At 67.3% G+C, this 56,296-nt stretch carries 49 protein-coding genes and 1 tRNA gene (1 of these 50 cut by a window edge); 19 read left to right on the plus strand and 31 right to left on the minus strand.

The genetic code is table 11. The features are described from left to right. Window positions 1-181: 181 nt before the first annotated feature. Window positions 182-2,506 (plus strand): acyl-CoA dehydrogenase, encoded by a 2,325-nt coding sequence (locus RT697_RS09930; protein WP_313698506.1) that lies wholly within the window; start codon window positions 182-184, stop codon window positions 2,504-2,506. Here RT697_RS09930 and def read toward each other — a convergent pair. Genes def through glyQ form a run of 8 tightly spaced genes read right to left on the minus strand, consistent with a single transcriptional unit; the run spans window position 2,503 to window position 9,990 of the window. Beyond that, a complete protein-coding gene (gene def / locus RT697_RS09935; protein ID WP_152383492.1) occupies window positions 2,503-3,036 on the minus strand; it encodes a peptide deformylase in 534 nt (177 codons plus the stop codon). The two genes, RT697_RS09930 and def, sit on opposite strands and share 4 nt — an antisense overlap. 14 nt (window positions 3,037-3,050) lie before the next feature. Beyond that, complete coding sequence (gene gloA, locus RT697_RS09940; RefSeq protein WP_063955180.1) at window positions 3,051-3,446, minus strand: lactoylglutathione lyase; 396 nt, start codon at window positions 3,444-3,446, stop codon at window positions 3,051-3,053. Between the two features lie 11 nt (window positions 3,447-3,457). After that, the gene (locus tag RT697_RS09945; RefSeq protein WP_313698508.1) at window positions 3,458-4,600 is read right to left on the minus strand and encodes a 2-aminoethylphosphonate--pyruvate transaminase; all 1,143 of its coding nucleotides are present in this window, start codon (window positions 4,598-4,600) and stop codon (window positions 3,458-3,460) included. A 46-nt stretch (window positions 4,601-4,646) separates the two neighbouring features. After that, window positions 4,647-5,684, minus strand: a complete 1,038-nt coding sequence (locus tag RT697_RS09950) for a YgjP-like metallopeptidase domain-containing protein (RefSeq protein WP_313698510.1) — start codon at window positions 5,682-5,684, stop codon at window positions 4,647-4,649. Beyond that, window positions 5,671-6,399: a lysophospholipid acyltransferase family protein gene (locus RT697_RS09955; RefSeq protein WP_105237448.1), complete on the minus strand. Its 729-nt coding sequence runs from the start codon at window positions 6,397-6,399 to the stop codon at window positions 5,671-5,673. The genes RT697_RS09950 and RT697_RS09955 overlap by 14 nt, the downstream gene beginning before the upstream one ends. Before the next feature lie 4 nt (window positions 6,400-6,403). Beyond that, the gene (gmhB, locus tag RT697_RS09960) at window positions 6,404-6,943 is read right to left on the minus strand and encodes a D-glycero-beta-D-manno-heptose 1,7-bisphosphate 7-phosphatase (protein ID WP_313698511.1); all 540 of its coding nucleotides are present in this window, start codon (window positions 6,941-6,943) and stop codon (window positions 6,404-6,406) included. Further along, the gene (gene glyS, locus RT697_RS09965; RefSeq protein WP_313698513.1) at window positions 6,940-9,078 is read right to left on the minus strand and encodes a glycine--tRNA ligase subunit beta; all 2,139 of its coding nucleotides are present in this window, start codon (window positions 9,076-9,078) and stop codon (window positions 6,940-6,942) included. The genes gmhB and glyS overlap by 4 nt, the downstream gene beginning before the upstream one ends. Next, window positions 9,079-9,990 carry a glycine--tRNA ligase subunit alpha gene (glyQ, locus tag RT697_RS09970; protein ID WP_313698515.1) on the minus strand — a complete coding sequence of 304 codons (912 nt, stop codon included), beginning with the start codon at window positions 9,988-9,990 and terminating at the stop codon, window positions 9,079-9,081. Window positions 9,991-10,258: 268 nt separating this feature from the next. Between glyQ and RT697_RS09975 the strand changes: the two genes are divergently transcribed. The 4 genes from RT697_RS09975 (at window position 10,259) to RT697_RS09990 (ending at window position 15,137) form a co-directional block, all read left to right on the plus strand. Continuing rightward, entirely contained in the window at window positions 10,259-11,026 is a 768-nt protein-coding gene (locus RT697_RS09975; protein ID WP_056569111.1) for a crotonase/enoyl-CoA hydratase family protein, read from the plus strand. A 77-nt stretch (window positions 11,027-11,103) separates the two neighbouring features. Further along, window positions 11,104-12,627: a fumarate hydratase gene (locus RT697_RS09980; protein WP_105237456.1), complete on the plus strand. Its 1,524-nt coding sequence runs from the start codon at window positions 11,104-11,106 to the stop codon at window positions 12,625-12,627. A 113-nt stretch (window positions 12,628-12,740) separates the two neighbouring features. Then, a tRNA-Trp gene (locus tag RT697_RS09985) sits at window positions 12,741-12,812 on the plus strand. A gap of 27 nt (window positions 12,813-12,839) precedes the next feature. Next, window positions 12,840-15,137 (plus strand): hypothetical protein, encoded by a 2,298-nt coding sequence (locus tag RT697_RS09990; protein WP_313698517.1) that lies wholly within the window; start codon window positions 12,840-12,842, stop codon window positions 15,135-15,137. 60 nt (window positions 15,138-15,197) lie between these two features. On the opposite strand, the gene RT697_RS09995 is transcribed toward RT697_RS09990, so the two are convergent. From RT697_RS09995 to RT697_RS10005, 3 genes are read right to left on the minus strand one after another with little or no spacing between them, the layout of a single operon-like run. Continuing rightward, window positions 15,198-16,415, minus strand: coding sequence for a CaiB/BaiF CoA-transferase family protein (locus RT697_RS09995; protein WP_313698519.1), 1,218 nt, complete (start codon window positions 16,413-16,415; stop codon window positions 15,198-15,200). Then, on the minus strand, window positions 16,412-17,272 hold the full coding sequence (locus RT697_RS10000; RefSeq protein WP_313698521.1) for a MaoC/PaaZ C-terminal domain-containing protein: 861 nt from the start codon (window positions 17,270-17,272) through the stop codon (window positions 16,412-16,414). Before RT697_RS10000 ends, RT697_RS09995 begins: the two co-directional genes overlap by 4 nt. Before the next feature lie 9 nt (window positions 17,273-17,281). After that, the gene (locus RT697_RS10005) at window positions 17,282-18,196 is read right to left on the minus strand and encodes an SDR family NAD(P)-dependent oxidoreductase (RefSeq protein ID WP_175138867.1); all 915 of its coding nucleotides are present in this window, start codon (window positions 18,194-18,196) and stop codon (window positions 17,282-17,284) included. A gap of 151 nt (window positions 18,197-18,347) precedes the next feature. Here RT697_RS10005 and RT697_RS10010 point away from each other — a divergent pair, with 151 nt between their 5' ends. Beyond that, window positions 18,348-19,247, plus strand: coding sequence for a LysR substrate-binding domain-containing protein (locus RT697_RS10010; protein ID WP_056569094.1), 900 nt, complete (start codon window positions 18,348-18,350; stop codon window positions 19,245-19,247). A gap of 177 nt (window positions 19,248-19,424) precedes the next feature. After that, window positions 19,425-20,447 (plus strand): Bug family tripartite tricarboxylate transporter substrate binding protein, encoded by a 1,023-nt coding sequence (locus RT697_RS10015; protein WP_409517419.1) that lies wholly within the window; start codon window positions 19,425-19,427, stop codon window positions 20,445-20,447. Window positions 20,448-20,571: 124 nt separating this feature from the next. Here RT697_RS10015 and RT697_RS10020 read toward each other — a convergent pair whose 3' ends face one another. The 6 genes from RT697_RS10020 to RT697_RS10045 all read right to left on the minus strand — a co-directional run bounded on the left by RT697_RS10020 (window position 20,572) and on the right by RT697_RS10045 (window position 27,073). Continuing rightward, window positions 20,572-21,243: a hypothetical protein gene (locus RT697_RS10020; protein ID WP_313698524.1), complete on the minus strand. Its 672-nt coding sequence runs from the start codon at window positions 21,241-21,243 to the stop codon at window positions 20,572-20,574. 704 nt (window positions 21,244-21,947) lie between these two features. Continuing rightward, window positions 21,948-22,913 (minus strand): nitronate monooxygenase family protein, encoded by a 966-nt coding sequence (locus RT697_RS10025; protein WP_313698526.1) that lies wholly within the window; start codon window positions 22,911-22,913, stop codon window positions 21,948-21,950. Window positions 22,914-22,932: 19 nt separating this feature from the next. Then, window positions 22,933-23,907: a tripartite tricarboxylate transporter substrate binding protein gene (locus RT697_RS10030; protein WP_313698528.1), complete on the minus strand. Its 975-nt coding sequence runs from the start codon at window positions 23,905-23,907 to the stop codon at window positions 22,933-22,935. Window positions 23,908-23,964: 57 nt separating this feature from the next. Further along, window positions 23,965-25,482 carry a class I adenylate-forming enzyme family protein gene (locus RT697_RS10035; protein WP_313698530.1) on the minus strand — a complete coding sequence of 506 codons (1,518 nt, stop codon included), beginning with the start codon at window positions 25,480-25,482 and terminating at the stop codon, window positions 23,965-23,967. Window positions 25,483-25,499: 17 nt separating this feature from the next. Then, on the minus strand, window positions 25,500-26,672 hold the full coding sequence (locus tag RT697_RS10040) for a thiolase (RefSeq protein ID WP_313698532.1): 1,173 nt from the start codon (window positions 26,670-26,672) through the stop codon (window positions 25,500-25,502). Next, window positions 26,669-27,073: a Zn-ribbon domain-containing OB-fold protein gene (locus tag RT697_RS10045; RefSeq protein ID WP_313698534.1), complete on the minus strand. Its 405-nt coding sequence runs from the start codon at window positions 27,071-27,073 to the stop codon at window positions 26,669-26,671. Before RT697_RS10045 ends, RT697_RS10040 begins: the two co-directional genes overlap by 4 nt. 228 nt (window positions 27,074-27,301) lie before the next feature. Here RT697_RS10045 and RT697_RS10050 point away from each other — a divergent pair, with 228 nt between their 5' ends. The 3 genes from RT697_RS10050 to paaG are packed head-to-tail and all read left to right on the plus strand — an operon-like array spanning window position 27,302 to window position 30,459. Next, the gene (locus RT697_RS10050) at window positions 27,302-28,492 is read left to right on the plus strand and encodes an acyl-CoA dehydrogenase family protein (protein WP_313698536.1); all 1,191 of its coding nucleotides are present in this window, start codon (window positions 27,302-27,304) and stop codon (window positions 28,490-28,492) included. A gap of 33 nt (window positions 28,493-28,525) precedes the next feature. Further along, on the plus strand, window positions 28,526-29,638 hold the full coding sequence (locus RT697_RS10055) for an acyl-CoA dehydrogenase (RefSeq protein WP_313698538.1): 1,113 nt from the start codon (window positions 28,526-28,528) through the stop codon (window positions 29,636-29,638). After that, window positions 29,635-30,459 (plus strand): 2-(1,2-epoxy-1,2-dihydrophenyl)acetyl-CoA isomerase PaaG, encoded by an 825-nt coding sequence (gene paaG / locus RT697_RS10060; protein ID WP_313698540.1) that lies wholly within the window; start codon window positions 29,635-29,637, stop codon window positions 30,457-30,459. Before RT697_RS10055 ends, paaG begins: the two co-directional genes overlap by 4 nt. A 12-nt stretch (window positions 30,460-30,471) precedes the next feature. Here the strand turns inward: paaG and RT697_RS10065 are convergent, their stop codons facing one another. Beyond that, window positions 30,472-31,365: a LysR family transcriptional regulator gene (locus tag RT697_RS10065; RefSeq protein WP_313698542.1), complete on the minus strand. Its 894-nt coding sequence runs from the start codon at window positions 31,363-31,365 to the stop codon at window positions 30,472-30,474. 143 nt (window positions 31,366-31,508) lie between these two features. Here RT697_RS10065 and RT697_RS10070 point away from each other — a divergent pair, with 143 nt between their 5' ends. The 4 genes from RT697_RS10070 (at window position 31,509) to RT697_RS10085 (ending at window position 35,327) form a co-directional block, all read left to right on the plus strand. Continuing rightward, window positions 31,509-32,339 carry a MaoC family dehydratase N-terminal domain-containing protein gene (locus RT697_RS10070; protein WP_313698544.1) on the plus strand — a complete coding sequence of 277 codons (831 nt, stop codon included), beginning with the start codon at window positions 31,509-31,511 and terminating at the stop codon, window positions 32,337-32,339. Beyond that, the gene (locus tag RT697_RS10075; protein WP_312437730.1) at window positions 32,336-33,529 is read left to right on the plus strand and encodes a CaiB/BaiF CoA-transferase family protein; all 1,194 of its coding nucleotides are present in this window, start codon (window positions 32,336-32,338) and stop codon (window positions 33,527-33,529) included. The genes RT697_RS10070 and RT697_RS10075 overlap by 4 nt, the downstream gene beginning before the upstream one ends. Continuing rightward, a complete protein-coding gene (locus RT697_RS10080; RefSeq protein ID WP_175123274.1) occupies window positions 33,526-34,359 on the plus strand; it encodes an HpcH/HpaI aldolase/citrate lyase family protein in 834 nt (277 codons plus the stop codon). The genes RT697_RS10075 and RT697_RS10080 overlap by 4 nt, the downstream gene beginning before the upstream one ends. A 71-nt stretch (window positions 34,360-34,430) precedes the next feature. Beyond that, window positions 34,431-35,327 carry a sugar kinase gene (locus tag RT697_RS10085; RefSeq protein ID WP_313698546.1) on the plus strand — a complete coding sequence of 299 codons (897 nt, stop codon included), beginning with the start codon at window positions 34,431-34,433 and terminating at the stop codon, window positions 35,325-35,327. Between the two features lie 95 nt (window positions 35,328-35,422). On the opposite strand, the gene RT697_RS10090 is transcribed toward RT697_RS10085, so the two are convergent. The 4 genes from RT697_RS10090 to hda are packed head-to-tail and all read right to left on the minus strand — an operon-like array spanning window position 35,423 to window position 38,686. Further along, window positions 35,423-35,911, minus strand: coding sequence for a 2-amino-4-hydroxy-6-hydroxymethyldihydropteridine diphosphokinase (locus RT697_RS10090; protein WP_313698548.1), 489 nt, complete (start codon window positions 35,909-35,911; stop codon window positions 35,423-35,425). Between the two features lie 4 nt (window positions 35,912-35,915). Beyond that, window positions 35,916-37,289, minus strand: coding sequence for a polynucleotide adenylyltransferase PcnB (gene pcnB, locus RT697_RS10095; RefSeq protein WP_313698550.1), 1,374 nt, complete (start codon window positions 37,287-37,289; stop codon window positions 35,916-35,918). Next, on the minus strand, window positions 37,290-37,988 hold the full coding sequence (locus RT697_RS10100; RefSeq protein WP_313698551.1) for an HAD family hydrolase: 699 nt from the start codon (window positions 37,986-37,988) through the stop codon (window positions 37,290-37,292). Beyond that, on the minus strand, window positions 37,985-38,686 hold the full coding sequence (hda, locus tag RT697_RS10105; protein ID WP_105237474.1) for a DnaA regulatory inactivator Hda: 702 nt from the start codon (window positions 38,684-38,686) through the stop codon (window positions 37,985-37,987). Before hda ends, RT697_RS10100 begins: the two co-directional genes overlap by 4 nt. Before the next feature lie 314 nt (window positions 38,687-39,000). On the opposite strand from hda, the gene purM reads away from it, so the two are divergent. Continuing rightward, window positions 39,001-40,050, plus strand: coding sequence for a phosphoribosylformylglycinamidine cyclo-ligase (gene purM, locus RT697_RS10110; protein ID WP_313698553.1), 1,050 nt, complete (start codon window positions 39,001-39,003; stop codon window positions 40,048-40,050). A 233-nt stretch (window positions 40,051-40,283) separates the two neighbouring features. On the opposite strand, the gene miaA is transcribed toward purM, so the two are convergent. Then, window positions 40,284-41,243, minus strand: a complete 960-nt coding sequence (gene miaA / locus RT697_RS10115) for a tRNA (adenosine(37)-N6)-dimethylallyltransferase MiaA (protein WP_313698555.1) — start codon at window positions 41,241-41,243, stop codon at window positions 40,284-40,286. Between the two features lies 1 nt (window position 41,244). Continuing rightward, window positions 41,245-43,257: a DNA mismatch repair endonuclease MutL gene (mutL, locus tag RT697_RS10120; RefSeq protein ID WP_313698557.1), complete on the minus strand. Its 2,013-nt coding sequence runs from the start codon at window positions 43,255-43,257 to the stop codon at window positions 41,245-41,247. A gap of 99 nt (window positions 43,258-43,356) precedes the next feature. On the opposite strand from mutL, the gene RT697_RS10125 reads away from it, so the two are divergent. Then, complete coding sequence (locus RT697_RS10125; protein ID WP_313698559.1) at window positions 43,357-43,995, plus strand: VTT domain-containing protein; 639 nt, start codon at window positions 43,357-43,359, stop codon at window positions 43,993-43,995. 99 nt (window positions 43,996-44,094) lie between these two features. Here the strand turns inward: RT697_RS10125 and RT697_RS10130 are convergent, their stop codons facing one another. Both RT697_RS10130 and tsaE read right to left on the minus strand, forming a co-directional pair. Beyond that, window positions 44,095-45,477 (minus strand): N-acetylmuramoyl-L-alanine amidase, encoded by a 1,383-nt coding sequence (locus tag RT697_RS10130; RefSeq protein ID WP_313698561.1) that lies wholly within the window; start codon window positions 45,475-45,477, stop codon window positions 44,095-44,097. Beyond that, a complete protein-coding gene (gene tsaE, locus RT697_RS10135) occupies window positions 45,405-45,944 on the minus strand; it encodes a tRNA (adenosine(37)-N6)-threonylcarbamoyltransferase complex ATPase subunit type 1 TsaE (RefSeq protein WP_313698592.1) in 540 nt (179 codons plus the stop codon). The genes RT697_RS10130 and tsaE overlap by 73 nt, the downstream gene beginning before the upstream one ends. A gap of 161 nt (window positions 45,945-46,105) precedes the next feature. On the opposite strand from tsaE, the gene fumC reads away from it, so the two are divergent. Beyond that, entirely contained in the window at window positions 46,106-47,503 is a 1,398-nt protein-coding gene (fumC, locus tag RT697_RS10140; RefSeq protein WP_312437702.1) for a class II fumarate hydratase, read from the plus strand. Between the two features lie 70 nt (window positions 47,504-47,573). Here the strand turns inward: fumC and RT697_RS10145 are convergent, their stop codons facing one another. Beyond that, on the minus strand, window positions 47,574-48,473 hold the full coding sequence (locus tag RT697_RS10145; protein WP_313698563.1) for an AEC family transporter: 900 nt from the start codon (window positions 48,471-48,473) through the stop codon (window positions 47,574-47,576). 242 nt (window positions 48,474-48,715) lie between these two features. Between RT697_RS10145 and RT697_RS10150 the strand changes: the two genes are divergently transcribed. Further along, on the plus strand, window positions 48,716-49,708 hold the full coding sequence (locus RT697_RS10150) for a tripartite tricarboxylate transporter substrate binding protein BugE (RefSeq protein ID WP_313698565.1): 993 nt from the start codon (window positions 48,716-48,718) through the stop codon (window positions 49,706-49,708). 90 nt (window positions 49,709-49,798) lie between these two features. Here RT697_RS10150 and RT697_RS10155 read toward each other — a convergent pair whose 3' ends face one another. Further along, window positions 49,799-50,719, minus strand: a complete 921-nt coding sequence (locus RT697_RS10155) for a LysR family transcriptional regulator (RefSeq protein WP_313698567.1) — start codon at window positions 50,717-50,719, stop codon at window positions 49,799-49,801. Between the two features lie 137 nt (window positions 50,720-50,856). Between RT697_RS10155 and ggt the strand changes: the two genes are divergently transcribed. Further along, window positions 50,857-52,620, plus strand: coding sequence for a gamma-glutamyltransferase (gene ggt, locus RT697_RS10160; RefSeq protein WP_313698569.1), 1,764 nt, complete (start codon window positions 50,857-50,859; stop codon window positions 52,618-52,620). A 108-nt stretch (window positions 52,621-52,728) separates the two neighbouring features. Here the strand turns inward: ggt and RT697_RS10165 are convergent, their stop codons facing one another. The 3 genes from RT697_RS10165 to RT697_RS10175 all read right to left on the minus strand — a co-directional run. Continuing rightward, the gene (locus tag RT697_RS10165) at window positions 52,729-54,120 is read right to left on the minus strand and encodes an APC family permease (protein WP_313698571.1); all 1,392 of its coding nucleotides are present in this window, start codon (window positions 54,118-54,120) and stop codon (window positions 52,729-52,731) included. A 387-nt stretch (window positions 54,121-54,507) separates the two neighbouring features. Beyond that, window positions 54,508-55,635, minus strand: a complete 1,128-nt coding sequence (locus RT697_RS10170) for a CoA transferase (RefSeq protein ID WP_313698573.1) — start codon at window positions 55,633-55,635, stop codon at window positions 54,508-54,510. 13 nt (window positions 55,636-55,648) lie between these two features. Further along, on the minus strand, window positions 55,649-56,296 hold the 3' portion of the coding sequence (locus tag RT697_RS10175) for a tripartite tricarboxylate transporter substrate binding protein (RefSeq protein ID WP_313698575.1). Its footprint extends 336 nt past the window's final position; the window shows 648 of its 984 coding nt (coding positions 337-984); its start codon lies off the right edge, out of view — the gene reads right to left on this strand; it ends in the stop codon at window positions 55,649-55,651.

Consider the following 56,296-nt stretch of genomic DNA (forward strand, 5'->3'; position numbering starts at 1 on the left):
GCGGTAAGGAAGAAGCCAAGCCAGAGTTTGTTCAGCATGCGGACGTGCCCGGACAGCGGTTGATTGCGCATCTGCGCGGCGACGCTCATTGTCGCAGAGTCGGTAAGCCGCAGCTTGGCCGCGCGGCGCCAATTCTGGTACCTTGCCCCGATACGTCTTGTAGCGAACAACAGGGGGACCCATGGATTTCAACGCCTGGCGCCGGCGCCGCATTTCGGAACCCGCATACCGCTGGGCCCGCAATGCCATGCCGGCCATGTCGGCCACCGAACGCGAAGCCATCGAAGCCGGCGACAGCTGGTGGGACGCCGACCTGTTCACGGGCAACCCCGACTGGCGCAAGCTCCTGGCCGTGCCGCCCGCCACGCTGACGCCCGACGAGCAACGCTTCCTCGACGGCCCCGTGCGCGAACTCTGCGGCATGCTGGACGAATGGGACATCTCCTGGAACCGCCGCGACCTGCCGCCGCAGGTCTGGGAGTTCCTGAAGGCGCGGCGCTTCTTCGGCATGATCATTCCGCGGCGTCATGGCGGCCTGGGCTTTTCGCCTTATGCGCACTCCGAGGTGGTGCGCCGCATTTCCGCCTATTCCATCACCGCCGGCGTCACGGTCATGGTGCCGAATTCGCTGGGGCCGGGCGAGCTGCTGATGCAGTTCGGCACGCAGGCGCAACGCGATTACTGGCTGCCGCGGCTGGCCGATGGCCGTGAAGTCCCGTGCTTCGGCCTGACCAGTCCCGAAGCCGGATCGGACGCGGCTTCGATGGTCGACACCGGCATCGTGTGCCGCCAGGTCGTCGACGGCCGCGAGCTCATCGGCATCCGGCTCAATTGGCACAAGCGCTACATCACGCTGGGGCCGGTGGCCACGGTGCTGGGGCTGGCGTTCAAGATGTCCGACCCCGACGGCATCCTGGGCGGCGCCAAGGACATCGGCATCTCCGTGGCGCTGGTTCCCACGGATGCGCCCGGCGTCGAGATCGGCCGCCGCCACCTGCCTGCGATGCAGGTCTTTCAGAACGGCCCCAACTCGGGCCGTGACGTTTTCGTGCCGTTGGATGCGCTGATCGGCGGCGTGGAGCGCGCCGGGCAGGGCTGGCAGATGCTGATGAGCGCGCTGGCCGCCGGGCGCGGCATTTCGCTGCCGTCGCTGTCGGCCGCCGCAGCGGCGATGTGCGCGCACACCACCGGCATGTACGCGCGGGTGCGCGAACAGTTCGGCATTCCGATCGGCAAATTTGAGGGCGTGCAGGAGCGGCTGGCCAGCCTGGCCGGCAACGCGTATCTGGTCGAGGCCGCGCGCCGCCTGACCTGCGCCGCGCTCAACCAGGGCGTCAAGCCCGCGGTCGTGTCCGGCATCATGAAATACCACGCCACCGAGCGCATGCGCACGTCGGTGAACGACGCGATGGACGTGCATGCGGGCCGCGCCGTCATGGACGGGCCCAGCAATTACCTCGGCTCGCTGTATCGCGCCGTGCCCATCGCCATCACGGTCGAGGGCGCCAACATCCTCACGCGCAATCTGATCATCTTCGGGCAGGGCGCCATCCGCGCGCATCCCTACCTGATGCCTGAGATCCTGGCGCTGGGCAATCCGGACGAGGAACGCGGCATCGAGGTTTTTCACGATGTCTTTTGGCGCCACCTGCGCCACGCCGGCATGAACACGCTGCGCGCGATCGGCCGCGCCTGGACGGGCGGCATGCTGGCGCCCGCGCCGGCATCGGGGCCCGTGGCCGGCCATTACCGCCGGTTGAGCCGCTATTCGTCAGGCTTTGCGCTGCTGGCGGACGCCACGCTGGCCCAACTGGGCGGCGGTCTGAAGCGGCGCGAGATGATCTCCGCGCGGCTGGGCGACATTCTGTCCGAACTCTATCTGCTGTCCGCGGTGCTCAAGCGCTGGGAAGACGAAGGCCGCAAACACGACGACCTGCCGCTGGTGCATTGGTGCATGGCGCAGGGTTGCGCCACCATCGAGAAAAGCATGGACCAGGTGCTGCGCAACCTGCCGGTCAAGGCGCTGTCATGGGGCTTGCGCGCGGCCATCCTGCCGTTGCGGCTGGCCAAGGGGCCGGACGATGCGCTCACGCGCGAATGCGCCGAGCTGCTGCTCAAGCCGTCGCCCACGCACGTGCGCCTGGCGGCCGATCTGCAGCGCGAGCCCGGCGAGGACCCGCTGGGCCTGTTGACCCGCGCCTTTGCGCTGGCCGACTCGGTGCAGCCGATCCGCGACCGGCTGCGCCAGTCCAACGTGCGCGACTGGCGCGAGGCCCATCGGCGCGGCGCGATCACGGACGCGCAGGCGGCGCAGCTCGAAGCCGCCGAAGCGACGGTGCTGAAGGTATTGCAGGTGGATGATTTTGCGCCGGAGGCGCTGACGCCGCGGGGCGAAGGGGCGCCTGTCCGGGGGCAGGAGCAGGAGCTGCAGCCGGAACCGCCGCAGCAACCGCAACAGCAGGAGGACGAGCCCCCCGCTGCGGCAAAACCCGCCGAAACGCCCTAGTCGTCCTGGTTCGGGTCCATGCCCGGGAACAGGATTTCAGTGAAGCCGAACTTCGTGAAATCCTGGATCCGGGACGGATACAGTCGCCCGATCAGGTGGTCGCACTCGTGCTGGACGACGCGCGCGTGAAAACCCTCGGCTTCCCGTTCGATCAGCTGGCCGTACGGATCGCGGCCGCTGTAGCGGATGTGGCGGTAGCGCGGCACCAGGCCGCGCAGGCCTGGCACCGACAGGCAGCCTTCCCAGCCGTCTTCCATTTCGTCCGACAGCGGCGTGATGACCGGATTGCACAGGATCGTCTGCGGCACCGGCGGCGCGTCCGGATAGCGGTCGTTGCGATCGAAACCGAAGATCACCAGTTGCAGGTCCACGCCGATCTGCGGCGCGGCCAGGCCCACGCCCTGCGCGGCCGCCATGGTCTCGAACATGTCGTCGATCAGGGCGTGCAGTTCAGGGGTGTCGAAACGATCGACCGGCGGCGCCACGCGCAGCAGCCGCGGGTCGCCCATTTTCAGGATGGGATGGATCATGGCTGGCGTCCGGATCAGTCCTGGCGGTCTTTCTTCTGGATGAACTCGATCTTGTAGCCGTCGGGATCTTCCACGAAGGCGATGACCGTCTTGCCGTGCTTCATGGGGCCGGCTTCGCGGGTGACCTTGCCGCCGCGTTCCTTGACCTTGTCACAGGCTTCGTAGGCGTTGTCGACTTCCAGGGCGATGTGGCCATAGCCGTTGCCCAGGTCGTACTTGTCGGTGTCCCAGTTGTGGGTCAGTTCGATGACGGCGCCGTCAACCTCGTCCTGGTAGCCCACGAAGGCCAGCGTGAACTTGCCGTCCGGGTAGTCGTTGCGGCGCAAGAGGCGCATGCCCAGCACGTTGGTGTAGAAGTCGATGGACTTGTCGAGGTTGCCGACGCGCAGCATGGTGTGGAGCAGACGCATGGGAGATTTCCTTAAGCGATGAGGGGTTGGGGGAACAGCCGGGCATTGCCGGCGTGGTCCCGGGAGATTCCGATGTCGCGCAGCGCGGCGCCCATGGCGTCGACCGCCTGCCGCATCTGGCCGGCGCCAAAGGCGCCGATGCAGCCGACCCGGAACGTGGGTTCTTCGGTGTTGGTGAAGTTGCTGATCACATACCCGCGCTGCTTGAGCGCGTCCACGAAGAGCTGCAGGTGCCAGGTCGGGGCATCCGGCGCGCGGACGTTGACGACGATGGGGCCTTGCAGCTCGGGCGGCAGGTACGGGGTCAAGCCAAGATCGATCACGCCATCATAGAGCGTGCGCATGTTGGCGGTGTAACGCGCCAACCGGGCCTCGCGGCCTTCCTGGCGAAAAAGCTCCAGCGCCACGGCCAGCGCGGCAAGCGTGGGCGCGGCCGGCGTGAAACGGGGGCCGGCGTTGGGCGCCAGCGTGTGCTGGTAGATGTCCGCCAGGTCGAGCGACCAGCTTCCGGCGTTGCCGCGCGCGGCATCCAGGCTGTCGCGGCGCGCGACGACGAAGGCCGCGCCGGGCAGGCCTTCCAGGCATTTGTTGGCGGTCAGCACCACGGCATCGACTGCGGGCAGGGCGCGCAATTCAAGCGGCAGGGCGCCAAAGGCGGACACCGCGTCCACGATCACGCGGCGTCCCAGCGCATGGGCGATGCGCGCCAGATGCGGCACGTCGTGGCAGATGCCGCTGCCGGTTTCGCTGTAGACCAGCGCCAGGTGCGTGATCGTCGGGTCGCGTTCCAGCGCATCGGCAACCGCTTGCGGATCCACGCGCTCGGTCGTGCCCACCGCGAGCGGCACGGCGACGCGGCCAGCCTCGCCGGCCAGCTTCTGCAGTCGGGCCGCATAGGCGCCGGTGGACGGCGCCAGCACGCGGCCGCCGGGCGGCACGAAAGTGCGGATTGCGGCTTCGACGGCAAAATGGCCGCAGCCGGGCAGGGCGAGGGCCACGTGCTCGTCCGCGCCGGCCTGCGCGATGGCCAGCACGCCGTCGCAGACCTGCCGGTACAGGGTTCGGAAATCGTTGTCCCAGGGCGCGTAGTCCTGCGCGATGGCGGCCTTCACCCGCGCATCGGTCGTGACCGGGCCCGGAATCAGCAGCAGCATTTCGATTCTCCTTGGGATCGCTGAGACGCTGGTGTGCTTCGGCGCCTCAGAACTGAGGCAGCGAAGCGGGATCGTGACGCCGCAGGATGTTCTTGGCGTCTTCGAAGTCCGGCAGGATCTGGCCCACTTCACGCCAGAAGTCCTGACTGTGGTTCATCTCGCGCAAATGGGCAAGCTCGTGCGCGATGACGTAATCGATGATGGCCGGGGCGAAATGGATCAGGCGCCAGTTCAGCATGATGTTGCCGTCGCTGGTGCAGGAACCCCAGCGGGTCGCGGCCGACGACAGCCGCCAGCGGCTGATCTTCAGTCCGCTGATCTGCAGGAAGTGCGCCAGCCGGGTGCCGAACCAGGCGCCCGCGCGCTGTTGCAGCCAGGCTTGCGCCGCATCGCGGATGCGGCTCTGGTCGGCGTTGGACGGCAGCGCCAGCCAAAGCGTGTCGCCATCCTGCGGCGCATCAGCGTCGCCGGACAGATTGGCCTGGCGGCTGTCGCCACCCACCCCGATGAGGATGCGGCGGCCCAGATACGGGAGTTCGCCGCCCGCCTGCCAGCGGGTGTGGGCCATGGCCAGTTGCTGCTTGCGGGCATGCCATTCACGCAGCTTGGTCAGGATCCAGCGGGATTTTTCGCGCACCGCGTCGTCGATCTGCGTCAGCGTCACCCAGTTGGGCGCGGTGACGCGCAGGCCGTCGTCGGTGATGACGAAGCCGATGCTGCGCCGCCGTGAACGCAGCAGCACGAAGCCGATGGGTTGCTGTTCGGTGGGCACCTCGCGCCAGCGCGCGCCGGGCGGCAACGGGTCAGGGCAGGGCGTGGGCACGCGCGAGGCCGCGTTGGGCGACAGCGTCAGCAGCGGCTCGCCGGCGGCGGGCGCCTTGGCGGCGTCGGGAAACAGGTTGGCGGGCGTGACGGGCTGGGGGGTGTCGGGACGGTGAAGGTCGGGACTGTGAGTCTGGGGCCCGGCGGACGGCGCCCGCGGGGCGGCCGTCGGCGTCGGCACAGCGATCAGCGGCGACGCGCCCGCGGGCGCGTCGTCTTCCTGCGTACCGAACAGGAGTTCTAGCTGATCAGTGCTGGGCATACCTTTCAGGGTTGAGACGCCGCATTTCCCCTTCGATCCATGCTTGAACCTTCTGGTTCAGTTCTTCGGGGGTAAGACCCTTGGATTCTATCGCGGGACCGATCGACAGGGTGACCATGCCGGGATACTTGACGAAGGCGTTGCGGCGCCAGCATTCGCCGGCATTGTGCGCCACGGGAATGACCACGGCGCCGGTGCGCGACGCGAGCAGCGCGCCGCCCATCTTGAAGCGTCCGGCCTGACCGGGCGGCACGCGCGTGCCTTCGGGAAACAGCAGCGGCCAGCGGCCTTCGTTCAAACGGGTCTGGCCTTGTTTGACCACTTGTTCGAACGCGTCGCGGCCCTTGGCGCGGTCAATGGCGATCATGCGCAGGAGCGCCAGGCCCCAGCCGAAGAACGGCACCATGTGCAGCTCTTTCTTGTAGACGAAGCAGACCTCGCGCGGCATGTAGGCCGGGAAGAACAGGGTTTCCCAGGCAGACTGGTGCTTGGACAGCAGCACCGCCGGGCCGTCGGGCAGGTTTTCCCAACCCTTGACCTGCCAGCGGATGCCGCAGAAGACCTTGGCGCCCCAGATCGCCAGCCGAGGCCAGCCGACCGTCAGCTTGTAGCGCCAGTGCAGCGGCAGCGGCGCCCACAGGACGCAGGCGAAGGCGTACGGAATGACCGTGACGGCCAGGAACACGAAATACAGGAAGGAACGAAGGCGGGCCATCGGGTCACGCGTCCTGCAGCAGGGCGTCGGCCACGGCCGACAGATCATTGCAGACGCGCGTGTTGTCCGGCAGTCCACCCTTGGCCTGGGTCTTGGCGCCATTGCCCGTCAGCACCAGCCAGGGCGAGCACCCGGCGGCCGAAGACGCCTGCAGGTCGCGCAGCGAATCGCCCACCGCCGGCACGCCGGTCAGGTCGATGTCGTAGCGGTGTCCGATCTGCTCGAACATGCCGGGACGCGGCTTGCGGCAGCTGCAATCGTCGTCGGGGCCGTGCGGGCACATGAAGATCGCGTCGACGCTGCCGCCCACGGCGGCGAGCTCGCGCCGCATCTTGGTGTGGATGGCCGTCAGCGTGTCCATGTCGAACAGGCCGCGTGCGAGACCGGACTGATTGGTGGCAACCACCACTTTCCAGCCGGCCTGCGTGAGGCGCGCGATGGCCTGCAGGCTGCCCGGCAGCGCGATCCACTCGTCGGGCGTTTTGACGAAGGCGTCGCTGTCCTGATTGATGACGCCGTCGCGGTCGAGAATGATGAGCTTCACTGGGCGAGCCTGGAGATGTCGGCGACCTGGTTCATCAGGCCATGCAGCTGGGCCAGCAGGGCCAGCCGGTTGGCGCGCACGGCCGGGTCTTCGGCCATGACCATGACGTCCGCAAAGAACGCGTCGACCGGTTCGCGGGCCTGGGCCAGCGTGGACAGGCTGCCGGCGAAGTCACCGGCGGCAAGCTGCGCCTCGGCCTTGGGACGCAAGGCGGCCACGGCGGTGGCCAGGGCCTTTTCGGCCGGTTCCACCAGCGCGGCGTCGTTCACCGCGCCGATCTCGCCCTCGGCCTTCTTGAGCAGGTTGCCGATGCGCTTGTTGGCGGCGGCCAGGCTGGCGGCCTCGGGCAGCTGCGCGAACGCAGCGGCGGCGCGCACGCGCTCGGCCACCTGGTGCAGCGGCGGGGTCAGCGCGATCACGGCCTCGACGGCGTTGCGGTCGAAGTCGTTGATGAGCTGGTTGCGATAGCGCTCAAAAATGAAGGTGCGGACCTCGGCCAGCGTGTCGCCCGGAATCTTGCCCGCCGGGAACGTGCCGGCGGCCAGTTCCAGCAGGCTGTCCAGCGTCAGCGGACCGTCCTGGCTGATCTTCAGCCAGCCGCCCGCGGCCAGTTGTTCGAAGGCGCTGATCAGGCCCAGCGCGGCGCGGCGCAGGCCGAAGGGGTCGCGTTCGCCGGTGGGGGCCAGACCGATCGCCCAGATGCCGACCAGCGTTTCGACGCGTTCGGCGATGAACAGGGTGGCGGCGGTCAGGGTGTCCTGCGTGACCGGCGCGTCGTAGCGGTTGCGGTATTGCGTGCGCAGGGCTTCGACGACGCTGGCGGGTTCGCCGTCGCCGGCGGCGTAGTACGCGCCCATGATGCCTTGCAGCTCGGGGAATTCGCCGACCATGTTCGAACCGAGGTCGGCCTTGGCCAGCATGGCGGCGCGGTCGGCGGCGGACACGTCGCCGCCCAGTTCGCCGGCGATGCCGCGGGCGATGGCGCGCACGCGTTCCACGCGTTCGAGCTGGGTGCCCAGCTTGTTGTGGTAGACGATGGAGCCCAGTTGCTCGACACGCGCGGCCAGCGGCGTCTTGCGGTCGGTTTCAAAGAAGAACTGCGCGTCGGCCAGGCGCGGACGCACCACGCGCTGGTTGCCTTCGACGATGTTCACCGGGTTGTCCGTGCGCATGTTGCTCACGATCAGGAAGCGGTGCGTGAGACGGCCGGTGGCCGGGTCGAACAGCGGGAAGTATTTCTGGTTCAGCCGCATTGTCAGGATCAGGCATTCCTGCGGAACCTGCAGGAATTGCTCTTCGAACTGGCCCACGTAGACGGTGGGGTGTTCGACCAGCGCGGTCACTTCGTCCAGCAACGCGGCCACTTCGGGGTCATCGCCCAGCGTGGCGGACAGGCGGGTCGCCTCGTCCTGCAACTGGCGCTGGATTTCGTCGCGGCGCGCCTCGAACGACGCCACGACATGGCCCTTTTCCGCCAGTGCGGCAACGTACGCGTCGGCATCGGCGATGACAACGGCGCCTTCGCTCATGAAGCGGTGGCCGAGTGTTTCGCGGCCGGCGGCCAGACCCAGCGCCGAGACCGGCACCACGTCAGCGCCGAACAGCGCGATCAGGCCATGCGCCGGGCGCACGAACTTGACGGTGGAGATGCCGTCGGCCAATTGGTAGCGCATGACCTTGGGGATGGGCAGGCCGTCGATGGCGGCTTCGATGCCTTCCTGCAGGCCGGCGGCCAGTTGCGCACCCGCGGCCGTGCCGCGCGCCACCAGGTAGTCCTGCTTGCCGTCGGATTCACGGTCCAGCGTGGCGAGGTCGATGTTTTCAAGGCCCTTGGCGGCCAGCTTCTTTTGCAGTGCAGGCGTGGCCTTGCCGTCTTCGGTCAGGCCGATCTTCACGGGCATCAGCTTTTCGGCATAGGCCTGGTCGGGCGCCTGCGCCAGCACGGCGGACAGGTGGACGGCCAGGCGGCGCGGCGTCGAATACGGCGTGACGGCGCAGCCTTCGGCCAGCAGGCCATGGCGGTCCAGCGTGGCGCGCACGCCTTCGGCAAAGGCCTGGCCCAGTTTCTGCAGGGCCTTGGGCGGGAGTTCTTCGGTCAGCAGTTCGACCAGCAGCGGGCGGATGTTCGTCGTCATTTATGCAGCCTCCCCGGCGGCCTTGTCGCGGCCCAGCATGGGAAAGCCCAGTCGTTCGCGGGAATCGTAGTAGGCCTGCGCGACCGTGCGCGACAGGTTGCGGATGCGGCCGATGTAGGCGGCGCGTTCGGTCACGCTGATCGCGCCGCGCGCGTCCAGCATGTTGAAGGTGTGCGCGGCTTTCAGCGCGGCCTCGTAGGCCGGCAGCGCCAGCGGCACCTCCATCAGGCGCTTGGCTTCGGCTTCGTAGTCGTTGAAATGCGCAAACAGCATCTCGGCCGACGAGTGTTCGAAGTTGTAGGTGGATTGCTCGACTTCGTTCTGGTGGAACACGTCGCGGTACAGCACGCGGTTGCCGTTGGCGCCTTCGGTCCAGACCAGGTCGTACACGCTTTGCACGTCCTGCAGGTACATGGCCAGGCGTTCCAGGCCGTAGGTGATTTCACCGGTGGTGGGCGTGCAGTCCAGGCCGCCGACCTGCTGGAAGTACGTGAACTGCGTCACTTCCATGCCGTTCAGCCAGACTTCCCACCCCAGGCCCCAGGCGCCGAGCGTGGGGTTTTCCCAGTCGTCCTCGACGAAGCGGATGTCGTGCTGCGTGGGATCGATGCCCAGCGCCTTCAGCGAACCGATGTACAGATCCAGGATTTCCGGGGGCGCGGGCTTGAGCACGACCTGGTACTGGTAGTAGTGCTGCAGGCGATTGGGGTTTTCGCCATAGCGGCCATCCTTCGGGCGGCGCGAGGGCTGCACATAGGCGGCGCGCCAGGGTTCCGGGCCGATGGCGCGCAGGAACGTGGCCGTGTGCGAGGTGCCGGCGCCGACTTCCATGTCGTAGGGCTGCAGCAGGGCGCAACCCTGCTTGTCCCAGTATTCCTGGAGCGTAAGGATGATTTGCTGAAAGGTGAGCATAGGATTCTTGGAATTCGGCCGCCGGGCAAAAACTGCCCCGCGCGTGGGAAACCCGGCATTTTAACTGGCCCGCGCCTGAGCGGTGCCGGGCGGGGGCTTGCCGGTTACATCTGGCCCCGGAGCGCGTCCCCGAATGTGCCCCTGGTGGACACGCGCCGGCCTTTGCCTGCGCCCGTAAACCAATGGTCGTATGATTCCGGGTTGAGCCTGAGTCTTATATAAAACCCGGAACTCGATTCCGAGAATTTCGCGAAAAAGGAGCAGTCCCATGTCTGACCTGATCACGGTGGAAGTCACCGACGGCATCCAGATCATCACGATCAACCGTCCCGAGGCCAAGAACGCCATCAACCTGGAAACCGCCGTGGCCATGGCCGCCGCGCTGGACCAGCTGGACAGCCGTGACGACGTGCGCATCGGCATCCTGACGGGTGGCGGCGGCACGTTCTCGTCGGGCATGGATCTCAAGGCATTCGCCGCGTCCGGCCAGCGTCCCTACGTCGAAGGCCGCGGTTTTGCCGGCCTGAACGAACGCCCGCCCAAGAAGCCGCTGATCGCCGCGGTCGAGGGCTACGCCCTGGCCGGCGGTTGCGAAATGGCGCTGGCCTCCGACCTGATCGTGGCCGCCAGCAACGCCAAGTTCGGCCTGCCCGAAGTCAAGCGCGGCCTGGTGGCCGGCGCCGGCGGCCTGTTGCGCCTGCCGCGCCGCCTGCCGTACCACATCGCCATGGAAGTCATCCTGACCGGCGAAATGCTGAGCGCCGAACGCGCCCACGCCTTTGGCCTGGTCAACCGCCTGACCGAGCCGGGCGGCGCCCTGGCCGGCGCGCTGGAACTTGCCCGCGCCATTGTCGAAAACGGCCCGCTGGCCGTCCAGACCGCCAAGAGCATCGTCGCGCAAGGCGGCGACTGGGACCAGGAAGGCATGTTCGACCGCCAGCGCCCGCTGATCGCGCACATCTTCACGTCCGCTGACGCGAAGGAAGGCGCCACCGCCTTCGCCGAGAAGCGCAAGCCCGTGTGGCAAGGAAAATAGGGCGCCAAATAATCTCACCTCGCGGCCGCTCGCCGGCCGCGTTTTCACGTTTCCCCCCTCCAGACCTGCAAATCGCCATGTCCGTCATCATTAAAGAAGAAGACTTGATCCAGTCGATAGCCGATGGCATCCAGTTCATCAGCTATTACCACCCCGTCGATTACATCCGCCACCTGGCGCGCGCCTACGAGCGCGAGGAAAGCCCGGCCGCGCGCGACGCGATGGCGCAGATCCTGACCAACTCGCGCATGTGCGCCGAGGGCAAGCGTCCGCTGTGCCAGGACACCGGCATCGTCAACGTCTTCCTGAAGATCGGCATGAGCGTGCGCTTCGACACCAAGCGCACCCTGCAGGAGCTCTGTGACGAAGGCGTGCGCCGCGGCTATCTGAACCCGGACAATCCGCTGCGCGCCTCCGTGCTGGACGACCCGCTGTTTGCGCGCAAGAACACGCGCGACAACACGCCCTGTATCCTGCACGTCGAGCTTGTCCAGGGTGACAAGGTCGACGTGCAGATCGCCTCGAAGGGTGGTGGTTCCGAGAACAAGACCAAGTTCGCCATGCTGAACCCCAGCGATTCGCTGGTGGACTGGGTGCTCAAGACCGTCCCGTCGATGGGCGCCGGCTGGTGCCCACCCGGCATGCTGGGCATCGGCGTCGGCGGCACGGCTGAAAAGGCCATGCTGATGGCCAAGCAGTCGCTGATGGAAGACATCGACATGTACGAGCTGCTGGCCCGCGGCCCGCAGAACAAGCTGGAAGAGCTGCGCATCGAGCTCTACGAAAAGGTCAACGCGCTGGGCATCGGCGCCCAGGGCCTGGGCGGCCTGACGACCGTGCTGGACGTCAAGATCAGCACCTTCCCGACGCACGCGGCCTCCAAGCCCGTCGCCATGATCCCGAACTGTGCGGCCACGCGCCACGCGCACTTCGAGCTGGACGGCTCGGGCCCCGCGCGCCTGGATCCGCCGTCGTTGTCCGAATGGCCCGAAGTGCACTGGGCGCCGGACTACAACAAGTCCAAGCAGGTCGATCTGAACACGCTGACCAAGGAAGAAGTCGCCAGCTGGAAGCCGGGCCAGACCCTGCTGCTGTCGGGCAAGATGCTCACCGGCCGCGACGCCGCGCACAAGCGCATCCAGGACATGCTGGCCAAGGGCGAGCCGCTGCCCGTGGACTTCACCAACCGCGTCATCTATTACGTGGGTCCGGTGGATCCGGTGGGCGATGAAGTGGTCGGCCCCGCCGGCCCCACCACCGCCACGCGCATGGACAAGTTCACGGACATGATGCTGGAGAAGACGGGCCTGATCTCGATGATCGGCAAGTCCGAACGCGGCCCGGTCGCCATCGAAGCCATCAAGAAGCACGGCTCGGCCTACCTGATGGCCGTCGGCGGCGCTGCCTACCTGGTGTCCAAGGCCATTCGCGGCGCCAAGGTGCTGGGCTTTGCGGACCTGGGCATGGAAGCCATCTATGAGTTCGACGTGAAGGACATGCCGGTGACCGTGGCGGTCGACGCCCAGGGCACCTCGGTCCACACGACCGGCCCGAAGGAATGGCAGGCCAAGATCGGCAAGATCCCGGTTGCGGTTGCCTGAACGCATTGACTGCATGAAGTCTGAATTGGCCGCTGATGTCAGCGGCCAATTTTTTTTGATGGGTTTTTTTGACGGGCGCGCTGCGCAAGCGATGTATATACTCCGTCCGTCGTTCCGGGATAGTTCAGCGGCAGAACATTCGGCTCCAGTCCGGATAGGCGCTGGTTCGAATCCAGCTCCCGGATCCCTTTCCCTTTTCTAAGCGACGCATCATGGATGACGCGCCGGATGCGCACGGGGCGGGTAGCGGCTATGCCGCCGCCATGCTCGCCAAAGCCTTCCTGACCCACGAGACCCACCCGGACCCCGCCGTGCGCGAGCGCGCGGCCGCGCGCGTTGAACGCTGGCGCCAGGTGCTGGCGCATGCGCTGGACGGTTCGGCCAACTATGGCTCCGCCACGCCGCTGCCCGGCATTCCCGATTGGGTGACGCTGGACGTCGCCACCGGCGGCTTTGCCACAGGGGATCTGCTTGCCGGTGGAGCGCTGACGCCCTACGAGCGTGAATTGGCGGCGACGCTTTCCGGCATCACGCCGGGCAGCGAACGGCGCGATCTCAACGCCTGGTTTCTCAGCGAGGCCGGCGTCGCGCATCTGCAGGACCGCCTGGCGCGCGACGACTATCGCATCGAGGTGCCGGAAGAAGCTGTCCTGGCGGTGGTGGTGTGGCTGCTGGGTCAGGGCCTTGCCGATGCGGCGCGGGAACTGGTCGCGGTGGTCGCGCCGTTCTTCGACCGGCTGCGCTTCTTTCCCGCGCCCGGCCCGGCCGATGAGGCGTCGGGCGCCGACATCCATGTCAGCACGGCGGGCGACGTTGCCGCCCGTCTGTCGAGCCTGCCTGCGCAGCCGCGCATCGCGGCGCAGCGCGTGGCCGTCCAGAACCTGCTGCCCATTTACGACCGCGCCGTCGCGCTGTTCCTTGAAACGGTCGAGGACGATTGGCCGTGCCGGCGTTATCCGCAGGATTGGCTTCAACGCGCCCAGGCGCTGACGAACGAGATCAATGCGGCCCAGGACGGCGGCCAGTTGCCGGCCGGCACGTCGCGCAGGCATCGTCACAAACGCGAGCTCTTCGACCTGCTGGCGCAATGCGCACAGGACGCCGCCGGCCTTACCGGCAGGCAGGTCGGCCGTATACGCCGCATCGTTGGCGATTTCTTGGCCGCGCATGGCGAGCCCGGGTCTGCGGAGCACGAGGCCCAGCGCCAACGTCAGCGCGAGGATGTTTCCGCTGTCGGATTCCATGAGATCGCGCGCCTGGTGGCCGCCCGCTTGCAGAATCATCCGCAGGCGGCCGGCGTGCGCGACCTGGCCCCGGTGCTGGCGCCGTTGAGCCCGACCGAAGCCGCAACGCTCCAATTGCCGCCGGGCGTGCAGGTGCCGGCGCCCATCGCGCGGCGCGCGCAGCGCTGCCAGAGCGGTACGCTTGCCGGCCTGGTGGCGCGAGAGCTGATCACCTCGTCGGACTTCCTGGCGACGCTGACGCCGCAGGTCACGTCGGGCCTGCAAAGCGGGGGCTTTGACGATGCCGCATTGCGCGCGCTTTACAGCGCTTGTTATCGCGCGTTCCGCCGGCGCCGCTCGCTGCTCCTGGTCAATCTTGAACGGCAGGCCTCGTTCGACCGGTTGCCCTGGATCGCGGCTCTGGAAGCGCTGCGGCACCCGGCGCGGCAAGACGGCGACGCCGCCCGGGCCGCGCTGACGGAAATCGCGGAACTGGCGCTGGCGTCATTTCCGCATGCGCCCGTGCCGAACAAGCTGCTGCAGGAACTGCATGCGCTTGCCGAGCGCGCGCAATGGACGCTGCCGCTGGTGGATGAGGTGGCGGCGGACATCTTCATGGGGCGATTCGGACGCAAGTTCCAGGAGGCTGCGCAATGCGCGGCGGCGCTGCTAGGCGACTGCCTGTACACCCGCTATTTCGATATCGACGCCAGCCAGGTGCTGGCGCTGCCGTTGCCGCGCAAATCACGCGGCGACGACGCCGAGGCCGACGCGTTCGGCCGGCTGTGCAGCGCGCGCGCCGGCGTGCAGCCCGGCTTCGGCCAGGTGGGCGCCAACGGCATGGTGATCGAGCAGCAGCAGATCCTGACCACGCAGAATCTTGCGGTGCTGGTGAAAGACGCAGGGTTGGATGGCAGGTTGCGTGACCAGTACGGCCGCATGGCGATGGCCGGTTTCGAATGGATCTGCTCGCGCCATCAAATGAAGATCCACGATTGGCATGCGTGTGTGCGGATGACCCGCAACACCGCCTACGCCTGGCGGCAAGTGCTGTTCTTTCTGTCGATGATGCCGCAGGCGGAGCAGGGCGCGACGATCGCCGCCATGGATGCGCATTTCCGGGCGCAGAGCAGGGCGTTTCGCGATCGCTTCGAACCCGTGATTCGCGGCCTGCACGTGGCGGCCGGCGGTCAGCGCCTGCCGCAGCACGACGCCGGTCCACAGGGCGCCCGCGTGTTCCGGGGCTGGTTCAACACGCGCCACTGGCTGCTGGACGGCATGCACTGAGCAGCGCGGCTGCCGGGGGGGACGCCGCAGTTTCCTGCCGCGCCATCCTTCGCAGCCTGCCTACTTCCGAAACGCCGCAATTGCCTCCACCGACTTGCCCAGCACGTCGCGCAGCACTTCCTCGGTGTGCTCGCCCAGCAGCGGCGGGGCGCGGCGGTACACGACGGGCGAATCCGAAAACCGCAGCGGACTGGCCGTCACGGGCGCCACGCCGCCGGCCGGATGTGGCATATCGCGACGCAGCTGCCGCGCCTGCGCCTGCGGGTGCGCAAACGCCTGGGCGATATTGTTGATCGGCCCGCACGGCACGCCCACCGCCTCCAGCTTGGCAATCCAGTCATCACGCCGTCCTTCGCGCATGATGTCCGTCAGGATGCCGATCAGTTCCACGCGGTTGGTGACGCGCAGCCGGTTGGTCGCAAAGCGCGGATCGTCGCCCAGTTCCGGCACGCCGATGGCGCGGCAGTACGCGCGATACTGCGATTCGTTGCCCGTGGCCACGATCAGGTGGCCGTCGCTGGCGGCAAACACCTGATAAGGCACCACGTTCTGATGCGCGTTGCCGGCGCGGGTGGGCGCCACGCCCGAGTTGAAATAGTTGGAGTTCTGGTTCGCCAGCAGCGCCACGTGGCTGTCCAGCAGCGCGATGTCCAGATGCTGGCCCTGGCCGCTGCGATGACGCTCCTGCAAGGCCGCCAGCACCGCCACGGTCGCGTACATGCCGGTAACGATGTCGGTCACGGCCACGCCCGCCTTCTGTGGCCCGCCGCCCGGCAGGTCGTCGCGCTCGCCCGTGATGCTCATCAGCCCGCCCATGCCCTGGATCATGAAGTCGTAGCCGGGGCGCTGCGCAAACGGGCCGTCCTGGCCAAAGCCGGTGACCGAGCAATAGATGAGGCGCGGGTTGATGGCTTTCAGGCTCTGATAGTCCAGCCCGTACTTGGCCAGTCCGCCCACCTTGAAGTTCTCGACAAGAATGTCGCTGACCGCGGCCAGTTCCCGGATCAGCGCCGCGCCTTCCGGCGTGGCCATGTCGGCCTCGACCGAACGCTTGTTGCGGTTGGCGCTGAGGTAATACGCCGATTCGTTGGTGTCCTGGCCATCGCCGTCCTTCAGAAAGGGCGGTCCCCACGCGCGGGTGTCGTCGCCGACGCGCGGGCGTTCGATCTTGATGACGTCGGCGCCCAGGTCGGCCAGGTTCTGCGTGCACCACGGACCGGCCAGGATGCGCGACAGGTCAAGCACACGGATGCCGTCAAGCGGAGGCGGGCGCGTCATGATTGCACCGTCGCGGTGCCGTGGCTCATGACCACGATGCCGCGCTCTTTCGCGCGGGCAATGAAGCGGATCTGGCCATCCGGCATGCGCCACATGTCGCATTGCAGCGTCTCGCCCGGATAGACGGGCGCCGAGAAGCGCGTGTTCAGGCTGGTGAGCCGCGCGGCGTCGTAGTCGCAGAAGGTCTTGACGATGGCATGCGCGGCCACGCCGTACGAGCACAAGCCATGCAGGATGGGGCGGGGATAACCCGCCTGACGCGCGACGTCGGGGTCTGCGTGCAGCGGATTGCGGTCGGCGTTCAGCCGATACAGCAGCGCCGCGCTGGACGGAATGCGCAACTCGCAGCGCAGTTCCGGATCGCCATCGGGCGCGGCGGGCAAGGCCTCGGGGCTGGCGTCGCCCTCGCCGAAACCGCCGTCGCCGCGGCAGAACGTGCTTTGGTGCAGCGTGGCCAGGCACGTGCCGTCCTCGTCGTGCAGCGTGCGTTCGCTGACGATGATGGCGCCCTTGTCCGCGCCCTTGTCGATGACGTGCGTGTTGCGCGTCCTGCCGGTGACGACACCCGACACCGGCAACGGCGCGTGCAGCGTCAGCCGCTGCTCGCCGTGCACCACTTTCACCCAGTCCACCGTCGAGCGCGGGTCGCTGACCCAGAAGCCCGGATAGCCGAGGATCACGCTCATCGTCGGGAACGCGCGCAGGTTCTTTTCGTACACGTAGCGCAACTGGCCCGTGTCCTCGGGATCCTGCCCCAGGCCGATGCCCAGGGCATACAGCATGGTGTCCTTCTGTTCATAGCGCTGGCGCACATCGTCAAAGCGCCAGTCCTTCACGGTTGCATAGTCCAACGGCATGTGGCGGCCTCAGATGGGATCCCAGTCGATCACGTCGGGCGAACGCTCCAACGCGTAGAAGTGCTTGCGCATCGCGGGCGCGGCGATCTCGGCGATGCGCTCCGGCGTCCAGCCTTCGCTGTGATGCACCGTGCGCAGCGGGCGAGGCTGGCTCATCAGCATGATCTCGTTGGCGCGCACGGCGAAGATCTGCGCGGTGATCTCGCTGGCCGCGTCGCTGGCCAGGAACACCGCCATGGGCGCCACCTTGCCGGCTTCCATCTTCTTCAGTTTCTCCACGCGCGCCTTTTCTTCGTCGGTCTCAGCCGGAATGGAACTTGTCATGCGGCTCCAGGCGAACGGCGCGATGCAGTTGGACCGCACGTTGTAGCGCGCCATGTCCAGCGCAATCGACTTGGACAACGCGACGATGCCCAGTTTGGCCGCCGCGTAATTGGCCTGGCCGAAGTTGCCGATCAGCCCCGACGTGGACGTCATGTGCACGAAGGCGCCCGATTCCTGTTCGCGAAAATAGGGCGCTGCCGCGCGGCTCATGTAGAACGAGCCGTTCAGGTGCACGTCGATCACCTGGCGCCATTCCTCTTCGCTCATCTTGTGGAAAACCCGGTCGCGCAAGTTTCCTGCGTTGTTGATCACGGCGTCGACGCGGCCGAACGCGTCAATCGCCGTCTGCACGACGCGGCTGGCGCTGTCGTACGCGGCCACGCTGTCGGTGTTGGCGACGGCTTGGCCGCCGGCCTCCACAATTTCTTTCACGACCGCCTGCGCGGGACCGTCCGCGCCGCCTTCGCCGGTCAGCGACACGCCGATGTCGTTCACCACGACCTTCGCGCCCGCCTCGGCCATTGCCAGCGCCACGCTGCGGCCGATGCCTCCGCCCGCGCCCGTCACGATCACTACCTTTCCGGATACCAAGCCGCTCATTGCTTCTGACTCCTGTGCTGCGGCGCGCACGCCGTGTGTGGAAAACAGTTCCGCATCAACCGTCTGGTTCATGGGCATGGCCTCATGGTAGATTCGACCCGGCATTCGAAGAATTCAAAATTAGAAATGCCCCCCTTCTGCGTGGTGGAACATGAGACATGATCTGACGGACCTGCGTTTGTTCTTGAACGTAGGCGAAACACTCAATCTGACCCGTGCTGCGGAACGCACTTTCCTGTCCTTGCCGGCGGCAAGCGCGCGGGTCAAGCACATGGAAGAGGCATTCAAGGCCCGCCTGCTAGTGCGCATGGCCACGGGCGTAGCGTTGACGCCGGCAGGCGAGGTGCTGCTCAAGCACGCCAACGCCGTCTTCCGCCAGCTCGAATGCCTGAACGCCGATCTGCAGCCCTACGCCAGCGGCCTGAAGGGGCGGCTGCGCCTGTTGGCCAACACCACCGCCACCAATTCCTTCCTGGCCGATGCGCTGTCCACGTTCCTGGCGGAAAACCCGGACGTCGACGTCGAGCTCGAGGAAAAAATCTCCGGCGACATCGTCATCGCCATCCGTGCCGGCGCGGGGGATCTGGGCCTTGTCGCGGGCAACATCGACGTAGAGGGCCTGGATGTCACGCCCCTGTTCCGCGACGAACTCACCGTGGTCACGTCGCTTGACCACCCGCTCGCCGCGCAGAAGACTGCGCATTTCGCGGACCTCGTGGACGCGTACCAGTTCGTCGGCATTCACCCGGACAGCGCGATTCAAACCTTTCTCGAAGACATCGCCAGCGGCCTGGGCAAGCGCATCTGCCAGCGCGTGCACGTGGGCAGCTTCGAAGCCGTATGCCGCATGGTCGAGGCCGGCGCGGGTATCGCCGTCGTGCCGCGCGCCTGCGCGGCGCGCTACAGCCGCCCGGACTTCCTGCACGTGCTCAAGCTCGACGACCCCTGGGCGCTGCGCGATCGACTGCTTTGCCGCCAACGCGGCCGCGACCTGCCCAGCTTCGCCGAATGCTTCATCGGCCACGTGCAGCGCGCCGCGCGCGGGCAATAGGGCCGGGTTTGTCCTGACGTCATACGCCCTAAGCCATGCGCTGTACGGCCGTCACACTGGGGCGTGCCGCGCGCACGGCCCATCTTTCAGCCCCCGCGAAAGAGGGGCTTTTGCAAATACGTAGCGGACTTCTCCGGCATTCGGCAAATAATAAAAAACGCGGCGGGCGGCAGCACCATGTCCAGCCGTGAACAGAACAAGACTCAGGAGACTGCCGTGATCCATCAAGACCGCCGCCGCGTCCTCGCGGGGCTGGGCGCAGCCTGCGCCGCCGCCATGCTTCCATCCTGGGCCCGCGCCGCCACCTGGCCGGGCCACGCCGTGACATTCATCGTCCCGTTTCCCGCCGGGGGACCGGTCGACACCACCGCGCGCTTCACGACGCAGCCCCTCGGCCAGCTCTGGTCCGTGCCCACCGTCGTCGACAACAAATCCGGCGCCGGCGGCATCGTCGGCGCCCAGTTCGCAGCGAAAGCAGAGCCCGACGGCTACAACTTCTTCTTCGCCTCCATCCACCACGCCGTGCTGCCCAGCCTGCGCGACAACCTCAGCTACGACATCACCACCGACTTCGTGCCAGTAGGCATGGCCGCGGTATTTCCCATCGTCCTCGTCGTCAACGCATCGCTGCCCGTCAACACCGTCAGCGAACTCATCGCCTACGCCAAACAGAACCCCGGCAAACTGTCATTCAGTTCGTCCGGCACCGGCGGCGGCACACACCTTGCAGGCGAACTCTTCAACGCGATGGCCGGCGTGCGCATCCAGCACGTCCCCTACCGCGGCAGCGCGCCCGCCATGCAGGACCTGCTGGGCGGCCAGGTGCAAGTCATGTTCGCAGACGGCCCCTCCGCCGTCCCCCACCTCAAAGGCGGCAAGATCCGCGCACTGGGCGTCGGCAACCCCACGAGGTCCAGCATGGTGCCCGACATCCCCACCATCGCGGAATCCGGCCTGCCTGGCTACGAGGCGTACTCGTGGAGCGGCGTCATGGCGCCCAAGGGCACGCCGCCCGACATCGTCAAGCGCATCAACGCGGACATGGTGAAGGTCCTGTCGAACGACAGCACCGCAAAGGCAATGATCGCCGCCGGTGCGGAACCCAAGCCGGGCTCGCCCGAGGAATTCGGAAAATTCGTGCGCGACGAAATCGCGAAGTGGCGCGATCTCATCAAAACCGCGAACATCAAGCTGGAGTGATCCGGTCAGGATCGTGAAGATCCGCGTGAACTGGGCTGGTCAGCAGTGCCGATATCAACCTGGGAGTGACCTGACTTAGTGCGCAATCGTGCATCAGGTCACTCGCGCGGCAACGCGATGGCGATCAGCGCACCGCGAACCAGTTGCCGGCCAAACTGCCGTTCATGCCGCAAAACGGCGGGCCGAAGCCTTCATTCTTCGCTCCGGCAGGCGGCGTCTCAAGCGTCACCAGCACCGCGCCACGGCGCTTGAGCGTCAGCGTCCAGGGCGTTCCATCCTGATAGGTCACCGTCAGCGTGTCGCCCGACACGGCGGCCCGGCCACTCAAATCGCAAACCCAGTTCCCGCTATACGGCCGCGCCGAATTCGCCGCCACCAGCAACTCGCCACGCGAATTCCGCGTGATCTCGATCTCGCCTTCGATGTTCCTCCACTTGCCGACAAATCCGTCGGCCGGCTTGGGATTGATCGCCTTCAGGAACTCCAGGCGGTAACGCATATTGTCGGTAAGCGCCTCGAAAGGCGTGCTCTGCACGTAGGGCTCTGCATACGCTCTGTCGCGCACGCCCAGAAAATACTTCTGATCGGCAACCAACGCCTTGGCCGCCTCCGCATCCAGTTCATCGCGCACGATCTTGAATTGCTTCGCAATGGCAGCATCCTGATCCCCCAGCCGCGAATTGCCGCAAAGGGACTTCTCAACCGGCGTGGAGGCCTTGGCGCAATTGAACGACGGGGCGGCTGCTACGCTGCCAGCCATCGCCAGCGAAGCCGAAAGGACCAGATAACGGATCATGGTGTGAAGCTCTCCAGAGGATGAACAAGTCCGGCCGCCGACCGGCGCCGCATGACCGCGCAGTTTACCGGTGTTGCCGTCATCTAGGAGACGGTGTCTGACACCCTGCGGAGACTGACGTCATGCGGCGGACGTGCCTCAAGGGTGTCAGACACCTGGGCATATTGCGACGACTGCGTTAGTACGCGGTGTCTGACACCCTGCGGAGATTGCCGTCATGCTGCGGATGTGCCCCAAGGGTGTCAGACACCTGTGCATATTGCGACGCCTGCGCTAGTACGCGGTGTCTGACACCCTGCTGCACCGCAAGCACTCCGCCGACCGCAAGCGCGAAGCGTCATCCGCGAACGCAAGACACCGCGTAAGCGCCCGGAGGCCGCCCGCGCGGCCAACCGGACGCGGGCCCCGCAAGACGCTCGAAGCCCGCACAAGCGCAGGCAAGAACCTCAAGAACTCAACTCGCCAAAGCGCCCGCCAAGCTGAAACCACCCGAGCCCGGTGTGGCGGCGGCCTGGGGTGCGCGGGGCGTGTAGATGCGCCCGAGGGAATCGGAAGGCAGTCGCCGAAGGCGACAACGACGATGACGACGGGGCAGTCCGGAGCGAAGGCTCCGGACCGCAATCGTAGCCCCGCGCGCCCCAGGCCGACGACGCGCCGGGCGTCTTAAGAACCAGCCCCCTCCGCCGCCAGGGCGTCATAAGAACTCAACCCCTCCGCGACAAAGCCGCAATAGCCCCGAAATACTCCCCCTCCAACTGCGCTACCAGTTCAGCAACAGCCAACACCTCCTGCACAGCCCCCACCCCCTGCCCAGCACTCCAAACATCCTTCCAAGCCTTCGGCCGCGACGACTTATCCATATTCGCCGGCCCCGCCACCCCATTGCTTCCGAGCACAACCGGATCCAGCCCCGCCGCCAAAATGCTCTCAGACAAATAATTCGCCGGCACCCCAGAAAAATAAGCCGTATAAGTCACATCCCCAGCCTGCGCCGCCAACACCATCTCCCGATAAGCATCCCCAGCCAACGACTCCCGAGTCGCAATAAACCGAGTCCCCATATAAGCAAAATCGCATCCCAAAACCTGCGCAGCCAAAATATCCTTCCCATGGCTGATGCACCCCGACAACGCCAACGGCCCGTCGTAGAACGCCCGAATCTCGTTCACCAGCGCAATCGGATTCATCTGCCCCGCATGTCCTCCAGCCCCCGCGGCAACCAGGATCAACCCATCGGCCCCCGCATCCAGCGCCCGCTTCGCATGCCGCACGTTCGTCACATCGTGATAAACCAGCCCCCCATACGAATGCGCCGCCTTCACCACCGCCTCCGGCGCGTGCAGCGACGTAATCAGCAGCGGCACCCGGCGTTCCGCGCAGATCGCAAGGTCCCCCTGCCAGCGCGGATTGCTAGGATGCACGATCAGGTTCACCCCATACGGCGCCACCTTCTCGGCCGGCGCCGCAAGCCGCCGCGCCGCCAGCCCGTCCTCGATCCGCGTGATCCACTCATGCAACTGCTCCTGCGGCCGCGCGTTCAGCGACGGAAACGTTCCGATGATTCCCGCCGCGCACTGCGCGACCACCAGTTGCGGTCCCGACACCAGAAACATCGGGGCGCCGATCACAGGCAGGCGGATCTGGTCTCGCAATGCGGACGGGGAATTCATCGTCATGCTCCGGGGTAAATCAATTGGCCTGAATATTCGCGGTCTGGATCACGTCCGACCACAACGCGTACTCACGGTCGATTCGCGCCTGCAGCGCTTTCGAATCGCCCGCGTTGATCGTGTACCCGCCTTCCGTCATTGCCTGGCGGAAAGCCGGATCCTTCGACACCTCCGACAGCGCCCGGGTCAGCCGCGCCGTCACCGCATCGGGCAGCTTCTTCGGCCCCACCAGCGCATACCAGCCCACCACCTCGTAATCCTTCATCCCGGCCTCCATCATCGTCGGCACGTCCGGCAGCTCCGGATTGCGCGTCTTCGACGTCACCGCCAGCGCGCGCGCCTTGCCGCTCTTCACGAATGGAATCGCCGTGCTCGTGATGTCGAACATGAATGTCACCTTGCCGCTCACCACGTCCATCATCGCCGGCGAATTGCCGCGATACGGCACGTGCAGCATCGACGCCTGGCTCTGCTTCTTCAGCAATTCAGCCGAGAGATGGTTCGACGCCCCGATCCCCGCCGACCCGAACGACACCGCCTCCGGATGCTCCCGCGCATAGGTAACCAGTTCGCCCACATTCTTCGCCGGAATCTGCGGTCCGATCAACAGCACGTTCGCGTAGTCCACCACCAGGCCGATCAACGAGAAATCCTTGCGCGGATCGAACAGCGTGCTGCGCTGGACCAGCGGCGACATCGTCAGCGTCGGGCTGGCGGCAAAGCCCAGCATGTAGCCGTCCGGCGTCGCCTTGGCGGTCGCGTCCGACGCGATCATGCCGCTCGCGCCTGCCCGGTTCTCCACCACCACGGTCTGTCCCAGCTTGTCGCCGAGATACTTCGCAAAGACGCGGGCCGTCGTGTCCACCGGGCCGCCCGGCGCGTAGCCCACGAGCAGGCGGATGGGGCGGTCGGGATACGTCTGCGCCGAGGCGGTTTGCGCGCCAGCCAGCGCGGCCACGGCCGAGGCCGCGGCGATCAGGGTCTTGATGTTCACGCTCTTGTCTCCTTGTGCATAGGTGGCCGGTCGTCAGAGCGGAACAACTGTCCGCGCCTACGCCAGCCTTTCTTTCAGCGGCTGCTTCAGGATCTTGCCGCTGACGGTGGTGGGAATCGTCTCGATGGGAATGATCCGCGCCGGCCGCTTGTACGGGGCAAGCTGGGCGCGCAGGTGCAGCATCAGCAGATGGGTATCGACCGTCGCGCCCGGCAGGGGCTCGACGAAGGCGATGACCTCTTCGTTGTGATCTTCGGTGTCGCGTCCCACCACGGCGGACAGGCGCACGCCGGGAAAGGCATTGATCACCGACTCGACCTCGATCGGGTAGACGTTGAAGCCAGACCGGATGATCAGGTCCTTCGACCGCCCTGAGATGAACAGCGCGCCCGTGTCGTCCACGTAGCCGATGTCGCCCGTGTTGAGCCAGCCGCCCGGCAGCAGCGCCTGCGCCGTCTGTTCCGGATTGCGGTAGTAGCCCAGCATCACGCCGGGACCACGGATCAGCAGGTCGCCGCGCGTGCCAGGCGCCGGGACCGCGTCCGGGCTGCCGACACGCAGCTCCACGCCGTCCACCGCATGGCCCGCCGAGCAATCGTCGCGTGGCGCGTCGATGTCGGTGATGAACATGGAACCGGCATATTCAGTGATCCCGTAGCCATGGTGCATCGGCACGCCGAAGTAGCGTTCGGCATCGCGCTTCTGCGTCGGATCCAGCGCCGCGCCGCCCGTGTACAGGTAGCGCAGGGCCGGCGCGCGCAGGTCCGCGCGCGGCGGCGCCACCGCCATCAGGCGGCTGAACATCGTCGGCACGCCCTGCAGGATGCTGACGCCGGGATGCGCCAGCGCCTTGAACACATCGTCCGGATCGAAGCGGCTGCGCAGCACCAGGCTGGCGCCCGCGTGCAGCGTGGCCATCAGCACCGTCGCGATGCCGAAGATGTGCGACATCGGCAGCGCCGCGTAGCCAATATCGTGCGGCGTCAGCCGGCGCGACGCCGCCGACACCCGCGCAAAATGGATCAGCCCGCGATGCGGCACCATCACGCCCTTGGGCGCGCCCGTCGTGCCGGACGTGTAGATCACCGTGGCGACCTCGCCGGCCAGCTCGCCGGTTTCAGCGTGCGTGGGCTCGGCCGCGCGCGCGGGGGCGATGCCCGGTCCCCAGACGGCGGCGTCCGCTTCAACCGCGCCAGCCGCTGCGGCATGCGCGGCAGCCGCCGTCGACACGCCGCTCGTGAACAGCACCAGCTCGGGTTGTGCGTGCTGCCGGATGTTGTCGATTTCGCGGCCGGACAGGCGCGCGTTCACGCCCACGGGCCATGCGCCCGCCACTCCGCAGCCGAACAGCGCGGCCAGCATCGCCGTGCAGTTCTCGCCCACCATCATCACGCGATGGCCGGGCTGCACGCCCTGGCCGCGCAGCCACTGCGCCGTGTCCTGCACCCGTTGCCACAACTGGCCGTAGGTCACCGTGCCGCCGCCTTCCTCGTACAGGCAGATGGCGTCGGGCTGCCGGCGCGCCTGCAGCGCCAGGATGTCGTGGATGCGGGTGATGGGTTCTGCGTGAGACATGGGTTGATACGTCAGGATCAAAGAGTTGCCTGGGTGCCCAGGATGGCGGTCGATTGGCTGGACAGGGTACCGCCATTGCCATGCACCAGCGCAAGCTGCGCGTCCGAAACCTGCCGTTCGCCGCATTCGCCGCGAAGCTGGCGCACCGCCTCGATCATGATGAAGACGCCATACATGCCGGGATGCACGCAGCACAGCCCGCCGCCGTTGGTGTTGACCGGCAGCCGGCCCCCGGGCGCAATGCCGCCGTCCGCGATGAACTCCTTGCTTTCGCCCTTGGCGCAGAAGCCCAGGTCTTCCAGGAACAGCAGCGTGTTGATGGTGAAGGCGTCGTAGAGCTCGACGACGTCGATGTCCTTGGGGGCAAGGCCCGCCATCGCGAAGGCGCGGCGGCCGGACTCGGACGCGGCGGTGACTGTCAGGTCTTCCATCGAAGAAATCTGCCGGTTCCACACCGCCGTCGCGTTGCCCAGCACATAGACAGGCGGACGCGGCAGGTCGCGCGCGCGGTCGGCGCGCACCAGCACGTAGGCGCCCGCGCCGTCGGTGACCAGGCAGCAGTCGCGCACGCTCAAGGGGTCGGACACCATGCGCGCGGACAGAATCTGATCAAGCGTCGCGGGCTCGCGCAGTTGCGCTTCCGGATTGAGCTGCGCCCACTGGTTGGCCGCCAACGCCACCCGCGCCAGATCTTCGCGGCGGGTGCCGTACTGGTGCATGTGCCGGGCGGCCGCCAGCGCATACGAGGACAGCGGGTTGAGCGGATCGTAGGGTGCTTCATAAGGCTGCGGATCGAACTGCTTGCGCACGCGCCCGACCTCGGCGCGGCTGAGCGTGGACGTGCGCTGCGTGCTGCCGTAGCAGACCAGCACGGCATTGCACTGGCCTGACGCCAGCGCGTGCAGCGCCGGCATCAGATGCGCCACGAAGCTCGAGCCGCCCAGCATGGTGCTGTCGATGAACGTCGGGCGGATGCCCAGGTGTTCGATCACCGGCATGGCCCACATCGGCGCGGCCACGCTGGCGGTGCAGATGCCGTCGATGTCGCGCATCGTCAGGCCCGCGTCCGCCACGGCGCGCTGCGCCGCCTGAACCAGGATTTCCATTTCGGTAAAGCCCGCGGCCTGTCCGAGGCCCGCGTGGCCCACGCCGGCCACCGCCACGGCGCCGCGCAAATCGTTCAGCGTCATGCCGCCTCCTTATTGGGAACGAAGACGACCAGCCCGCGGCCGTCCTGCTGGATCACCTGCGCGCGCACGCCCATGCCGATGCGCACGGCGTCCGGCGCCACGCCGTCGACGCGGCTCATCAGCCGCACGCCTTCCTGCAGGTCGATCAGCGCCACGTTGTAGTCGCCGCCGGCATCAGGCTTGCGCCGCACGACGGTGGTGGAATACACCGTGCCGCGGCCGTCGGGCGCCGCGAAGGCAAGTTTGTCCGCGCCGCAGTGCGGGCAGATCATGCGGGGATAGAACACGGCGCGGTCGCAACCGCCGCAGCGCTGGATGAGGAAACGGCCTTCGTCGAGCGCCTGGCGGTATTGCGCCTCGACGCCTTGCGACACGCCATCCGTCTGATCGGGAGCAGTCATGGTGCGGTGGGATTCCATTGATTGAAGCGTGAATCTGAAGCGTGAATCTGAACAGGCCCTAGTTTCGGCACTGCCAACGGCTTCGGCCATTCTTCATTGCTGAAGCAGGACTTTTGCCAATCCGTAGTGGACCGCGCGCCCTACACGCAACGCGAAGCCCGTCTTCGGGAGAGGCAGATTGTCCGGCCGTGCGCGCCGTGGCTAGATACCGGGCAAAGGAGGTGGACCATGAACCTGACCTGGACGCCAGAAGAGCGCCAATTCCGCGAAGCCGTGCGCGCCTTCGCCGCCGAGAAGCTGCCGGAAGACATCCGCGCCAAGGTGCTGCGGCACCAGCGGCTGGAACGCGACGACTACGTGCGGTGGCACAACATCCTGGCCGACCGGGGCTGGGGCGCACCCAACTGGCCGGTCGAACATGGCGGCACCGGGTGGAACGCCTTGCAGCGCCTGATCTTCGAAGTGGAAGGCTTCAAGGCGGGCGCGCCGCGGCTGCTGCCGTTTGGCCTGTCCATGATCGGCCCCGTGCTGATGAAATACGGCAGCGCGGAGCAGAAGGCCCGCCTGCTGCCGCGCATGATCCGCGTGGAGGACTGGTGGTGCCAGGGCTATTCGGAGCCCGGTTCCGGTTCCGACCTGGCGTCCCTCAAAACCCGCGCCGTGCGCGACGGCGACGACTATGTGGTCAACGGCCAGAAGACCTGGACGACGCTCGCCCAGTACGCGGACTGGATGTTCTGCCTGGTGCGCACCGATCCCGATGCGCGCGCGCAGCGCGGCATCTCGATGCTGCTGCTCGACATGCGCGCGCCGGGCGTCACGGTGCGTCCGATCCGCACGCTGGACGGCGGCCATGACGTCAACGAGGTCTGGCTGGAAGACGTGCGCGTGCCGGCCGCCAACCTAGTCGGCGAGGAAAACCAGGGCTGGACCTACGCCAAATACCTGCTTGGCCACGAGCGCACCGGCATCGCGGGTCTGGGCCATTGCCACCGCGAGCTGGGCATCCTGAAGGACATGGCGGCGCGCGCGCAATCGCGCGGGCGGCCGCTGCTGCAGGACAGCCGGATGCGCGACCGTATCTCGCGCATCGAGGTCGACATCATGGCGCTGGAGATGCTGTTGCTGCGCGTGGCCGCGAGCAACGACGGCACGCCCGGGCCGGAGGCTTCGGTGCTGAAGATCCGCGGGTCGGAGATCCAGCAGGACCTCGCGATGCTGCAGATGGAAGTGGCGGGGCCGGACGCCTGGCCCTACGACCCTGACTGGCTGGTGGCCGGCAACGATTTCCACGGCCCCGGTCCCGAGATGGCCGCCGCCGCGGGCGCCGGCTATGCCGATATGCGCAAGACCTCGATCTACGGCGGCACGACCGAAGTGCAGAAGGGCATCATCGCCCGCCTCGTGCTGGGCGTGTAGGCCCGCCGCGCAACCCCGACAGGAACACGACGCATGGATTTCATCTACACGGAAGAACAGCGCATGCTGGCCGACAGCCTGCGCCGCCTGGTCGACCAGGCATGGACCTTTCCTCAGCGGCGCGCCCGCCAGGCCGCGGGCACGCTGGATCGGCAGGCCTGGAACGCGTTGGCCGAGCTGGGCGTGCTGGGGCTGACCATTTCGCAGGACCACGGCGGCTTCGGCGAAGTGCCCGCCAGCCTGCTGCCTGTGCACGTCGAGCTGGGGCGCGGGCTGGTGTCCGAGCCGGTTATCCCGAGCGCGGTGATGGGCGCGGCGCTGGTGGACGCCTGCGGCGAGACGGCACGCGGCCGCTGGCTGCCGGCCGTTGCCTCGGGCGAGGCCATCGTCAGCGTGGCATGGCAAGAGCCCGGCCGGCGTTATGCGGCAGATCCGCAGGATTGCCGCGCCGCGCAGACCGCCGAAGGCTGGCGGCTGGACGGCGCCAAGCACCTGGTCTGGCACGGCGCGGCCGCGGATGCGTGGTTCGTCAGCGCGCGCGGCGGCGACGGCCAGACCGTTCTGTTGGCGGTGCCGGCCGATGCGGCCGGCGTGCGCATGACGGACACGCCCACGCTGGACGGCGCGCGCTGCGCGCGGCTGGATTTCGATGCGGTGACGCTGCCCGTAGAGGCGCTGCTGGCAGCGGGCGATGCGGCCGGCCATGCGCTGGCGCAGGCGTTGCAATGGGGCACGGCGGCGCTGTGCGCGCACGCAGCGGGCGCAATGGAGCGCCTGCTGGAAATCACGGTGGAATACCTGAAGACCCGCAAGCAGTTCGGCCAGCCGCTGGCGTCCTTCCAGGCGCTGCAGCACCGCCTGGCCGAGATGCTGGTGGCCAAGGAGCTGGCGCTGTCGATGGCCTACGTGGCGGTGGCGGCATTGACCGAATCCGACGCGGCGCAGCGGCGCCGCATGATCGCGTCGGCCAAGCTGGAGGCCGCGCGCGCCGGGCGTCTGGTGGCGCAGCTGGCCGTTCAATTGCATGGCGGCATGGGCATGACGGACGAACTGGAGGTCGGCGACTACTTCAAGCGCCTGACCGTCGTGGATCAATTGATGGGCGATACGGCCGAGCAACTGGCCGTCCTGGAGGAATTGGCATGAGCGCACGCGTAGAGGACTTCACGCACCTGCCGGCCTTCACGCAGATCCGGTTCACGCTGGAGCGCGGCGTGGGCGTCATCACGCTGAACCGGCCCGAGCGCATGAACAGCTTCACCGAGGTCATGCACGGCGAACTGGCGCGCGCGCTGGACCTGCTGGAAGGGCATGAGAACCTGCGCGGGCTCGTGATCACCGGGGCGGGGCGCGGGTTCTGCGCCGGTCAGGACCTGGGCGAACGCAAACCCGCCGAGGATGGTTCGCGCCGCGATCTGAGCCTCATGCTGGAGAAGTGCTACCGGCCGCTCATCAACCGCCTGCGCGCGTTGCCGGTGCCCGTGGTGTGCATCATGAACGGCGTTGCGGCCGGCGCGGGCGCGAGTCTGGTGCTGGCGTGCGACGTGGTGTTTGCGGTGGAATCGGCGCGCTTCGTGCAGGCGTTCAGCAAGATCGGCCTGTTGCCCGATGCGGGCGGAACGTGGTTCCTGCCGCGCCTGGTCGGATCGGCGCGCGCGATGGGCGCGGCGCTGTTCGGGGAATCGGTGACGGCCGAGCAGGCGCAAGCGTGGGGCCTGATCTGGCGGGTGGTGCCCGACGCGGCGCTGGCGGACACGATCGCCCAGGTGACCGATACGCTGGCCGCCGGCCCGACGCGCGCCTACGCGGCCACCAAGGCGGCGTTGCAGGCGTCCAGCGGCAACACGCTGGCGCAGCAGTTCGATCTGGAATGCAGCCTGCAGCGCGAATTGGGCTACACCGACGATTACCTGGAAGGCATGCGCGCCTTCGCGGAAAAGCGCCCGCCGGCGTTCATGGGCAAATGACGCGCCGCAGCGTCAGGGCGCTTGCGGCGTCTGGATCTGGTCGATGAGCTCGCGCGCGCAGCCGGGCAGGGCGTCGATGTCGCGCACCAGCAGCTTGCGCTCGCGCACCACCCACGGTTCGTCCAGCTCGACGACCTGCAGCTTGGTGTCCGCCCCGTAGCGGCGCGCGGCCGAGTCGGGAATCACGCCGACGCCCACGCCCGCCTGCACCATGCGGCAGATCGAATCGAAGCTGTAGAGCTGGATGCGCTGCGGCAGGCGCTGGCCGACGCGTTCCAGCTGATCGCGCAGAAAGGCCACCAGCGTGGAGCCTTCGTGCATGGTGATGAACGGGTAGCGCACGGCGTCCGCCAGCTTGACCTTGTCCTGATCCTGCAGCGGATGGCCGTTGGGCACCACCAGCACCAGCCGGTCGGTGCTGAAGTGGATGGTCTGCAGCTCGGGCGCATCCACCGGCCCCGCGACGATGCCCAGGTCGGTGGTGCCGTCCAGCACGCCGCGCACGATGTCGCGCGTCAGGCGTTCCTGCAGATCCACCGTGACGCCGGGGTGCCCGGACAGGAACTGCGCCAGGATGTCCGGCATGAATTCCGTCACGGCGGTGGTGTTGGCAAAGATCCGGATATGGCCGGCGTCGCCATCCGCCTGTTCCTGGAAGTCGTGCTTCAGGTGATCCACCTGCCGCATGATGACGCGCGCGTGCTGCAGCAGTTTCTGTCCGGCAGGCGTGATTTCCACGCCGCGGCTGTCGCGGTAGAGCAGTCGGGTATTGAGCTGGTTTTCCAGCGCCTTGATCCGCACGCTGACCGCGGCCAGGGACAGATGCGCCCGCTTGGCCGCCTGCGTCAGGCTGGGGGATTCGGCGATGTGGATGAACAGTCGGAGGTCGGCAAGGTCGAAGTGCATGGGCCATATATTACGGCGGCAGGCGCCGGCGCGGATGGCCGATTCAGGCGCAGCAAACCCCGCCTTGAGGAAAAACGAATTCACACGCCCGTCGGCTTGCGGGCATGCTTCAGGCTGTAAAAACACCACCAGAGGAACTCGGCATGACATCTACAGATCCGGCCGCGTGGATCGGCAGCGGCGAGCGCAAGGCGGACGCCATGGATCCCGGCCACGCCGCGCGTATCGCCGCCACCCTGGGCGGTCCGGTGCCGGCCGAGGGCGACGATCTGCCGCCATTGTGGCAATGGGCATTCTTCATTTCCACGGTCGGCATGGACGGATTGGGGACGGATGGGCACCCTTCGCGCGGCGGGTTCCTGCCGCCCGCGCAGGACCGCAACCGCATGTGGGCGGGCGGCCGGGTCGAATTCCGCCAGCCGCTCAAGGTCGGCGTGCCGGCCGAGCGCGTGTCCACCGTGGCCGAGGTCAAGGAAAAGACCGGCCGCACCGGCTCCCTGCTGTTCGTGACCGTGCAGCATGAATACCGGCAGTCGGGCGAAGTGGCCATCCTGGAAGAACAGGACATCGTGTACCGCCAGCCCACGCCGCCCAAGCTCTCGGGTAGCGAGCCCGCGCCGCAGGCGCAATGGAGCGACACCGTCGATCCCACGCCGGTGCTGCTGTTCCGCTATTCGGCCGTCACGTTCAATGGCCACCGCATCCACTACGACCATCCCTACGTCACCGGCGTCGAAGGCTATCCCGGCCTGGTGGTCCACGGACCGCTCATCGCCACCGAGATGGTCGCCGCCTTCGTGCGGGCCCATCCCAAGGCCCGCCTCACGCATCTTGCCTACCGCGGCCTGCGTCCGCTGATTTCCCCCACGCCCTTCCAGGTCGCCGGCCGCCTGTCCGAGCCGGGCGTCGCCCAGCTCTGGGCCGAGCAGGACGGCACGCTGGCCCACCAAGCCGAATTGAGGTTCACCGAATGAACATGCAGGCCTCCCGCCCGCTGGACGGCATCACCGTCGTCAGCCTGGAACACGCCATCGCCGCGCCTTTCTGCACCCGCCAGCTGGCGGACATGGGCGCGCGCGTCATCAAGATCGAACGCCCCGGGACCGGCGACTTCGCCCGCGGCTACGACGAGCGCGTGCGGGGCCTGTCCTCGCACTTCGTCTGGACCAACCGCTCCAAGGAAAGCCTGACGCTGGACCTGAAGCGCGACGAAGCCGGCGGCATCATGGACCGTCTGCTGGAATCGGCCGACGTGCTGGTGCAGAACCTGGCGCCCGGCGCCGCGGCGCGCCTGGGGCTGTCGTTCGAAGCCCTGCACCAGAAATACCCCCGCCTCATCGTCTGCGACATCTCGGGCTACGGCGAGGGCGGTCCCTACCAGGACAAGAAGGCCTATGACCTGCTCATCCAGAGCGAAAGCGGCTTCCTGTCGGTCACCGGCACGAAGGACGATCCGGTCAAGGCGGGGTGTTCCATCGCGGACATCGCCGCCGGCATGTACGCCTATTCGGCCATCCTGAACGCGTTGTTGCTGCGTCAGCGCACAGGCGTGGGCAGCCGCCTGGACGTGTCCATGCTGGAGAGCATGGTCGAGTGGATGGGTTTCCCCATGTACTACGCCTTCGACGGCGCGGCGCCGCCCGTGCGCGCGGGCGCGGCGCATGCGTCCATCTATCCGTACGGCCCGTTCCCCGTGGGCGGCGGTTCGACCATCATGCTGGGCCTGCAGAACGAGCGCGAATGGCGCGTCTTCTGCGCCCAGGTGCTGCGCCAGGCCGAACTGGCCGAAGACCCGCGCTTCATCTCCAATTCGCTGCGCACCGCCAACCGCGACGCGCTGCGCGCGCTCATCGTGGCGGCGTTTGCCGACCTGTCCATCGAGCAGGTGACGCAACGCCTGGAAGACGCGCAGATCGCCAACGCGCGCGTCAACGACATGGCCGGTGTATGGGCGCATCCGCAATTGCAGGCGCGCCAGCGCTGGAGCGAGGTCGACAGCCCCGCCGGCATGCTGCCGGCGCTGCTGCCGCCCGCCACCAGCAACGCGTTCACGGCGCACATGGGGGCGGTGCCCGCAGTGGGCCAAAACACCGATGCGGTGCTAGCATCTCTGGGATACGCGCCGGATCAGGTGGCGCAGTTCCATGCCTCGGAGGTTGTGTGACGCATCCCGTCGTTCGTAGCGCCCTGTTTGTGCCGGCCTCGCGGCCCGAACGCATCCCCAAAGCGCTGGCTGCGGGCGCGGACGCCGTCATCGTGGACCTGGAAGACGCCGTGGAGCACCTGGCCAAGGCGTCGGCCCGCGAAGCCTTGTGCGATTTCCTGGGCTTGAATCGCGAGGCCCGGCTCTGGGTGCGCATCAACGACGCGTCCACCTCCTGGCACGACGACGATCTGAAGGCCTGCCGCGGCAGGGCCGGCGTGGCGGGCATCCTGCTGCCCAAGGCCGAAAGCATGATGCAGGTGCGGCATGCGGCCCAGACCGGCTGTCCCGTGATTCCCATTCTTGAAACCGCGCAGGGCATTCTGAACGCCGGCGAGATCGCCGCCACGCCCGGCGTCGCGCGGCTGGCGTTCGGCAGCCTGGATTACGGCCTGGACCTGGGCCTGACGCCCGACACGCCGGGCGCGGAAACCGTGCTGGACCACGCCCGGGTGCAGGTGCTGCTGCATACCCGAGCCGCGGGCCTGGCGCCTGCGTTGGACGGCGTCTTTCCCGGTGTGCAGGATCAGGCCGGTCTGGCCGCGGCAGCCGGCCGTGCGCAGCAGATGGGCTTTGGCGGCATGCTGTGCATCCATCCCACGCAAGTTCCCGTCATCCACGCCGCCTTCGTGCCGGCCCAGCAGGAACTCGACTGGGCGCGGCGCGTCATCGCCGCGCACCGCGACACGGCCGCAGGCACGTTCATGCTGGATGGCAAGATGGTCGACGCGCCCGTCATTGCACGGGCGCGGCTGGTGCTGGCGCAGGCGGGCGAATCCGCGCGCGGCTGAATCCCGCGCCGGCGCCTCGTCCAGACCGTGCGCCGAGGCGCCCCGCGCATACAACCTGACAAGGCGGGCCCATGGGCGAGGCGCTCTTCATCGGACATACCTACATCGACGTCACCGTGCTGGCCGACGAATGGCCCACGGGCGACCAGAAAAGCGTGGCGCGCGACTACGCGGTCTCGTTCGGCGGCAATGCGGTCACGGCGGCATTTGCCTGCGCGCGGCTGGGATTGCCGCCCGATCTGATCTGCTCGCTGGCGCCCGACTGGCTGGGCCACATGTACTCGGACATGGCCGCCGCGCATGGTGTCACGCTGCACGCGCGCCAGGTGCGGCGCTCCTCGCTGTCGTTCATCATGCCCAATCACGGCAAGCGCGCCATCGTCCGCGCGCGCGACGCGAGCTACCTGAACGACTTTCCGCGGCTGGACATCGGCGGCTATCGCGCCCTGCACCTGGACGGCCATCAGCCCGATGCCGCCCTGCATTACGCGCGCGCGTGCCGCCAGGCCGGCGTGCTGACCTCGCTGGACGGGGGCGGCATGCGCGAGAACACCGACGAATTGCTGCGCCATATCGACGTGGCCGTGTGCGCCGAGCGCATGTGCGAACAGCTTGGCCTGTCACCCGAAGGGCTGCTGGACCTGCTGAAGGCGCGCGGCTGCCGCATCGGCGCGGTGACGCTCGGCGAGCGCGGCATGCTGTGGTACGACGAGACGGGGCGCGTCGACACGCTGCCTTCACTGGACGTGCCGGCCGCGCGCATCGTCGACACGTCGGGCGCGGGCGACGTGTTCCACGGCGCCTATGTTTGGTCCTACCTGACGCGGCCGGAACAACCCTGGATCGAGCACTTCACGTTTGCGCGGGCGGCCTCCGCGCACAAGATCCAGCATCTGGGGAACGAGGCGGGGCTGCCGGGCGTGGAAGACGTCGAGCGGGCGATGATGGCGTTTACGCCGAAGGCGTGATGCCGCACGCGGCGCGCAATGTGCCGCGTGATTGAACGGGCGCGTCATGCGCCACGCGAACAGGCGCGCGTTGCGCCGCATCGCTGAACCCGCGCTCAGGGCGCGATGCGTTCGATCGACTGGTCGTGGATCTCGCCGATCCAGGCGTCGAGCGGCTGACCTTGCACGGACAGGCTGGGCGCGAGATCGCGCAGCGGCAGCAGCACGAAGGCGCGCAAATGCAGGCGAGGATGCGGCAGGATCAGCCGCGCGTCGTCCAGCCGCGCATCGCCGTGCAGCAGCAGATCCAGATCGAGCGTGCGGGGGGCATTGCGGTAGGGGCGCAGGCGGCCGTGTTCGTTTTCGAGCGCCTGCAGGACGTCCAGCAATGCCAGCGGCGCGAGGACGGTGTCCACGGCCGCCACGGCGTTGATGAAGTCGGGGCCGGTGGCCTCCACCGGCGCGCTGCGGTAGAACGGCGAGGCCGTCACCCCGGTGACGCCGGGGGTGGCCTGCAACTGCGCCAGGACCTGGCGCAGGGTGGCCGCGCTGTCGCCCAGGTTGGCGCCCAGACCGACGTAGGCGCGCACGGACGGCTGCGGCATGGGGTTACTCGCTGGCGGGCGCGCTGCGCGGTCCGCTGCGGCGCGGACGGCGGCGCCGGCGCGCGGGGGAGGCCGTACCCGTGGCCGCATCGGCGGCTTCGCGCGGCTGGCGCGAGATTTCTTCGATCATGTCGGCGCGGGTGGCGTCGTCGGCGTTGGCTAGATCCATCCACCACTGCGCCAGCACGCTGTCGAACTCGCCGGCGGCGGCGCGCAGCTGCAGGAAGTCGCAGGCGGCGCGGAAGCGCGGTTGCTCGATCATGCGGTAGATGGTCTTGCCCATGCGGCGCTCGAAACGCGGCTGCATGAACCAGATTTCGCGCATGTCGGACGAGAAGCGGCGCTGGATGGCGAGCTTCTCAGTCTGTTCGTCCAGCACCGAATCCGCCGCCGTCGACAGCGCGGGGATGGTGTGCTCGCCCTGGGCGCGCAGCTGTTTCCAGCGCACGTCCACCTGCTGCCACAGCAGCGCGGCAAACAGGAAGCTGGGGCTGATGGTCTTGCCGGCGCGCACGCGCGCGTCGGTGCGTTCCAGCGCCAGTTCCACGAAGTGTTCGCCGCCGGGTTGCTCGAGCACGACGTCCAAGAGCGGCAAGAGGCCGTTGTGCAGGCCGTCGGCACGCAACTGGCGCAGGCAGTCCATGGCATGGCCGCAGGTCAGCAGCTTGAGCATCTCGTCGAACAGGCGCGAGGCCGGCACGTTTTCGATGAGGTCGGCCATCGTGCTGATGGGCTGGCGCGTGGCCGGGTCGATCGTGCCGTTCAGCTTGGCGGCAAAGCGCACCGCGCGCAGCATGCGGACCGGGTCTTCGCGGTAGCGCTTGACGGGGTCGCCGATGATGCGGATCTGGCGCTTTTTCAGGTCGGCCACGCCGTCGTGGTAGTCGATGACTTCCTCGTTGTGCGGGTCGTAGTACAGCGCGTTCATGGTGAAGTCGCGGCGCTTGGCGTCTTCTTCCTGCGAACCGAACACGTTGTCGCGCAGGATGCGGCCGTGCTCGTCGGTCTCCTGGTCTTCCGAGGCGGGCGCGCGGAAGGTGGAGGTCTCGATGATCTCCTGGCCGAACACGACGTGCACCAGCTGGAAGCGGCGGCCGATGATGCGCGCGCGGCGGAACAGCGGGCGGATCTGTTCGGGCGTGGCGTTGGTGGCCACGTCGAAGTCCTTGGGCTCAAGTCCGACGATCAGGTCGCGCACCGCGCCGCCGACGATATAGGCTTCGTAGCCGTGCTGGCGCAGCACCTCGCACACCTTGATGGCGTGGCGCGACACGTTGCGGCGGTCGATGCCGTGCTTGTCGCGCGCAATGCGCAACGGCCCCTTGGGTGTCGGCGCGAAGAGCCGGCCGACGAATTTTCTTATGGTTTCAGTGATCATTTAGGACTTCGAATCTTCCATGTGGTCGAACAGGTCGATCACTTGCCAGCCGCGTTCCTGCGCAATGGCGCGCAGGGTGGGGCTGGGGTTGGCGGCAATCGGACGGGTCACTTTTTCGAGCAGCGGCACATCATTGACCGAATCGCTATAGAAAAACGATTCGGAGAAATCTGCAAGCCCCAGGCCCATGCCGGACAGCCAGTCGTTGACGCGCACGACCTTGCCTTCCTTGAAACTGGGCGTGCCCAGGATGCGGCCGGTGTAGCGGCCGCGCAGGTACTCGGCATCGGTCGCGACCAGGTGGGGCACGCCGAAGGCGCGGGCGATCGGGGCGGTGACGAAGCTGTTGGTGGCCGTGACGATGGCGCAGAGATCGCCGGCTTCGAGGTGGCTGTCGACGAGGTCGCGGGCAGCCGGCGTGATGGACGGGCGGATGACCTCGCCCATGAAGGTTTCGTGCCAGGCGGCCAGGTCGTACGGCGAATGCGCGGCCAGAAGGCCCAGCATGAATTCGGCGGCCTGTTCGGCCGTGAGTTCGCCGCGATTGTAGCGGTCCATCAGATCGTCATTCAGGCGGCGGGCTTCGACGGGATCGCCCGCGCGGCCTGTGCGCGCCAGATAGTCGGCCCATTGGTAGTCGCTGTCGAGCGGCAGCAAGGTGTGATCCAGGTCGAACAGGGCGAGACGTCGGGTGGTCATGTGCGTTGTGAATCAGGATCTGCGAGCATGGCGCGCAGCAGGGGGAGGGTGATGGGGCGGCCGGTGGCCAGTGAATAACGGTCCAGCGCGTCGAGCAATGCGGCAAGCTTGCGGATGTCGCGCTCGTGGTGCGTGAGCATCCAGTTGATGATTTCGGGCGCCAGGTGCAGCCCGCGTTCGGCGGCCTGCGCGGACAGCGCGGCCAGCTTGTCGGCGTCGGACAGCGGGTCCAGGCGGAACACCAGATCCCAGCCCAGGCGCGTGCGCAGGTCTTCGCGCAGCGGCATCGACAGCGGCGCGCGGTCGCCGGCCAGCGCCAGCGCAAACGCCCGCTGCGTGGCGGCGGATTCGCGCCACCGGTTGTACAGCGCAAACAGGGCGGCCTGGCGGCTGTCGTCCATGCGGTGCACGTCGTCGACCGCCACGAATTTGGGCATGGGCGATTTGGAATCGGCCTCGGCCAGGCGGCGCAGCATGTTTTCGCCGTTGGCCGGATCGACGTAGACGGCATCGGGCCGGGCGGTCAGCGCGCGCAAGAGGTGGGTGCGGCCGCAGCCGGCGGCGCCCCAGATGTACAGGGCCCGTCCGGGCTTGAGCGCACGCACGGCCGCCACCGCTTCTCCGTTGGGGCCGGCGATGTAGTTGTTCAGCGATGGCGCTGGCGCGGGGAGAACGTCGAGCAGCAGCTGGCGGTTCATGAGAGTTAGCGATCGGGCTTTTCAGGGGCGCTTGAATTGCCATTTTCGGGGACACCGGAAAAGCCAATTCGGAGCGCCATAAAAAGTCAGGAAAAAGCCAGGAAAAATCGGTGATACAAGGGCCAAGGAGAAACTGGCAAAATCAATACCGGCCAACCCTACACTTTAAACCACCTGAGGCGCTGATGTCGCGTCGGAACGCTTGGCCTGGCGTGGGTTTGCGCCCCGCATGCCTGTCTGCGCCCGCGTCATCGTAAAATGCAGGGCGTTCCACCAAAATCCCAGCAATTGTTACATACCCCACGGCATTTCTCATGACGAACCAACCTAAAGCCCCCCTGACCTACCGCGACGCCGGTGTCGACATCGACGCAGGCGACGCCCTGGTCGACCGAATCAAACCCCTTGCCGCGCGCACCATGCGCCCCGGGGTGCTGGCCGGTATCGGCGGCTTTGGCGGCCTGTTCGAAGTGCCCAAGACGTATAAGGAGCCGGTGCTGGTGTCCGGCACCGACGGCGTGGGCACCAAGCTGCGCCTGGCCTTCGACTGGAACCGCCATGACACGGTCGGCATCGACCTGGTCGCCATGAGCGTCAACGACATCCTGGTGCAGGGCGCCGAGCCGCTGTTCTTCCTGGACTACTTCGGCTGCGGCAAGCTGTCGGTGGACACGGCGGCGGCAGTGGTGGGCGGCATTGCCAAGGGCTGCGAATTGTCGGGCTGCGCGCTGATCGGCGGCGAAACCGCCGAAATGCCGGGCATGTACCCGGACGGCGAATACGATCTGGCCGGCTTCGCGGTGGGCGCGGTGGAAAAGTCCAAGATCATCGACGGCAAGTCCATCAAGGCGGGCGACGTGGTCCTGGGCCTGGCCTCCAGCGGCGCGCACTCCAACGGCTACTCGCTGCTGCGCAAGATCCTGGAGCGCGCCGGCGCCAAGCCGGACGACGACTTCCACGGCCAGAAGATGGTCGACGTGGTCATGGCCCCGACCCGCATCTACGTCAAGCAGGTCCTGGCCGCGCTGGCCAAGCACGGCACGGCGATCAAGGGCCTGGCCCACATCACGGGCGGCGGCCTGCTGGACAACGTGCCGCGCATCCTGCAGGACGGCCTGGCTGCCAAGCTGCACCGCGACGCCTGGGAAATGCCCAAGCTGTTCCAGTGGCTGCAGGAGCAGGGCGGCGTCGAGGACACCGAGATGTACCGCGTCTTCAACTGCGGCATCGGCATGGTGCTGGTGGTCGACCCGGCCCAGGCCGACGCCATTGCCGCCACGCTGCGCGAGCAGGGCGAGACCGTCAGCAAGCTGGGCGAGATCGTACCCCGGGAAGCCGGCATGGCGCAGACCTTCGTGGTGTGACGCCGCGGCGATAGTGCTGCAATGAAGATGACCGCCGTGAGGCGGTCATTTTTTTGTGTCGTGTGAGCACGTCTGGGCGGCATTCAAAGGTGTCTGACACCCCAACGAGAACGACTTCCCCCTGCGATGCCGTCTCAGGGGGTGTCAGACACCTTTGAATGCAGGAAGCCGGTCTCGTAGGGGTGTCAGACATGCATGCCGCGAGCGCCGCAGCCCGTCAGCCCGTAAGCCCGTCAATCCGCCAGCGCCACCGCCACCGCGTCGATCGTCTGCGCGACGGCGTCGGCCGCCAGGCAGTCCACGATCACGCGCTCGGGTTGGGCGCGCAACCAGGTGATCTGGCGCTTGGCAAGCTGCCGCGTCGCGGCGATGCCCTGTTCGCGGGCGGTTTCCAGGTCGATTTCGCCGTCCAGGTGCGCCCACATCTGCCGGTAGCCGACGCAGCGCACCGACGGCAAACCCGGATGCAGATCGGCGCGCGCGTGCAGGCCGCGCACCTCGTCGAGCAGGCCTTGCCGCAGCATGGCGTCAAAGCGTTGTTCGATGCGCGCGTGCAGCGCGGCGCGGTCCGAGGGTTCCAGGCTGATGGTCAGGTAGCGGTTGGCGTCGTCGTCCGGTTTGCGCTCGGCCCGCTGCAGCAGCGCCGACATGGGCTGGCCGGACAGCTGGCAGATTTCCAATGCGCGCTGGATGCGCTGGCTGTCGTTGGGCGCCAGGCGCGCGGCGGTGATGGGGTCCAGCACCGCCAGCTCGGCGTGCAGCGCGGGCCAGCCCAGGCGGGCGGCGCGCGCTTCCAGTTCGGCGCGCAGGGCCGGATCGGCCTGCGGCAGGTCGTCCAGGCCGTCGCGCAGCGCCTTGTAGTACATCATCGTGCCGCCCGCCAGCAGGGGAATGCGGCCGCGCGCGCGGATCTCGCCGATCAGGCGCAGCGCATCGGCGCGGAATTCCGCGGCCGAGTACGACTGCGCGGGGTCCAGGATGTCCAGCAGATGCTGCGGCACGCGGGCCTGCTCGTCCGCCGAGGGCTTGGCGGTGCCGATGTCCATGCCACGGTAGATCGTGGCCGAATCCACGTTGACGATCTCGAGCGGCCAGCGTTCGGCGAGCGCCAGCGTGGACGCGCTCTTGCCGGCCGCGGTGGGGCCGGCCAGGCAGATGACCGGGAGCGATGCGGGGGATCGTGAAGACGGCAAGCTATTGTCCGCGCAGAAAAAGCTTGTCCAGGTCCGACATGGACCACTGCACCCAGGTGGGCCGCCCGTGATTGCACTGGTCGGCCCGTTCCGTGGTTTCCATCTGGCGCAGCAAGCCGTTCATCTCTTCAAGCGTGAGCTTGCGGTTGGCGCGGACGGACCCGTGGCAGGCCATGGTCGAGAGCAGTTCGTTGCGCTGTTCGGTGAGCAGTCGCGAGACACCGACGGCGCCCAGGTCGCGCAGCACGGCACGGGCCAGGGTTTCGATGTCGCCACGGGCCAGGATGGCCGGCACCGATCGCACGGCGATCGAGGTGGGGCCGGACGGGCGCATCTCGAAGCCCAGGTCGTTCAGTTGTTCCTCGAACTCCTCGATCAGCGCCACGTCCTTTTCCTGGGCGTGGAACACCACGGGCACCAGCAGGTCCTGGCGCGGCAGGCTGCGCGCGTCCAGGGCCTGCTTGAGCTGTTCGTAGACCACGCGTTCGTGGGCGGCGTGCATGTCCACCAGCACCATGCCGCGGCGGTTCTGCGCCAGGATGTAGACGCCGTGCAGTTGCGCCACCGCCATGCCCAGCGGGTGTTCTTCGTCGGCGGGCAGCGGGGCGGGCGCCGGTGCTGCTTCACGCAGGGGTGCGGTGCGGGCCGCGGTGTCGTCGGTCAGCGGGCGATAGAGCGATTGCCAGTCGGCGGCGGGAATGCCGGCCGGTTCGGCGTGCAGGCGGAACGGAACCTGGGTGTGCGGGCGCTGGGCGGCGGGCGAGGGGCGCAGGCCGTAGGCGGCGCCGTTGCCGTTGCCGCTGCTTGCGCCAGGATATGCGCCGGCATTCGAACCGCCGGCCGTGGCGCCGTTCATTCCGCCGTTCATGCCGCCATAGCCCGGGCGCGGGGATTCCGTCGCGGACGGTGTCGCCGGGGGGTAAGCCGGTGTGGCGGAATCGGTCGAGGCAGCTTCGCCAGCCGGGCGCGCCACGGTTTCAAATTCGGCGTCTTCAGCGTGTCCCGCAGGCGCAACGGCTGACGAGCCGCCCATCTGGGCCAGCGTCTGGCTGACCGCGTGCGAGACAAAGCGGTGCACGGCGCCGCTGTCGCGGAAACGGACCTCGTGTTTGGCCGGGTGGACGTTCACATCTACGGCGGCGGGGTCGATGTCCAGGAACAGCACGTACGCGGGCTGGCGGTCGCCGTGCAGCACGTCGGCATAGGCGGCGCGCAGCGCATGGCTGACGGTGCGGTCCCGCACGTAGCGGCCATTCACATAGAGGTACTGGCGGTCGGCGCGGGCGCGGGCGGCGGTCGGGCGGGTAATCATGCCGGCAAGGCTGACCGTGCCGACCGAATGCGACAGCAGCAGCCCGTGCTCGGCGAATTCGGCGCCCAGCACGTCGCGGATGCGCTGCGGCGGGTCCGCCGGCAGCCACTGGCGCTGCGCGCGGTCATGGTGGAACAGACGGAAGGCGATCTGCGGGTGCGCCAGCGCGATGCGCTCCATGGCGTCGACGCAATGGCCGAATTCGGTGGCTTCGGAGCGCAGGAACTTGCGGCGGGCCGGCACGGCGTCAAACAGCTGGCGCACGTCCACCGTGGTGCCGGGCGGGCCGGACGCGGGGCCGACCTGCATGCTGCCCGCCTCGATCTGCCAGGCGTGGTCGCCGTCGCGGGTGCGGGAAATGATGGACACCTGGGCCACCGAAGCGATGGACGCCAGCGCTTCGCCGCGGAACCCCATCGAGGCCACCGATTCCAGCTCGTTCAGCGAGCGGATCTTGCTGGTGGCGTGGCGGGCCAGCGCCAGCGGCAGCTCTTCGGGGGGGATGCCGCCGCCATCGTCCGTAACGGCGATGCGCCGGATGCCGCCGCCTTCAAGGCGGACCTCGATGGCGCGCCCGCCCGCGTCGATGGCGTTTTCAAGGATTTCCTTGAGCACGGACGCGGGGCGCTCGATGACCTCGCCAGCGGCGATCTGGCTGATCAGCAGGTCGGGAAGCGCAAGGATGGAACGACGTTCGGTCATGAGGCCCAGATCTTATGTAGCAGTGCGGACGATTTTAGCGTCATGCCCCGGTCGGCTATAGTCGCTGACAAATTCCCATCGGATATCGGGGCCGCTTCAATGCTTGAGTTTTTCAATATGGTGCTTCACATCGACCAGACGCTTGGCCTTTGGGTCGAGCAGTACGGCGTGTGGGTGTATCTGGTGCTGTTTCTCATCGTCTTCGCGGAGACGGGGCTGGTCGTGATGCCCTTCCTGCCGGGCGACTCGCTGCTGTTCATCGCCGGGGCCTTCGGGGCGACGGGGCATATCGACCCGGTCCTGATGTCGGTGCTGCTCATCGTCGCCGCCGTGACCGGCAACTCGCTGAACTACGCCATCGGCCGTTACATCGGACCGCGGGTGTTCTCGATGAACCTGCGCTTCCTGGACCGCGGCGCGCTGATGCGCACGCACGCGTTCTACGAAAAGCACGGCGGCAAGACCATCGTCATGTCGCGCTTCATCCCGGTGGTGCGCACTTTTGCGCCCTTCGTGGCGGGCGTGGCCGAGATGTCGATGGCGCGCTTCCAGCTGTTCAACATCACGGGCGCGCTGCTGTGGGTGATCAGCCTGGTGGCGGCGGGTTACTTCTTCGGCAACATCCCGATCGTCCGCGATCACCTGAACACCATCGTGCTGATTGGGCTGGCGGCGGCCGTCGTGCCGGTGGTGGCCGCGGCCGTCCTCAAGCTGGTGCGCGCGCGCCGCACGCAATAGCGTCCGCGCCCGCTCGAACAAAAAAGGCTATGCGCCGGAAGGTGCATAGCCTTTTTTCGTGGACCCGGGACTGGGCCTGGACGCGGGGCCGAAACCCGCCTAGCTCAGGTCGCCCAAACGGGCGAGCGGCGGATTGGCCGTGAAGTAGCGCTGGATGCCAGTCATCATGGCCTGCGCCAGCTTGTCCTGGTGCGAGGAACTGCGCAGCAGCGCCTCTTCCTGCGGATTGCTGATGAAGGCGGTTTCGACCAGCACCGACGGGATGTCGGGCGCTTTCAGCACGGCAAAGCCGGCCTGTTCGACGCTGTTCTTGTGCAGGCGGTTGATCTTCTTGATTTCGTCCAGGAAGGCGTTGCCGACCTTGAGCGAGTCATTGATCTGGGCCGTGGTGGACAGGTCCAGCAGCACCTTCGCGACCTGTCGGTCGTGGCTGCCCAGGTTCACGCCGCCGATCAGGTCGGCCGCGTTTTCCTTGTCGGCCATCCACCGGGCCTGCGCGCTGGTGGCGCCGCGCTGGGACAGCGCGAACACCGACGAGCCATTGGCCGTGGGCTTGACCCAGGCGTCCGCGTGAATCGAGATGAACAGGTCCGCATGCACGCGGCGCGCCTTCTGCACGCGCACGTGCAGGGGCACGAAGTAATCGTCGTCGCGCGTCAGGTAGGCGCGCATGTAGGGCTGGCTGTCGATCAGCGCCTTCAGGCGCCGCGCGATGCGCAGGACCACGTCTTTTTCGCGCAGCCCGGATTTGCCGATGGCGCCCGGGTCTTCGCCGCCGTGGCCCGGATCCAGCGCGATGGTCAGCATGCGCGGCTTGCCGCGGCTGGCCGTGGCGGGGGGCTTGGGCGGGGTGGGCAGGGCGGGCGCCGGCTGCTGGCCGCGCACGCGCGGCGGCTCGGGCGGATCCGCGCGGGTCACCGGGTTGCGCTGGATGTCTTCGAGGATGCGCGCCAGCGGATCGTCCACGTCGGGACCGCTGGACTTGTTCAGGATCGCGATCAGCGGATCCTGCGCGATCTTGGGATACAGGTCGAGCACCAGACGGTACTGGTAATCGGCCACCGGCTTGAGCGTGAACACCTGCGGCGCCACGGGCTGCTTCAGGTCGAACACCAGCCGCACCACGTTCGGGCGATTCTGCGCGACGCGCAGGCTCTGGATGTAGGGATCGTCAGGCCGGACCTTGGAGACCAGATCGTTCAACGCGGCGCTGATGGTCAGTCCCTCGATATCGACCACCAGACGGTGGGGATTTTCGAGGGTGAATTGTTCGGCCTTGAGCTCGCTGTCGAGTTCCAGCGTGACCCGGGTGTATTCGTCGGCCGGCCAGGTGCGGACGGCCAGGATCGTTGCAGCCTGCGCCAGCCGAGGCACGACCGGCAGGACGAGCAAGGTGGCGGCGACGCTGATCAGGCGTCGGCGGGTGGCGCCTGCCGAGGGGAGGGCGCCTTCAGGGGCGGGGGGACAATCGCGTTCAACCATGTTTGTCCTCGAGCGGTGTACGCGGTCAGGCTGGCGTCACGTCCGTCGCCTGCATAGTCCAGGCAGATCAGCAGGTCGGGCGGGGGCAAAAGACCCTCCGCCCGCTCCGGCCATTCGATCAAAACGACTGCTTCGTCACGCAGTAAATCCCGGAATCCTGCGTCCAACCATTCGCGCGAATCACTAAATCTATAAAAATCAAGGTGATAGAAGTATAAGTTAGAAACTTTATAGGATTCAAGCAGCGCGTAGCTTGGGCTCTTGATTCGGCCTGTGATGCCGCTTTCCCGCAACAATGCCCTGGAGAAGGCCGTCTTTCCTGCCCCGAGGTCCCCTCGAAGGTGGATACATGCGCCTGGCAGGCCGGTTTTGGCGCCGGTCACCATGGGGGCAAGCTGGCGTGCCAGCGCCTCGGTGGCGGCTTCGTCGGGCAGGTGCAGAGTCAGGGTGGCGAGGGGGGCGGACATGGCGCGGGAGCAGTGGTAAAAAACGAGGATCGGAGCACAGATGGGAGCAATTATAGGAATGCGGGTTTCTGCTAACCTATAACGATTGCTATTCTCAATAATGTCGCGACTCACGGCTTTCCGCCGCCCGCGACTGACGCCGCCACGGAGTTGTACGCGCCATGAAGACCCGCATCGAAAAAGACACGTTTGGCCCCATCGAGGTGCCGGAAGACCACCTGTGGGGCGCCCAGACGCAGCGCTCCCTGCATTTCTTCGCGATTTCCACCGAGAAGATGCCGGAGCCGCTGGTCAATGCGATGGCGCGGCTCAAGCGCTCGGCGGCAAAGGTCAACGCCGACCTGGGCGAGCTGGATCCCAAGATCGCCGATGCGATCATGCGCGCCGCCGACGAGGTGGTCGCGGGCAAGTGGCCCAACGAGTTTCCGCTGTCCGTCTGGCAGACCGGTTCGGGCACGCAAAGCAACATGAACATGAACGAGGTGCTGGCCAACCGCGCCTCGGAACTGCTGGGCGGCGTGCGCGGCGAAGAGCGCAAGGTGCACCCGAACGACCACGTCAACCGTGGGCAGTCGTCGAACGACACCTTCCCGACCGCGATGCACGTGGCGGCCGCCGTGGAAGTCGAACACCGCCTGCTGCCGTCGCTGAAGGCGCTGCGCGCCACGCTGGCGGCCAAGAGCGCCAAGTTCTACGACATCGTCAAGATCGGCCGCACCCACCTGCAGGACGCCACGCCGCTGACGCTGGGCCAGGAACTGTCCGGCTACGTCGCGCAGCTGGATCTGGCCGAACAGCAGATCCGCGCCACGCTGCCGGGCCTGCACCAGCTTGCCATCGGCGGCACCGCGGTCGGCACGGGCCTGAATGCGCACCCGCAATTCAGCGCCAAGGTGTCGGCCGATCTGGCCCATGCCACCGGCACGGCGTTTGTCTCGGCGCCCAACAAATTCCAGGCGCTCGCATCGCACGAAGCGCTGCTGTTTGCCCATGGCGCTCTTAAGTCGCTGGCGGCGGGCCTCATGAAGATCGCCAACGACGTGCGCTGGCTGTCGAGCGGTCCGCGTTCGGGCCTGGGCGAGATCAGCATTCCCGAGAACGAGCCGGGCAGCTCGATCATGCCGGGCAAGGTCAACCCGACGCAGTGCGAAGCCATCACGATGCTGGCCGCGCAGGTCCTGGGCAACGACGTGGCCATCAACATCGGCGGCGCCAGCGGCAACTTCGAACTGAACGTCTACAAGCCGCTGGTGATCCACAACTTCCTGCAATCGGTGCGTTTGCTCACGGACGGCATGGCCAGCTTCGACCAGCATTGCGCCGCGGGCATCGAGCCCAACCACGAGCGCATCGCTGAACTGGTGGATCGTTCGCTGATGCTGGTGACCGCGCTGAATCCGCACATCGGCTACGACAAGGCCGCGCAGATCGCCAAGAAGGCGCACAAGGAAGGCCTGTCGCTGAAGGAATCGGCGCTGGCCCTGGGGTTTGTGACCGAAGCGCAGTTTGCCGAATGGGTCGTGCCGGGCTCGATGACGAACGCGCACAAGCCGTCGTAAGCCGCCCCGCGTTACCTACGTCATGAAGATGGCCGCCCTTGCCAGGGCGGCCATTTTTCTTGCGCGAAGGCTAGCCGCGGCCAGCCAGCAGCAGCCACACCGGGATCGTGACCGCCGAAAACAACGTGCCCAGCGAGATCAGCACGGCGACCATGCGGCCGTCGCCGCCCATGCGCATCGCCAGCACATACGCGGCCGACGCCGTGGGCAGCGCCGCGAACAGCAGCAGCATGCGCGCTTCGAGCGGGGGCAGATCGAGCAGGTGCGCCACCAGCAGCGCGACCGCGGGCAGCGCGACCAGCTTGACCGCCAGCATCCACGCGATCAGTGACCCATAGCCCTTGCCGCCTTCCCAGGCCAGGCTGGCGCCGACGCAGATGATGCCAAGCGCGAGCGCCGCCGCGCCCAGGCGCGCGAGCACCGTGTCCACGGGGCCCGGAAGCTGCAATCCCGCCAGATTGCATGCCAGGCCCAGCAGCGTGGAAATCACCAGCGGATTGCGCGCGAGCTCGCGCAGCAGATTGCCGCCGCTGTGGCGCGCCAGGCCGTAGACGGCGGCGACGTTGGCCATGGGCACCGCGAAGCCGACGATCAGCGCCATGACGGTCTGACCCTGCGCGCCCGCCAGGCTGGCCGACAGCGCCAGGCCGATATAGGTGTTGAAGCGGTACCCGCATTGCGCGGAGGAGGCGAGACCCAGCGACGAAGGCCGCAACGCCAGGCCCGCCAGCCAAGCCATCGCCACGCCGGCGGCAATGACCGCCGCGGTGGCCTGCAGCAGCAGCGCCGCGTTGCCCGCCGTGATGGGCGTACGCAGGATCGATTGGAACAGCAGCGCGGGGAACAGCACGAAGTAGACGAGGCGTTCCGTGCCGGCAAAGAACTCGCGTGAAAAACCCAATTTGTGTCGTAGCGCCCAACCCAGCGCGACCAGCATGAAATCGGGGAGAACCAGGAGTGCTACAGACATGGAGGCGTGGTTTTTCGTCGGGCGCCGGGAGGCGTCGGGCGCGCTATGCGGGTGTAAGCATTTGCTGCTATTCTCCGTCATTCTGGCGGGCGCGTGTGCCACAAGCAACCTATAAATGCGGCGTAGACACGCTGCGCACAAGCAATGCGCCCGCACCGTTATCTGCTGGTCCGTCTACAGGCGGGCACAACACACAACGGTCCGTCTACACACGGGCTCGCAATCTTGGAGGAAACACAACTATGAATAAGGTCCGCTCCCTGGCAGTGGCCATCGCCCTTGCTACCGGTGCCGCCGGCACGCTGGGCGTTTCGGTCGCGCACGCCGCAGACAAGTACCCCAGCAAGGCCATCCGCGTGATCGTTCCGTTCGCGCCTGGCGGTTCCACGGACATCATCGCGCGCCTCGTGACGCAGCGCATGAGCCAGGAACTCGGCCAGCCGATGGTCGTTGAAAACAAGGGCGGCGCCGGCGGCGCCATCGGTGCGTCCGAAGCCGCGCGGGCGCCGGCCGACGGCTACACGCTGTCCATCGCCACCGTCTCCACGATGGCCGTGAACCCCGCCTGCCGTCCGAAGGACCTGCCGTACGATCCGATCAAGGACTTCCAGCCGGTCACCAACTTCGCCAACACCGCCAACGTCGTGGCCGTGAACCCCAAGTTCCCCGCCAAGGACTTCAAGGGCTTCATCGAAGAACTGAAGAAGAACCCGGGCAAGTACTCGTACGGCAGCTCGGGCACCTGCGGCGTGCTTCACCTGATGGGCGAATCGTTCAAGATGGCCACCGGCACCGACATCGTGCACGTGCCCTACAAGGGTTCGGGCCCGGCGCTGGCTGATGCCGTCGGCGGCCAGATCGAAATCCTGTTCGACAACCTGCCGTCCTCGATGCCGCAGATCCAGGCGGGCAAGCTGAACGCCATGGCCATCGCGTGGCCCGAGCAGATCGGTACGATGAAGGGCGTGCCGACCTTCAAGGACGCCGGCTTCCCGGTCCTGAACCAGCCCGTCTGGTACGGCCTCCTGGCGCCCAAGGGCACGCCGATGGAAGTCGTGAACAAGCTGCGTGATGCCGCCGTCGTGGCCCTGAAGGACCCGAAGGTCATCAAGGCGCTGGACGAGCAAGGCTCGGCGCCGTCGGGCAACACGCCGGAAGAGTTCGCCAAGGAAATCCAGGAACAGTTCAACTGGGCCCAGGACGTCGTGAAGAAGCAGAACATCAAGCTGGACTGATGCTGCACGGGGCGGCTTGGTCTGCCCCGATCGACACAACAGCGGGCGCCTTCGGGCGCCCGTTGTGCTTTGCGGGCTGTGCGCGGCTTGTCAGGCGGGCGCGTCCAGCCCTTCCAGCAGCGCGGCGCAGGCCGCGCGCAGGCGTTCGATCAGGTCGCGGTGCAGCGCCGACAGCGGATCCTGGTTGCGCGTCATGATGCTGATCGGCACGCGCAGCGCCGGTTCCAGACGGCGCAGGGTCATGCCCGGACGCAGCATGGCACGCGCGGTGATGGCGTCGACGATGGCGTCGCCGCAGCCCGCATCGACCAGCGCGCAAGCCACGTAATGCGTCTGCACCTGGATGGCGACCTGCGGCGCCAGGCCCTGCGCATCCAGCGCCAGTTGCAGCAGGGCGCCGGACGCGTCGCCCGCGTCCAGCACGATGAGCGTGTCGCCGGATGCGGTGGCGTCCGCGATTTCAGACAATTCCGACAGTCTTAGCGGCCCATTCCCGGGCTTGCGGCTCAGGTGCACGAGTTCCGTGTGCCCCAGCCCCATGCGCGTCAGGCCGGGATAGTCATTCGTGTCGAACGTGATCGCCAGATCCAGCTCGCGCGTCAGCAGCCCTTGCACGAGTTCGGCGCTGTGGTGCGTGTGGATGTCGAAGGTGATGCCGGGCTGCGCTTTGCGGCTGTCGCGCACGACGCCCGGCAACAGCCCAAGTCCCAACGCCGGCGCGCAGCCCAGGCGCAGATGGCCGTGGGGCCGGTCGCGCAGGTTGGTCGCCAGCCTGCGCACGCTGTTCAGGTCCTGGCTCAGGCGCGCGATCTCGGGCGTGAGGATCTCGGCCTCACGCGTGGCGACCAACCGGCCCTTCACGCGGTCAAACAGCTTGAAGCCCAGCTGGCTCTCGGCATGCGCCAGCAGCTTGCTGGCGGCGGGCTGCGAAATGTGCAGCGCGGCGGCGGCTTCGGTCAGGGATCCGGTTCGGCGGATCGCTTCGAATATCTCGATGTGGCGCAGGCGCATGGCGCAGACGGGGGGAATCCGAAACCGCGATTCTAAGCCGGATGGCGCGCACCGGCAGCGGCTGAACCGCGACAGCGGCGCGGCCCTTTGACTATCATGGACGCCAGCCGGGTGTCCGGCGATCACCGGAGCCTTCCATGCGCCTACGCCGCCACGCCGCCCTGCTGCTCGCCGCCGCGATAGCCGGCCTGCCGTTCGTTTCCGCCAGCTGGGCGCGCACGCCGCCCGCGGCCGAAGACATCAATCCGGAAGCCGCCAGCGGCGTCCAGGCGCGCCAGCTGGTGCGCGCGCCGCATTTCATGATGGTGTCCGCCAACCCGCTGGCCAGCCGCGCGGGCGAAGCCATGCTGCGGCGCGGCGGCAGCGTGGTGGACGCCGCCATTGCCACGCAGCTTGTGCTGAACCTGGTCGAGCCGCAATCGTCGGGCATCGGCGGGGGCGCGTTCATGGTGCTGTATTCCGCGGCGGACGGCCAGATCCGCACCATCGACAGCCGCGAGACCGCGCCCGCGGCCGCGCGGCCCGACCGCTTCCTGGATGCCGAAGGCAAGCCGCTGCCCTTTGCGCAGGCCGTCAACAACGGCATGTCGGTGGCGGTGCCCGGCCTCCTGCGCGGTCTGGAAATGGCGCACAAGTCGCACGGCAAGCTGCCCTGGGCCGATCTGTTCCAGCCGGCCATCGAGCTGGCGGAAGGCGGCTTTGCGGTGTCGCCGCGCCTGAATTCGCTGCTGGCCGGCAACAAGGCGCTGCCGCAGCAGGCCGCGGCGGCCGCGTATTTCTATGCGCCTGATGGCGCGCCCTGGCCCGTGGGCCACATCCTGAAGAACCCGGACTTCGCGCGCACGCTGCGCGCGGTCGCCGAGCAGGGCGCCGACGCGTTCTACCAGGGCGACATCGCGCGCGACATCGTGGCGGCGGTGCAGAAGCATGAGAAGCCGGGCGACCTTACCCTTGCGGATCTTGCGGACTATCGCGCCAAGCCGCGCGATCCGGTGTGCGGCGCGTATCGGGGCTATCAGCTCTGCGGCATGGGTCCGCCCAGCAGCGGGCCCATCGCCGTCCTGCAGATGCTGGGCGAGCTGGAGCAGTTTCCGCTGAGCCGCTACGCGCCCGGCACGGCGCAGGCGGTGCATTATTTTTCGGAAGCCGGCCGGCTGGCCTTCGCCGACCGCGATTTCTACGTGGCGGACCCCGACTTCGTGCGCGTGCCGGTGCGCGCCTTGCTGGACCCGGCCTACCTGCGTGCGCGCGGCGCGCTGATCCAGCCGGACCGAAGCATGAAGGTCGCGCTGCCGGGCGACCCCGAGGGCAAGCTGCTGTCGCTGGGCAAGGACAACGCGCTGGAACTGCCGTCCACCAGCCACCTGGTTGCCGTCGACGCGCAAGGCAACGCGCTGACCATGACGACCACCATCGAAAGCGAATTCGGCAGCAAGATCTTCGTGCGGGGCTTTTTGCTGAACAACGAGATGACCGACTTTTCGTCGTCGTTCAAGGATCCCGAAGGCCGGCTCGTCGCCAACCGCATCGAGCCGGGCAAGCGGCCGCGCAGCTCGATGGCGCCGATGATGGTGCTGCGGGACGGCAAGCCTTACGTGCTGGTGGGTTCGCCCGGCGGCAGTGCCATCATCAACTACGTCGCCAAGACGCTCGTGGGCGTGCTGGACTGGAATCTGGACATCCAGGCGGCGATCGACCTGCCCAACATGGGCAGCCGCAACAAGGAAACCGAATTGGAGAAGGGCACGGCGCTGGAAGCGCTGGCGCCGGAACTGGAGCGCATGGGACACCCGGTGCGCATCACCGAGTTTCCCAGCGGCATCCACGGCATCGTCATCGATGCGAAGGGCCTGCAAGGCGGCGCGGACCCGCGCCGCGAGGGGCTGGCGGTGGGCGGCTGAGGCCGCGCTGCGGCGTCAAGCCCGGCCGGGACGCCCTCGACTGAGACGCTCGGCCGTGACGCGCTGCCGTGACGCGCGGTTGGGGCGCCCCGCCGAGGCGCCTCCTCGTCACTCCAGCGCCGATGGGTCCAGTTCCATCTTGGCCTCGCGGCGCCGCGCCAGCCAGGTCACGAACCACATCACGACACCCAGCAGCAGAAGCCAGCCGGCGACCTGATACTGGATCACGTCACGGCCCGTCAACGGCGTCACGAGGAACAGGCAGGCCGCGGCGCCCAGCCACGGGACGATGCGGTTGATGGAGAAGTGCTTGTGTTCGACCTTGTCGCGCCGCAGCACCAGCACCGCGACGTTCACGAACGCGAACACGCCCAGCAGCAGCAACGCGGTGGTGCCGCCCAGCGCGCGGATCGCCTGCGAATCGGCCAAGGCGACCAGGATGATCAGGCCGAAGGCCAGGGCCGTCGTGAACAGGATGGCCGTCCACGGCGTCTGGTTCTTGCGGTGTACGTGGGCCAGGAAGGACGGCAGCACGCCCTGGCGCGACATGCCGTACAGCAGGCGGCTGGCCATCATCATGTTGATCAGCGCCGAGTTCGCCACGGCGAACATCGAGATGATCGGCATGATGTATTCCACCGGCAGGCCGGGCGCGGCGCGCTTGACCACCAGCACCAGCGGCGTGCTGCTCTTGGCAAGCTCGCCCACCGGCACCAGCGCGACGGCGCAGATCGACACCAGCACGTAGATGACCGCCGTGATGCCCAGGCCGGTCAGCATGACTTTCGGAAAGATGCGGCTGGGATCGTGCGTTTCCTCGGCCATGTTGACCGAGTCCTCGAAACCGACCATGGCGAAGAACGCCAGCGCCGTTGCGGAGGTCACCGCCAGGAACACGCTCTTGTCCTCGGGCGTGTCGAATGCGACGACGCGCGAAAAGTCCGCCTGGCCGCCGGAGATGGCGTAAAAGCCCAGCACGATGACCATCAAGAGGCCCGACAGCTCGATCAGCGTGAGCACGACGTTGGCCCGCACGCTTTCGGCTGCGCCGCGCAGGTTCACCAGCATGACCAGCAGCATGAAGCCCAGCGCGCCGATCGTGATCCAGCGCTTCTCGGCCTCGATGCCCATGGCGGCGAACAGGTTTGCGGCAAAGGCCTGCGAGGCGGTCGCCGCCGACGTCAGGCCTGAGCACATGACGGTGAAGCAGACGATGAACGTCAGGAAATGCAGGCCGAAGGCCTTGTGGACGTAGAGCGCGGCGCCTGCGGCGCGCGGGTACTTGGTGACCAGTTCCAGGTAGGACAGCGCGGTCAGCAGCGCCACGCCGAAGGCGACCAGGAACGGCAGCCATGCCGCGCCGCCGACTTCGGCGGCCACTTGCCCTGTCAGCGCGTAGACGCCGGTGCCCAGGATGTCGCCAACAATGAATAGCAGCAGCAGCTTCGGGCCCATCACCCGTTTCAGCTGGCCGTGGTCTTGTGAGTCTGTCGTGGCCATAGTCTTTTATTTCCTCTTATGTGGCTCGCCTTTTATGTGGCTCGGGAAAGCGTGCAGATGCGACGCAAGAAGCAAAAAAAGTCTACGGCGGCAATCGGGCGGCTTGCTGAAACCAAATGTCTAAGTTGTTGCTCGCGCGGATGGCGACTTACTTGGGACGGTGTCAGACACCCGGGAAAGAGGCCGTCAGCCTGTGACAGCGGTTTCGGGGGTGTCAGACACCTGGGCGCCGCGGCTCACTCGAGCCGGTGATCTGAGGTGTCTGACACCCGCCAGAAACGATCGCCAAGCTGATAAGGCGCCGCGAGGGTGTCTGACACCCGGCCAAGTAGAAACGCTGCCTCAAAAAAAAGCCCGGCGGGCGCCGGGCGGGTCATCAACGCGGGCTCACTCCTGCCCAGCCGGCGGCGCCAGGTCCGGCGGCAGCTTGCGCAGCGTCGCAGGCGTGCGCGACAGCTTGATGGGTGAGCCCACGCCCTTGTAATCGCCCTGTTCCAGCACCATGCCGCGGTGCCGCGTATGCGGATGCGCCAGCGCCTGGTCCACCGTCTGCACGGCGGCGGCGGGTACGCCGGCGCGCAGCAGCCGGTCCGCAAGCGCGGCGGCCTCGTGGCGGGCCAGCAGCGCGGTGAGATCGTCGCGCAGGGCCTGACGATGGCGCAACCGGTCCGCGTTCGTGGCGTAGCGTGAGTCCTCGGCCAGCGCCGGCGCATCGAGCGTCTGCGCCAGCATCGCAAACTGGCGGTTGTTGCCCACGGCCAGGAAGATCGGCCCGCTGGCGGTCGGCAAGGTTTCGTACGGCGCGATGTTCGGGTGCGCGTTGCCGCTGCGCTGCGGCACCTTGCCGCTGTAGAAATAATTGGGCGCATGCGGGTGCAGCAGCGACAGCGCGCAGTCATACAGCGTGATGTCCAGGAACTGGCCCAGCCCGCTGCGCGTGCGCTCGTTGAGCGCTAGCAGGATTGCCACCGCCGCGTTCAGCCCCGTCACCATGTCCACGACGGGCAGGCCCACGCGGGTCGCTTCGCCGTCCGCGTCACCGTTCACGCTCATCAGCCCGCACATCGCCTGCGCGCAGGCGTCGTAGCCGGGCAACCCGCCCAGCGGGCCGTCCGAACCGAACCCGCTGACGCGGCAATGGATCAGCGCGGGAAACGCCGCCTTCAGGTCTTCGTAGCCCAGGCCCCACTTTTCCAGCGTGCCAGGCTTGAAGTTTTCGACCAGCACGTCGGCGTCGGCCAGCAGGTGGCGCAGCAGTTCCTGGCCGGCAGGCTGCGACAGGTCCAGCGTCATGCCGTCCTTGTTGCGGTTCACGCCGACAAAGTACGAGGCCGTCTCGCCCAGAAAGGGCGGACCCCAGCCGCGCGTCTCGTCGCCGCCCGGCGGCTCGATCTTCAGCACGTCGGCGCCGTGGTCGGCCAGGATCTGCGTGCAGTACGGACCGCCCAGCACGCGTGACAGATCGATCACCTTGCAGCCCGCGAGGGCGCCGGCATTGGGTAGGGTGTGAGCCATGGAATTCTTCGCGTCAGTCGATGGAAACATTGGCGCTCTGGATCAGCTCGCGCCACTTGGGGACTTCGGTGGTGATGAAGGTGGACAGGCCCTGCGGCGTCTTGTCCTGCGCTTCGACGATGCCCTGCATGCGCAGCGTCTGCTCGATCACGGGATCGGACAGCGCCGTCTTGAAGGCCTGGTTCAGCGTGTTCACCACGTCGGCCGGCGTGTCCTTGGGCGCGACGATGCCGAAGAAGACGCTGACGTCATAGCCCTTCAGCCCCTGCTCGGACAGCGTCGGCAGCTCGGGCAGCGCGTCGGAACGCTGCGCGCTGGCCAGGCCGATGGCGCGCAGCTTGCCTGTCTTGATGTACGGCAGCGCGGTCAGGATGTCGGTGAACGACATCGACACCTGGCCGCCCAGCAGGTCGTTCAGCGCCGGGCCCGTGCCCTTGTACGGGATGTGCATGATCTTGGTGCCGGCCATGCGGTTGAACAGGATGCCGGCCAGATGCGACGACGCGCCGTTGCCGGACGAGGCGTAGCTCAGCTTGTCCGGATTCTTCTGCGCGTAGGCGATCAGCTCCTGCATGTTGTTGGCAGGCACCGAGGGGTTCACGACCAGGATGTTGGGCAGGTGGCCGATGCGGATGATGGGCGCGAAGCTGGTCTCGGGGTT

Origin of the sequence: Achromobacter sp. (assembly GCF_032113835.1) — a bacterium.
Taxonomy (GTDB): domain Bacteria; phylum Pseudomonadota; class Gammaproteobacteria; order Burkholderiales; family Burkholderiaceae_B; genus Achromobacter.

Excerpts from the sequence above, each read along its gene's own strand:
- paaG (WP_313698540.1), top strand. The coding sequence starts at position 29,635 with ATGAGCGCACGCGTAGAGGACTTCACGCACCTGCCGGCCTTCACGCAG.
- RT697_RS09930 (WP_313698506.1), top strand. The coding sequence starts at position 182 with ATGGATTTCAACGCCTGGCGCCGGCGCCGCATTTCGGAACCCGCATAC.
- RT697_RS10100 (WP_313698551.1), bottom strand. The coding sequence starts at position 37,988 with ATGACCACCCGACGTCTCGCCCTGTTCGACCTGGATCACACCTTGCTG.
- RT697_RS10065 (WP_313698542.1), bottom strand. The coding sequence starts at position 31,365 with ATGCACTTCGACCTTGCCGACCTCCGACTGTTCATCCACATCGCCGAA.
- RT697_RS09945 (WP_313698508.1), bottom strand. The coding sequence starts at position 4,600 with ATGCTGCTGCTGATTCCGGGCCCGGTCACGACCGATGCGCGGGTGAAG.
- fumC (WP_312437702.1), top strand. The coding sequence starts at position 46,106 with ATGAAGACCCGCATCGAAAAAGACACGTTTGGCCCCATCGAGGTGCCG.
- RT697_RS10005 (WP_175138867.1), bottom strand. The coding sequence starts at position 18,196 with ATGAGCGGCTTGGTATCCGGAAAGGTAGTGATCGTGACGGGCGCGGGC.
- RT697_RS10055 (WP_313698538.1), top strand. The coding sequence starts at position 28,526 with ATGGATTTCATCTACACGGAAGAACAGCGCATGCTGGCCGACAGCCTG.
- RT697_RS09995 (WP_313698519.1), bottom strand. The coding sequence starts at position 16,415 with ATGACGCGCCCGCCTCCGCTTGACGGCATCCGTGTGCTTGACCTGTCG.
- RT697_RS10075 (WP_312437730.1), top strand. The coding sequence starts at position 32,336 with ATGAACATGCAGGCCTCCCGCCCGCTGGACGGCATCACCGTCGTCAGC.
- mutL (WP_313698557.1), bottom strand. The coding sequence starts at position 43,257 with ATGACCGAACGTCGTTCCATCCTTGCGCTTCCCGACCTGCTGATCAGC.
- RT697_RS09955 (WP_105237448.1), bottom strand. The coding sequence starts at position 6,399 with ATGGCCCGCCTTCGTTCCTTCCTGTATTTCGTGTTCCTGGCCGTCACG.
- RT697_RS10045 (WP_313698534.1), bottom strand. The coding sequence starts at position 27,073 with ATGACTGCTCCCGATCAGACGGATGGCGTGTCGCAAGGCGTCGAGGCG.
- RT697_RS10025 (WP_313698526.1), bottom strand. The coding sequence starts at position 22,913 with ATGAATTCCCCGTCCGCATTGCGAGACCAGATCCGCCTGCCTGTGATC.
- RT697_RS10085 (WP_313698546.1), top strand. The coding sequence starts at position 34,431 with ATGGGCGAGGCGCTCTTCATCGGACATACCTACATCGACGTCACCGTG.
- RT697_RS10020 (WP_313698524.1), bottom strand. The coding sequence starts at position 21,243 with ATGATCCGTTATCTGGTCCTTTCGGCTTCGCTGGCGATGGCTGGCAGC.
- tsaE (WP_313698592.1), bottom strand. The coding sequence starts at position 45,944 with ATGTCCGCCCCCCTCGCCACCCTGACTCTGCACCTGCCCGACGAAGCC.
- glyS (WP_313698513.1), bottom strand. The coding sequence starts at position 9,078 with ATGACGACGAACATCCGCCCGCTGCTGGTCGAACTGCTGACCGAAGAA.
- RT697_RS09990 (WP_313698517.1), top strand. The coding sequence starts at position 12,840 with ATGGATGACGCGCCGGATGCGCACGGGGCGGGTAGCGGCTATGCCGCC.
- RT697_RS10010 (WP_056569094.1), top strand. The coding sequence starts at position 18,348 with ATGAGACATGATCTGACGGACCTGCGTTTGTTCTTGAACGTAGGCGAA.
- ggt (WP_313698569.1), top strand. The coding sequence starts at position 50,857 with ATGCGCCTACGCCGCCACGCCGCCCTGCTGCTCGCCGCCGCGATAGCC.
- RT697_RS10170 (WP_313698573.1), bottom strand. The coding sequence starts at position 55,635 with ATGGCTCACACCCTACCCAATGCCGGCGCCCTCGCGGGCTGCAAGGTG.
- RT697_RS10125 (WP_313698559.1), top strand. The coding sequence starts at position 43,357 with ATGCTTGAGTTTTTCAATATGGTGCTTCACATCGACCAGACGCTTGGC.
- purM (WP_313698553.1), top strand. The coding sequence starts at position 39,001 with ATGACGAACCAACCTAAAGCCCCCCTGACCTACCGCGACGCCGGTGTC.
- glyQ (WP_313698515.1), bottom strand. The coding sequence starts at position 9,990 with ATGCTCACCTTTCAGCAAATCATCCTTACGCTCCAGGAATACTGGGAC.
- RT697_RS10050 (WP_313698536.1), top strand. The coding sequence starts at position 27,302 with ATGAACCTGACCTGGACGCCAGAAGAGCGCCAATTCCGCGAAGCCGTG.
- RT697_RS09975 (WP_056569111.1), top strand. The coding sequence starts at position 10,259 with ATGTCTGACCTGATCACGGTGGAAGTCACCGACGGCATCCAGATCATC.
- pcnB (WP_313698550.1), bottom strand. The coding sequence starts at position 37,289 with ATGATCACTGAAACCATAAGAAAATTCGTCGGCCGGCTCTTCGCGCCG.
- RT697_RS10000 (WP_313698521.1), bottom strand. The coding sequence starts at position 17,272 with ATGCCGTTGGACTATGCAACCGTGAAGGACTGGCGCTTTGACGATGTG.
- RT697_RS10090 (WP_313698548.1), bottom strand. The coding sequence starts at position 35,911 with ATGCCGCAGCCGTCCGTGCGCGCCTACGTCGGTCTGGGCGCCAACCTG.
- RT697_RS10155 (WP_313698567.1), bottom strand. The coding sequence starts at position 50,719 with ATGCGCCTGCGCCACATCGAGATATTCGAAGCGATCCGCCGAACCGGA.
- def (WP_152383492.1), bottom strand. The coding sequence starts at position 3,036 with ATGATCCATCCCATCCTGAAAATGGGCGACCCGCGGCTGCTGCGCGTG.
- RT697_RS10035 (WP_313698530.1), bottom strand. The coding sequence starts at position 25,482 with ATGTCTCACGCAGAACCCATCACCCGCATCCACGACATCCTGGCGCTG.
- RT697_RS10165 (WP_313698571.1), bottom strand. The coding sequence starts at position 54,120 with ATGGCCACGACAGACTCACAAGACCACGGCCAGCTGAAACGGGTGATG.
- RT697_RS09950 (WP_313698510.1), bottom strand. The coding sequence starts at position 5,684 with ATGCCCAGCACTGATCAGCTAGAACTCCTGTTCGGTACGCAGGAAGAC.
- RT697_RS10040 (WP_313698532.1), bottom strand. The coding sequence starts at position 26,672 with ATGACGCTGAACGATTTGCGCGGCGCCGTGGCGGTGGCCGGCGTGGGC.
- RT697_RS09980 (WP_105237456.1), top strand. The coding sequence starts at position 11,104 with ATGTCCGTCATCATTAAAGAAGAAGACTTGATCCAGTCGATAGCCGAT.
- RT697_RS10015 (WP_409517419.1), top strand. The coding sequence starts at position 19,425 with ATGTCCAGCCGTGAACAGAACAAGACTCAGGAGACTGCCGTGATCCAT.
- hda (WP_105237474.1), bottom strand. The coding sequence starts at position 38,686 with ATGAACCGCCAGCTGCTGCTCGACGTTCTCCCCGCGCCAGCGCCATCG.
- RT697_RS10145 (WP_313698563.1), bottom strand. The coding sequence starts at position 48,473 with ATGTCTGTAGCACTCCTGGTTCTCCCCGATTTCATGCTGGTCGCGCTG.
- RT697_RS10070 (WP_313698544.1), top strand. The coding sequence starts at position 31,509 with ATGACATCTACAGATCCGGCCGCGTGGATCGGCAGCGGCGAGCGCAAG.
- RT697_RS10130 (WP_313698561.1), bottom strand. The coding sequence starts at position 45,477 with ATGGTTGAACGCGATTGTCCCCCCGCCCCTGAAGGCGCCCTCCCCTCG.
- gloA (WP_063955180.1), bottom strand. The coding sequence starts at position 3,446 with ATGCGTCTGCTCCACACCATGCTGCGCGTCGGCAACCTCGACAAGTCC.
- RT697_RS10150 (WP_313698565.1), top strand. The coding sequence starts at position 48,716 with ATGAATAAGGTCCGCTCCCTGGCAGTGGCCATCGCCCTTGCTACCGGT.